Source organism: Microcystis sp. M049S2 (assembly GCF_020245625.1).
GTDB lineage: Bacteria > Cyanobacteriota > Cyanobacteriia > Cyanobacteriales > Microcystaceae > Microcystis > Microcystis ichthyoblabe_A.
Window position 1 is genome coordinate 1 of record NZ_JADBUN010000153.1, and the last position, 49,859, is coordinate 49,859.

The 49,859-nt window shown below is 43.3% G+C and carries 42 protein-coding genes and 4 pseudogenes; 24 read left to right on the forward strand and 22 right to left on the reverse strand.

The features are described from left to right. Window positions 1-325 precede the first annotated feature (325 nt). The 4 genes from IM496_RS13135 (at window position 326) to IM496_RS13150 (ending at window position 5,346) form a co-directional block, all read left to right on the forward strand. The gene (locus tag IM496_RS13135; RefSeq protein ID WP_287662161.1) at window positions 326-1,612 is read left to right on the forward strand and encodes an FAD-binding oxidoreductase; all 1,287 of its coding nucleotides are present in this window, start codon (window positions 326-328) and stop codon (window positions 1,610-1,612) included. Window positions 1,613-1,621: 9 nt separating this feature from the next. Continuing rightward, window positions 1,622-2,977: a (Fe-S)-binding protein gene (locus tag IM496_RS13140; protein WP_287662162.1), complete on the forward strand. Its 1,356-nt coding sequence runs from the start codon at window positions 1,622-1,624 to the stop codon at window positions 2,975-2,977. A 141-nt stretch (window positions 2,978-3,118) separates the two neighbouring features. Next, window positions 3,119-4,417 carry a homoserine dehydrogenase gene (locus tag IM496_RS13145; RefSeq protein WP_194015721.1) on the forward strand — a complete coding sequence of 433 codons (1,299 nt, stop codon included), beginning with the start codon at window positions 3,119-3,121 and terminating at the stop codon, window positions 4,415-4,417. 20 nt (window positions 4,418-4,437) lie between these two features. Beyond that, window positions 4,438-5,346, forward strand: a complete 909-nt coding sequence (locus IM496_RS13150) for a LysM peptidoglycan-binding domain-containing M23 family metallopeptidase (RefSeq protein ID WP_287662165.1) — start codon at window positions 4,438-4,440, stop codon at window positions 5,344-5,346. A 142-nt stretch (window positions 5,347-5,488) separates the two neighbouring features. Here the strand turns inward: IM496_RS13150 and eno are convergent. The 10 genes and pseudogenes from eno to argJ form a co-directional block, all read right to left on the reverse strand. Then, a pseudogene (gene eno, locus IM496_RS13155) lies at window positions 5,489-6,178 on the reverse strand (phosphopyruvate hydratase); the annotation flags it as partial. Between the two features lie 280 nt (window positions 6,179-6,458). Next, window positions 6,459-6,578 (reverse strand): photosystem II reaction center protein J, encoded by a 120-nt coding sequence (locus IM496_RS13160; RefSeq protein WP_043995402.1) that lies wholly within the window; start codon window positions 6,576-6,578, stop codon window positions 6,459-6,461. 42 nt (window positions 6,579-6,620) lie between these two features. Further along, window positions 6,621-6,740, reverse strand: a complete 120-nt coding sequence (gene psbL, locus IM496_RS13165) for a photosystem II reaction center protein PsbL (RefSeq protein ID WP_002735805.1) — start codon at window positions 6,738-6,740, stop codon at window positions 6,621-6,623. A 10-nt stretch (window positions 6,741-6,750) separates the two neighbouring features. Beyond that, a complete protein-coding gene (psbF, locus tag IM496_RS13170; RefSeq protein WP_002736175.1) occupies window positions 6,751-6,885 on the reverse strand; it encodes a cytochrome b559 subunit beta in 135 nt (44 codons plus the stop codon). Between the two features lie 25 nt (window positions 6,886-6,910). Further along, the gene (gene psbE, locus IM496_RS13175) at window positions 6,911-7,156 is read right to left on the reverse strand and encodes a cytochrome b559 subunit alpha (RefSeq protein ID WP_002749269.1); all 246 of its coding nucleotides are present in this window, start codon (window positions 7,154-7,156) and stop codon (window positions 6,911-6,913) included. A gap of 78 nt (window positions 7,157-7,234) precedes the next feature. Beyond that, window positions 7,235-8,227 carry a photosynthesis system II assembly factor Ycf48 gene (locus tag IM496_RS13180; RefSeq protein ID WP_130758490.1) on the reverse strand — a complete coding sequence of 331 codons (993 nt, stop codon included), beginning with the start codon at window positions 8,225-8,227 and terminating at the stop codon, window positions 7,235-7,237. A gap of 106 nt (window positions 8,228-8,333) precedes the next feature. Continuing rightward, on the reverse strand, window positions 8,334-8,681 hold the full coding sequence (locus IM496_RS13185) for a rubredoxin (RefSeq protein ID WP_002757647.1): 348 nt from the start codon (window positions 8,679-8,681) through the stop codon (window positions 8,334-8,336). Window positions 8,682-9,257: 576 nt separating this feature from the next. Next, a complete protein-coding gene (locus IM496_RS13190) occupies window positions 9,258-9,482 on the reverse strand; it encodes a type II toxin-antitoxin system HicB family antitoxin (RefSeq protein WP_194015723.1) in 225 nt (74 codons plus the stop codon). A gap of 519 nt (window positions 9,483-10,001) precedes the next feature. Beyond that, window positions 10,002-11,330: a pentapeptide repeat-containing protein gene (locus tag IM496_RS13195; protein ID WP_287662168.1), complete on the reverse strand. Its 1,329-nt coding sequence runs from the start codon at window positions 11,328-11,330 to the stop codon at window positions 10,002-10,004. Between the two features lie 596 nt (window positions 11,331-11,926). Continuing rightward, window positions 11,927-13,168, reverse strand: coding sequence for a bifunctional ornithine acetyltransferase/N-acetylglutamate synthase (argJ, locus tag IM496_RS13200; RefSeq protein WP_002759624.1), 1,242 nt, complete (start codon window positions 13,166-13,168; stop codon window positions 11,927-11,929). 180 nt (window positions 13,169-13,348) lie between these two features. On the opposite strand from argJ, the gene IM496_RS13205 reads away from it, so the two are divergent. After that, complete coding sequence (locus IM496_RS13205) at window positions 13,349-13,756, forward strand: hypothetical protein (RefSeq protein WP_002781465.1); 408 nt, start codon at window positions 13,349-13,351, stop codon at window positions 13,754-13,756. A 12-nt stretch (window positions 13,757-13,768) separates the two neighbouring features. Here IM496_RS13205 and IM496_RS13210 read toward each other — a convergent pair whose 3' ends face one another. From IM496_RS13210 to petC, 4 genes are all read right to left on the reverse strand, one after another. Further along, entirely contained in the window at window positions 13,769-15,418 is a 1,650-nt protein-coding gene (locus IM496_RS13210; RefSeq protein ID WP_104396606.1) for an ABC1 kinase family protein, read from the reverse strand. Window positions 15,419-16,017: 599 nt separating this feature from the next. Further along, the gene (locus IM496_RS13215) at window positions 16,018-17,079 is read right to left on the reverse strand and encodes a mannose-1-phosphate guanylyltransferase (RefSeq protein WP_287662170.1); all 1,062 of its coding nucleotides are present in this window, start codon (window positions 17,077-17,079) and stop codon (window positions 16,018-16,020) included. Between the two features lie 132 nt (window positions 17,080-17,211). Beyond that, window positions 17,212-18,198, reverse strand: a complete 987-nt coding sequence (gene petA, locus IM496_RS13220; protein ID WP_002754684.1) for a cytochrome f — start codon at window positions 18,196-18,198, stop codon at window positions 17,212-17,214. Window positions 18,199-18,241: 43 nt separating this feature from the next. Then, the gene (petC, locus tag IM496_RS13225) at window positions 18,242-18,781 is read right to left on the reverse strand and encodes a cytochrome b6-f complex iron-sulfur subunit (protein WP_002781457.1); all 540 of its coding nucleotides are present in this window, start codon (window positions 18,779-18,781) and stop codon (window positions 18,242-18,244) included. 551 nt (window positions 18,782-19,332) lie between these two features. On the opposite strand from petC, the gene IM496_RS13230 reads away from it, so the two are divergent. Beyond that, window positions 19,333-19,473 (forward strand): Rieske (2Fe-2S) protein, encoded by a 141-nt coding sequence (locus IM496_RS13230; protein WP_255348764.1) that lies wholly within the window; start codon window positions 19,333-19,335, stop codon window positions 19,471-19,473. Between the two features lie 59 nt (window positions 19,474-19,532). Here the strand turns inward: IM496_RS13230 and IM496_RS13235 are convergent, their stop codons facing one another. Beyond that, window positions 19,533-19,928, reverse strand: a complete 396-nt coding sequence (locus tag IM496_RS13235; protein ID WP_287662171.1) for a PEP-CTERM sorting domain-containing protein — start codon at window positions 19,926-19,928, stop codon at window positions 19,533-19,535. 693 nt (window positions 19,929-20,621) lie between these two features. On the opposite strand from IM496_RS13235, the gene IM496_RS13240 reads away from it, so the two are divergent. Continuing rightward, window positions 20,622-20,912 carry a nucleotidyltransferase family protein gene (locus IM496_RS13240; RefSeq protein WP_016517134.1) on the forward strand — a complete coding sequence of 97 codons (291 nt, stop codon included), beginning with the start codon at window positions 20,622-20,624 and terminating at the stop codon, window positions 20,910-20,912. A gap of 285 nt (window positions 20,913-21,197) precedes the next feature. On the opposite strand, the gene IM496_RS13245 is transcribed toward IM496_RS13240, so the two are convergent. From IM496_RS13245 to polA, 3 genes are read right to left on the reverse strand one after another with little or no spacing between them, the layout of a single operon-like run. Beyond that, window positions 21,198-21,446: a heavy-metal-associated domain-containing protein gene (locus IM496_RS13245; RefSeq protein WP_287662172.1), complete on the reverse strand. Its 249-nt coding sequence runs from the start codon at window positions 21,444-21,446 to the stop codon at window positions 21,198-21,200. A 36-nt stretch (window positions 21,447-21,482) separates the two neighbouring features. Next, window positions 21,483-21,728, reverse strand: a complete 246-nt coding sequence (locus IM496_RS13250; RefSeq protein WP_002736270.1) for an NDH complex assembly factor CRR9 — start codon at window positions 21,726-21,728, stop codon at window positions 21,483-21,485. A 4-nt stretch (window positions 21,729-21,732) separates the two neighbouring features. Beyond that, window positions 21,733-24,603: a DNA polymerase I gene (gene polA, locus IM496_RS13255; protein WP_287662174.1), complete on the reverse strand. Its 2,871-nt coding sequence runs from the start codon at window positions 24,601-24,603 to the stop codon at window positions 21,733-21,735. Window positions 24,604-24,940: 337 nt separating this feature from the next. Between polA and IM496_RS13260 the strand changes: the two genes are divergently transcribed. From IM496_RS13260 to IM496_RS13290, 7 genes are all read left to right on the forward strand, one after another. Next, the gene (locus IM496_RS13260; RefSeq protein ID WP_110545693.1) at window positions 24,941-25,177 is read left to right on the forward strand and encodes a hypothetical protein; all 237 of its coding nucleotides are present in this window, start codon (window positions 24,941-24,943) and stop codon (window positions 25,175-25,177) included. After that, window positions 25,174-25,602 (forward strand): type II toxin-antitoxin system VapC family toxin, encoded by a 429-nt coding sequence (locus IM496_RS13265; RefSeq protein WP_002781451.1) that lies wholly within the window; start codon window positions 25,174-25,176, stop codon window positions 25,600-25,602. The genes IM496_RS13260 and IM496_RS13265 overlap by 4 nt, the downstream gene beginning before the upstream one ends. Window positions 25,603-25,766: 164 nt before the next feature. After that, window positions 25,767-26,693, forward strand: coding sequence for a UDP-glucuronic acid decarboxylase family protein (locus IM496_RS13270; protein ID WP_104396609.1), 927 nt, complete (start codon window positions 25,767-25,769; stop codon window positions 26,691-26,693). 45 nt (window positions 26,694-26,738) lie between these two features. Beyond that, on the forward strand, window positions 26,739-28,124 hold the full coding sequence (locus tag IM496_RS13275; protein ID WP_104396610.1) for a UDP-glucose dehydrogenase family protein: 1,386 nt from the start codon (window positions 26,739-26,741) through the stop codon (window positions 28,122-28,124). A 239-nt stretch (window positions 28,125-28,363) separates the two neighbouring features. Further along, complete coding sequence (locus tag IM496_RS13280) at window positions 28,364-29,047, forward strand: Mo-dependent nitrogenase C-terminal domain-containing protein (protein WP_287662177.1); 684 nt, start codon at window positions 28,364-28,366, stop codon at window positions 29,045-29,047. A 348-nt stretch (window positions 29,048-29,395) separates the two neighbouring features. After that, window positions 29,396-31,084, forward strand: a complete 1,689-nt coding sequence (locus IM496_RS13285; RefSeq protein WP_287662179.1) for a SulP family inorganic anion transporter — start codon at window positions 29,396-29,398, stop codon at window positions 31,082-31,084. Window positions 31,085-31,612: 528 nt separating this feature from the next. Further along, window positions 31,613-31,831 (forward strand): DUF433 domain-containing protein, encoded by a 219-nt coding sequence (locus tag IM496_RS13290; protein WP_104396612.1) that lies wholly within the window; start codon window positions 31,613-31,615, stop codon window positions 31,829-31,831. A gap of 144 nt (window positions 31,832-31,975) precedes the next feature. Here IM496_RS13290 and IM496_RS13295 read toward each other — a convergent pair whose 3' ends face one another. Next, window positions 31,976-32,344 (reverse strand): hypothetical protein, encoded by a 369-nt coding sequence (locus tag IM496_RS13295; RefSeq protein ID WP_130756545.1) that lies wholly within the window; start codon window positions 32,342-32,344, stop codon window positions 31,976-31,978. Window positions 32,345-32,477: 133 nt separating this feature from the next. Next, window positions 32,478-32,759 (reverse strand): annotated as a pseudogene (locus IM496_RS13300) (IS30 family transposase); the annotation flags it as partial. Between IM496_RS13300 and IM496_RS13305 the strand changes: the two are divergent. Both IM496_RS13305 and IM496_RS13310 read left to right on the forward strand, forming a co-directional pair. Then, window positions 32,757-33,053: pseudogene (locus IM496_RS13305) on the forward strand (hypothetical protein); the annotation flags it as partial. The pseudogenes IM496_RS13300 and IM496_RS13305 overlap by 3 nt on opposite strands. Before the next feature lie 290 nt (window positions 33,054-33,343). Continuing rightward, a pseudogene (locus IM496_RS13310) lies at window positions 33,344-33,494 on the forward strand (ISNCY family transposase); the annotation flags it as partial. 105 nt (window positions 33,495-33,599) lie between these two features. Here IM496_RS13310 and cphA read toward each other — a convergent pair. After that, complete coding sequence (cphA, locus tag IM496_RS13315; protein WP_287662182.1) at window positions 33,600-36,233, reverse strand: cyanophycin synthetase; 2,634 nt, start codon at window positions 36,231-36,233, stop codon at window positions 33,600-33,602. A 107-nt stretch (window positions 36,234-36,340) separates the two neighbouring features. Then, window positions 36,341-37,195, reverse strand: a complete 855-nt coding sequence (locus IM496_RS13320; protein ID WP_110580585.1) for a cyanophycinase — start codon at window positions 37,193-37,195, stop codon at window positions 36,341-36,343. 372 nt (window positions 37,196-37,567) lie between these two features. Between IM496_RS13320 and trmD the strand changes: the two genes are divergently transcribed. From trmD to IM496_RS13360, 8 genes are all read left to right on the forward strand, one after another. Further along, a complete protein-coding gene (gene trmD / locus IM496_RS13325) occupies window positions 37,568-38,263 on the forward strand; it encodes a tRNA (guanosine(37)-N1)-methyltransferase TrmD (RefSeq protein WP_194015858.1) in 696 nt (231 codons plus the stop codon). Window positions 38,264-38,992: 729 nt separating this feature from the next. Then, window positions 38,993-40,717: a diflavin flavoprotein gene (locus tag IM496_RS13330; protein WP_194015860.1), complete on the forward strand. Its 1,725-nt coding sequence runs from the start codon at window positions 38,993-38,995 to the stop codon at window positions 40,715-40,717. 163 nt (window positions 40,718-40,880) lie between these two features. Further along, the gene (locus tag IM496_RS13335; RefSeq protein WP_002734712.1) at window positions 40,881-41,381 is read left to right on the forward strand and encodes a phosphate-starvation-inducible PsiE family protein; all 501 of its coding nucleotides are present in this window, start codon (window positions 40,881-40,883) and stop codon (window positions 41,379-41,381) included. A gap of 215 nt (window positions 41,382-41,596) precedes the next feature. Next, complete coding sequence (locus IM496_RS13340; RefSeq protein ID WP_287662186.1) at window positions 41,597-43,342, forward strand: diflavin flavoprotein; 1,746 nt, start codon at window positions 41,597-41,599, stop codon at window positions 43,340-43,342. Between the two features lie 121 nt (window positions 43,343-43,463). Next, window positions 43,464-44,177 (forward strand): hypothetical protein, encoded by a 714-nt coding sequence (locus IM496_RS13345; RefSeq protein ID WP_287662188.1) that lies wholly within the window; start codon window positions 43,464-43,466, stop codon window positions 44,175-44,177. A gap of 5 nt (window positions 44,178-44,182) precedes the next feature. Then, window positions 44,183-44,455 carry a hypothetical protein gene (locus IM496_RS13350; protein ID WP_002804170.1) on the forward strand — a complete coding sequence of 91 codons (273 nt, stop codon included), beginning with the start codon at window positions 44,183-44,185 and terminating at the stop codon, window positions 44,453-44,455. A gap of 337 nt (window positions 44,456-44,792) precedes the next feature. Further along, a complete protein-coding gene (locus IM496_RS13355; RefSeq protein ID WP_287662189.1) occupies window positions 44,793-45,536 on the forward strand; it encodes a DUF1995 family protein in 744 nt (247 codons plus the stop codon). 173 nt (window positions 45,537-45,709) lie between these two features. Continuing rightward, window positions 45,710-49,453, forward strand: a complete 3,744-nt coding sequence (locus IM496_RS13360) for a type IIG restriction enzyme/methyltransferase (RefSeq protein ID WP_287662191.1) — start codon at window positions 45,710-45,712, stop codon at window positions 49,451-49,453. The last annotated feature ends 406 nt before the right edge of the window (window positions 49,454-49,859 follow it).

Below are 49,859 nucleotides of genomic sequence, written 5' to 3' on the forward strand. Positions count from 1 at the left end.
TAGGGACTTGCGCTTTGATAATGTACCTTTTGGGCGAACGCAGTTCGCCCCTACATTGTGGACAAAATCCGTTACTGTAGGGGCGCAAAGCTTGCGCCCTCCGATCGATTGGGATATTATTCCCACGCAAGTCCCTTAGTTATTAGCTGACTTCTTTGTGCCTCAGTATGGCTGGAATTGCCCGACACCGGAGATGGAGAGTCAAACTAAGGTAATCTGATTAATAGAGGCTGAAAATTACTGATTAGCCCCAGCATTACCCCCATTCTTCGCCATTATCGGCCGGTAAGTCCTGACTCCTCACTCCTCAATTCTTTTGTAAAATATGACTGCGATCGCTGTTCAGATAACTTCTATTTTACCCCCCGACACGACGGTTATTGCCTGGCCACAAGTGCCAAAAGAGGAACAAGAAAGATTATCAAGGGCAATTAGGGGCAAAAGTCCTGAAATTATAGTTTATCCCGCTAATACAACCGCTTTATCCTCTCTGGTGCGTTTTACCAACGAAAATCGTCTGTCTTTACTGGCCTACGGTCAAGGCAGTAAATTAGATTGGGGTGGGTTAGTCGAGTCGCCCGATATTTTAGTCAGTACCCAAAATCTCAACCGGATTATTGACCACGCTAGGGGAGATTTAACTATAACCGTGGAAGCTGGGCTTAAAATAGCAGATTTACAGGCTTTTTTGGCTCCTAGCGGTCAATTTCTTCCTCTTGATCCCAGTTATGCCCATAATGCCACGATTGGCGGTATTATGGCCACGGCCGATGCGGGAACATGGCGGCAAAGATACGGTGGAGTCCGGGATCTGATCCTAGGATTCTCCTTTATCCGTCACGATGGCGAGATTGCTAAAGCAGGAGGGCGTGTGGTGAAAAATGTAGCGGGATACGACATGATGAAGCTATTTACGGGTTCCTACGGCACTTTAGGCATTATCGATCAAATTACCCTGCGACTCTATCCCGAAACTGCTAACTCAGAAACCCTGATCATCACTGGAAATAGCGAAAATATTAGCAAATTGAGTCAAGTTATTCGGCAATCGGCCTTAACTCCCACTGTGGCTGAATGTTTAAACCCAGGGATGACGCAAGCACTAGGATTAGGGGAAAAAGTCGCTTTACTGCTGCGTTTTCAAAGCATTCCCGAAAGTATTAGCGAACAATCGCAACAGGTGAGTTATTTAGGGCAACAGTTAGACTGTCAGACTAATTATTATCGGGATGAGGAAGAAATTTCTCTATGGCAAAGATACCGAAAAACAATCGATAATTATGACCAAGAGGGCAATTTTTTCGGCAAAATAGGATTATTACCCAGCAGTTTAGCTCTAGTTATCGACCAAATTAACGGACTAGCCTCGATTAATATTAGTAGCGGCGTGGGTAAAGTTATCTTAAAATCGGAGGAAAATCTTGACAAAATTCGCTCTTTATGCAGTGCCAATCAGGGTTATTTAACTGTGTTAACCGCACCTCCATCCCTAAAAGAAAAAATTGAACCTTGGGGTTATACAGGTAACGCGATTACCATGATGAAAACCCTAAAAACTAAATTCGATCCTCACGGTATTTTTAGTCCTGAACGCTTTCTTAACAAAATCTAATTAAAAATTATGCAAACCTCCGAATCTTCCCTTAACTTTCAAGAATTAATCGACCAAAAAAATCAAGGATTTGACCCCAATAATCCCCCCGCTCAAGAATTAATCGATAGTTGTGTTCACTGTGGTTTTTGTCTTTCTACCTGTCCCAGTTATCGAGTTATTGGCAAAGAAATGGACTCCCCCCGGGGTAGAATTTATCTGATGAATGCCATCAACAAAGGAGAAGCAGTTTTAGACGAAACCACTAGCCAACATTTTGATACTTGTTTAGGTTGTTTAGCCTGTGTTAGTACTTGTCCATCAGGAGTACAATACGATCAATTAATCGCCGCAGTTCGTCCGCAAGTGGAACGCAATCAACCCCGCAGTTTTAAAGATAAAATTATTCGTTTTCTGATTTTTAATCTCTTTCCCTATCCCGTCCGTCTCAAATTATTTTTACCCTTCCTCTGGTTATATCAAACCCTGGGATTACAAACCCTAGTCAGGAAATCGGGTATCTTAAAAATGCTCTTTCCCCGTCTAGCGGCCATGGAATCAATTCTCCCCAAAATTACCCTAAATTCTCTGTTTAAAAACTATCCCGATGTTATTCCTTCCCAAACGGAAAAACGCTATCGGGTAGGGGTGGTTTTAGGTTGTGTGCAGAGACTCTTTTTCTCGCCGGTAAATGAAGCGACAGTGCGGGTTTTAACTGCCAATGGTTGTGAAGTGGTTATCCCAAAAACCCAGGGTTGTTGTGCCGCTTTACCCGCACACCAAGGACAGGAAAAACAAGCGCAAAGTTTAGCCAGACAAATGATCGATAGTTTCGCAGCAAACGAGGTCGATTATATTATTATCAATGCGGCGGGTTGTGGTCATACTCTCAAGGAATATCATCATATTTTAGCCGATGATCCTGAATATAAAGATAAGGCTAAGGAGTTTGTGGCTAAAGTACGCGATGCCCAAGAATTTTTAGCCGCAGTGGGGTTAACTGCTGATTTATCCCCGATTACCGAGACAGAATTAACCCTAGTTTATCAAGATGCCTGTCATCTTTTACACGGACAAAAAATCTCCGTGCAGCCACGGCAATTATTGCAAAAAATCCCCAATATTAACTTAAAAGAACCTATCGATGCGGCCTTGTGTTGTGGTAGTGCCGGAGTTTATAATATGCTACAGCCAGATACTGCCGATGAATTAGGTCAGCAGAAAGTACGCAATTTATTAAATACTGGGGCCGCGGTGATTGCTTCTCCTAATCCGGGTTGTTCCCTACAAATTAAAAAACATCTACAATTACAGGGCAAAGATACACCCGTTATTCATCCTATCGAATTATTAGATTATGCGATTCGCGGGCTGAAAATTGGCTAACTCCCACCATTTGAGTTGTGTTAGTGGTGTCAGGGAAGCAAAAGAAAACCCCACAGATAAAGACCTTGTAATGATAGAATCGACAATGGCGACGGCTTGGCCATTAGTATTTTTTGCGTCGGACTAGCAGGAGACAAAAGCGTGACCTTTAAGATTGGTTTACTCGGTTTCGGGGTTGTGGGGACGGGAACAGCGAAAATCCTCCTCGATCCTTTTGGTCGTCATCCCGTACTCAAAGAGATTACCATTGGACGAGTGGGAGTTAGATCCCTAGATAAACCGAGAGAAATCGAGCTTTCTCCCCATCTTTTGACCACTGACCTAGAATCGATCGTTACTGACCCCGAAATTGATATTATTGTCGAATTATTGGGGGGTTTGGAACCAGCACGCTCTTTAATTCTCAAGGCAATCGCATCGGGAAAGCACGTTGTTACGGCAAATAAGGCGGTTATTGCCCGTTTTGGCGATGAAATCTACGCCAAGGCCAACGAAAAGGGGGTTTATGTCCTCCTAGAAGCGGCCGTGGGTGGTGGAATTCCCGTCATTAAACCCTTAAAACAATCCCTCGGCGCTAATCGCATCAGCAGCATCATGGGAATTGTCAACGGCACAACTAACTATATTCTCACGGAAATGAGCCAAAAAGGGGCAGATTTTAGCGAAGTTCTGGCCAAAGCTCAGGAATTAGGCTATGCAGAAGCTGATCCCACTGCGGACGTGGATGGATTCGATGCAGCCGATAAAATCGCTATTTTAGCCTCTCTGGGTTTTGGAGGTCGGGTAAAAAGGGAAGATGTTTACTGTGAAGGTATCCGGCAAGTTAGCGCCGTCGATATCGCCTACGCTGATAGACTGGGATTTGTGATTAAGTTATTAGCGATCGCAAAAGATACGGTTAAAGAGGATTCCGATACTCTAGAGCTGCGGGTTCATCCAACCCTAGTACCGAAAATCCATCCCCTCGCTAATGCTAACGGAGTCTATAACGCTATTCTGGTCGAGGGGGAACCCTTGGGACAAGTGATGTTTTATGGACCGGGTGCTGGTGGCGGACCGACGGCCAGTGCAGTAGTATCGGATGTGATGAATATCGTCGGAATTTTAAAAAGTAGTGGCAAAACCAAGGAACTTGACCCGCTTTTAAGCTGTGTTCACCAGCATTATTGTCAAATCGCCCCCATGGAGGATTTATCGACCCGTTTTTATGCTCGTTTTCTCTGTCGCGATGTGCCGGGGGTAATCGGTCATTTAGGTATGGCTTTCGGCGACCATGGGGTTAGTCTAGAATCCGTGGTACAAATTGGTATTAGGGGTGATTTAGCCGAAATTGTCGTTGTCACCCACGATGTACGCGAGGGCAATTTCCGCAACGCTTTAGCGGCAATAGAGTCTTTAGAAGCTATTGACAGTATTCCTAGCATTCTCCGGGTTTTGTAATTATAGAGATCGCTTTTTTTATGGTCATGGGTCGGAGAATCAGAAGTGAGAAAAGTTGGCTAAGTTTGACTAGCACAATTTTGTTTTTTTGTCTAGGTTTTTTGGGCTTAAATCAAAAATTAATTTTTGCCCAAGGGTCCGATAATGTTTGTCCCCTGCCGATTTTATCAAGGTTACAACGCCATAAGATCCAAGCGGGAGAAACGATCGCCTCCATCGCCGAAAAATACGCTCTCATCCCCGCAACGATAATTAAACTCAATCCGACTATTCTCAAAAATGGTTTGGCCCCGGTCGGGAAAGAAATCTTTATTCCCCCGATGAACGGCATTCGCATCGAAGCACCCAAGGGTTCCACTTGGCGAGATTTAGAAGCGGCCTATGGTATTCGTGCTGATATACTCTTTGAGCTTAACGGTTGTGGTCGCCGGCCGACAATAGTTTTTATCCCCGGCACCAATTGGTCCGCCGCCGGCAAGCGATCGGATTATACTGGATTGAGTTCTTATCCCTTATCCTTGGCCAGCACTGTCGGATTAGCCTACGGTTGGCAGAAAAGCCCCACGGAACAGAAAAATCTCTTTCATAGTGGTATTGATCTTCTTGCACCAATAGGTACACCTGTTCTAGCCGCCGAAGATGGTCTAGTGATTTATGTGGGTCAGGAAGGGGCCTATGGTAATTTGGTAGTAATTAATCATTTAGGTCGCCGGCAGACCCGTTATGCCCATTTAAGCAGAGTTACAGTGAGAATTGACCAACGGGTACGAGCAGGAGACGTTATCGGTGCGGTTGGCACCACCGGACAACCGGATATTATTCCCCCCCATCTTCATTTTGAGGTGCGCTTAGATACTCCCGTCGGTTGGACAGCGCAGGATGCCGCTTTGCATTTGCCCTCACGGGGGGACAGAGAGCCTGAAAAGTAGACAGGGGGTCGGGTTTAGAGGTTGGGTAAAATTTTTTGACTTACCCTGAGAGGCTAAAAAGTGAACCTAAATAACCGATTTGCTATCAAGGAGGGATCGAGAAAGCGGCTTTTATGGCTCTTCACTATCTCTTCAACCCTGATTATTGGCGGAAATTCTGCCAACCGGCATAACGAGCGGCTGCACCTAATTCTTCCTCGATGCGGAGTAACTGATTATATTTGGCCAGACGTTCACCACCACAGGGAGCGCCAGTTTTTAATTGAGCTGCCGAGGTTGCAACGGAGAGATCTGCGATAAAATCATCGGGAGTTTCCCCAGAACGATGGCTAATATAGACACTATAACCGCCAGAACGAGGGATTTTAATCGCTTCTAGGGTTTCCGTGACGCTGCCGATCTGATTGACTTTAATTAAAGAGGCATTGGCAACACCTCGATCGATCACTTCCTGAATAATTTTCGGATTGGTACAGAAAATATCGTCTCCTACCAGTTGAATGCGATCGCCTAATCGTTTGGTCAATTCTTGCCAACCCTGCCAATCTTTTTCACCTAAACCATCTTCGAGGGAAACGATTGGGTATTGATTCAGCCAACTTTCCCACATATCGATCATTTCCTCGCAAGATTTCCGACTTTGATCGGATTTGAAAAATTCGTAGTAACCGCCATCACGCCAAAGTTCGCTAGTGGCAGCATCCAGAGCGATGGCAAAATCTTCTCCCGGTTTGTAACCGGCTTTTTCAATCCCAGCCAAAATTAACTCTACCGCCTCCACGTTAGCCTTTAAACTAGGGGCAAAACCGCCCTCATCACCGACACCGGTATAGTAACCTTTATGATTGCGTCAATGGTAGGGGAGCACCGTGGTCAGTGAGTTTATCGAACTGCGTGCGCCCAAATTATCCCTATTCTTCTTTCTTCCACACAAAAACCAGAAGAGCCGTTTTTATTATTTTCTTTGTCCTTGTTTTTTATTCTGGAATGTGGGGTAAAATTCTACACCCCCTGCCCCCACGAAAAAATTTTTCAGCAAACCCTACTGAAAAAACCGCTAGTTATTTCTATAACTAGCGGTCTTTTGCCGGGGGAAATTACCTGCAATGGAATTACATAGAGGAACCTAAACCGGCGTAAGCTCCGTAGAAGAAAAGACCAACCACGGCGATAACGCCTAGACCGGCGATGGTGGCGACTAACCACAAAGGAATACGACCTTCTGCGAACATGAATAACACCTCCTAATTGCGATGACAATAAATCGGGACTAATTAGTTAAAGAAATAGCTGGAAAATAAAATTCCCAAGACAGCAACTAGGAGTAAACCTAGGTAAAGAGAAGTACGATTTAACTCGACGGCTTGCCGATTCGGATTAGGTGTTCTTTCCATAATTGTTCTCCTAGCGTTGAATAAACTGCATTGCCGCAATTGCACCGATAAAGAAGACAGTGGGGACAGCTAAGGTATGAACTGCCAACCAGCGAACGGTGAAAATTGGGTAAGAAATGGGTTGATTGGGATTACCACTAGCCATTGTTTTTATCCTTAATTAAAGTAAACTACTGATTAAACTGCTCGATTTGATTTTTGGCCTCAAAGCGATCATTAATGATCGGTAATTCTTGACGCTCTTGAGTGTAATACTCATCGGGACGGGGAGTGCCAAAAACATCGTAAGCTAAACCGGTACTCACGAATAACCAACCTGCGATAAACAGCATGGGGATGGTGATGCTATGGATAATCCAGTAACGAATACTGGTAACGATATCGCCAAAAGGACGTTCGCCGGTACTACCTGACATGGACGGTTCTCCTCGGAATGATAGGACTTGAAAAATTCAATCTCTATAATAGAGACTTTGTTGACCCTGAGACAAGTTTTAGGCCGGTTCGCTGGGGGGATTATATTTCAGTAAAACCCCATCTTGTCCCAAGACAAAACCTTTGTCGGAATTGATAAAAACAATTCGATAGAGATTGGAGGGGACACTTTCCACCGCGCGATCTTTTTGCCAAGATTGGCCGCCGTCATCACTGACCAAGAGATTGCCGCTACCACCAGCGACCCAAATTTCTTCGGGGGTGCGGTAGTTGAGGTCTAAAAGTCCCCAACTGGTGGAAAACTCGGGGAATACCTTATCTTCCCATGTATCGAGATCATTGGGGCTAGTAAATTGTAGTTGACCACCCCGGGCCAGGGCCCACAGTTCCCCTTTCTCACCATAACCGACTTTTTGTAAACGGCGGGAGGAAAGACGATTGTGGGGTTGCCATTCTGTTGACCCCGGTTCCCAGGTGGAATAAAAGTTCCCGCGTGCGGAAACGGCCACATATTTACCATCATGGGAACGAACAATTGTCCGGGCCACACCCACAGCACCTTCCACTAAAGCTTGCCAAGTTTTGCCTCCGTCTTTGGTGCGGTAGATAGCGCCTAAATCCGTGACCATTTCGGCGGTTTTGTCGTTCAGAGCGATAATTCCGTAGGGGGAACCGGGTAATTTTTCACTTAAGGGGATACGGGACCAGCTGCTGCCCCCGTCTTCGCTATGGAGAAGAATCGAGGGTTTACCGACAATCCAACCCTCTTGGTTGTGGAAACTGACGGCGCTAAAGCTAACTTTTTCGTCACCAAGGTTGAGGACTTTTTGCTGCCAACTGTCCCCCCCATCGCTGGTTTCAAAGAGGGTAGATTTGGTTCCCACTAACCAACCGTGCTGCAGGTCGCTGGTAAAGGCGATATCGGCAAAAGTCGAGTCGGTGTCGAGGGTGAGAATTTGCCAAGGACTATTGCTCAGGGATGGCACATTACTACAGCTAAAGCAGAAAAAGGCTACAGCTAGAACTATTACGAATTGTTTCAGTTTTCTCATCAATGGTTCAGAGGTATTGGTCAAGAAATCGGGACGGATTAGGGTTTGTAGCCCATGGTTTACAGGCTCATAAGAGCCGTTGGATTAAAGATAATGAGTGCTTGAGTTAGTTTAAACCATATAAACTAATAAAGAAAACAAATCCTAGCGCTAAAGCCCCGAAAATCAAAATATTTTTTTGTGCGGGAGTGAGACGGTTGACTCCAAAACCATAGCTAAGATTTTCTTGGAATCCCGAAGGAGCATCTTTAGCTCCAATGTTGATAAATTGGGAACGACGCACACCACACACGGGACAGCGCCACGTTTCTGGCAATTCCTCGAAGGGGGTTCCAGCGGGAGTGTTGGTTTTACTATCTCCCTTGCTGGGGTCGTAAACGTAGCCGCAGGAGCGACATTCGTAGTTGGCAGGGGCCTGGTCGGCTAGGGTTAGTTCTGGTGGGCGATCGCTCATAACTAAGATTAAAGGAATTTTCAACACTCTGTTACAAATTATCCTTGAAAATTGACCCCTCTCACGGGTAAGCCCTGACAGAATAGCCAGTTTTCAAGTCTTAAAAGGATTATCGAGGCAGCATATCGGCTTTAAAAAAAGTAAGATTGATCTATTAGGGCTTAAATGTCTATTAAAACTTTATTAAGTTTATATTTGGATTATTTACCCTGATTTTGGTACTCAAATTTATTCCGAAAAATTGAGAAATTTTAGGCAGGGAAGAAATTAGGGGTCTAATAGCAAATCCTGTTTAAAAAGTGGAGGAGAGTGGGGAGTGCCGGAGCGGGGAACTGGGAGAAGAGAGAAACAATCCATAACTTGGTAGTTAATCATGGTATTAAAAGCGGATTTGCTATCATATTAAATAAATTTAATCAATTTTAGCGATCACTTTTATATTTTGGCATAACTTATGTGGCGAAATATCATTTTCGCAGTGTGTTTGATGATTTATACTAAATCCGTCGAGCATAGGCTACTTATGAAGAGAGGCAAGAGGCAAAAGGGGAAATAAATAATCAGTTTTTAATCTGTTTAGACAACTAAGGGGTAGTAAAAATCATCTTCTATATCTTTTAAATTATCAATTTGATTGCGTTGTTTTTTAGCTTCGATTAATTGATGAGTGACATCTCTGGCAATTTCTAGGGTTTCTTGAAGGGTTTTCCCTTGTGCAACTAATCCCTGTAAGTCATCGGAGGTTGCTAAATAGACTCCTTCGGGTAGCTTTTCAATATGTAATTGGATCAATTTTTTCATCAGTTTTTCTCCTAGTTTAAGGCTTAATGGTCATTATAGGGTACATAGAGAATTAACAAAGTACAGATATTTTATCCCTGACAAACTAGAAGCTTGTTCTACATTTTATTATGAGCGCGAGGATAAAACGAATTTCTAGGCTGATAACTTCTCAATTCTAACTGATCTGAGCCTGAAATGGATAAGCAAAGACTGATAGGTAAAAGCTTCGTTACCGTAGTAACACACCTTTATTAGTGTTGGGTTTCGTTGTTTAAATCTAATCGAGAAGAGCGGCTGGATCATTGGGAGCTATTCCTTCATCTTGATCTAAGATCAATAAGTACCTAAGCAAAATTAATTACACATTTCGATAAAGCTTTTGCCTCTTGCCTCTTGCCTATCTTCACTAGGAAATTTATTTTGCACGACTACTTAATATTTTTATTTGTTGAGTTACACGTTTCTTCGGTTTGCCTAAGACAAACCGAAGAACCAAAAGTCTTACCCAACAAGGTTTTTAGATTTATTCAGCCAACCCTAATTAAAGTATTTAGTATTACAATTGATCGGATTTGGCGGATCTGAGTTTTTGTCCCTTTTGAGTTTCTCGATTTCTCGTTGATTGGCTTTCCAGTCCTCAGCCACCCATAATTGTTTATCAAAATCCCACTTGGCCTGCGTGTATATTGCTTTTTCCCAAGAGCAGGCCGATTTAATTTGTTCTGGATTAAGACCCACGGCTCGGTTGAGGTTGGCTCCGTTGAGGTTGGCTCCGTTGAGGTCGGCTCCGTTGAGGTGGGCTCCGAAGAGGTGGGCTCCGTAGAGGTCGGCTCCGTAGAGGTCGGCTCCGTTGAGGTTGGCTCCGTAGAGGTTGGCTCCGAAGAGGTAGGCTCCGTTGAGGTGGGCTCCGTAGAGGTTGGCTCCGAAGAGGTAGGCTCCGTTGAGGTGGGCTCCGTAGAGGTTGGCTCCGTTGAGGATGGCTCCGTTGAGGTAGGCTCCGTTGAGGATGGCTCCGTTGAGGATGGCTCGGTTGAGGTTGGCTTCCCTCAAATTTGTCCGACTTAAATCAAGAATTTTAATTTTATTAGAGTCATTTGTTTCAGCCAAATTATCCCCAGCTTGGTCATTCTCAACTTTACGCCGGCCGATTACCGTTAAAGCGGCCTGAACTGGAATACTCACGGAAGGGAGCTTTTCTAGGGCCTCCTGTCTTTCCTCTGGCTCCAGTTGTTCAATATTCGAGGGAATGGGGGAATTTTTACGAATGTAGGAAGTCAGGACTTCCATAATTGTCCATTGATCCTTGGGAGAATCTTTGGCAATTCGCTCTAGGGAATAAATGCCGCCAATTACCACCTCCTCTTTAGGATTACCGATTTGCTCGACAGCTTTCGAGAAGCGCTCGGTAATCAGACGTTCCTGAATCAGTTGCCTTTCCGCTTGAGAATTGAGATAATTGACAAAAAGCCCGATTCCTGCCGAAAGGGTAGCAATTAATCCCAGGGCAGAAATAATCGTTTTGACCACCTCAATGGCAAAGGTGCGGCTGTCTTTGTCTTCACGGGCAAAAAGTCCCGGTATTTGCTGAAATAGCCAGAAGGGAAAGATTAGCAGTTTCCAAGCAACTCTGACAAGAGACTGGAGCGATAGCAACAATCTTTTAATTAGCCTTTTTCCCCCGCGATAGGGCATCTTTAGATTCCAAGCAAGAATCGCTCTGGGATGTTGGCTAAAATATTCTTTCGCTTGCTGCCAGTCATCTATCTCATTGCCTTCTTTACCCGATGCCAGCCGTTTTTGATAAAACTCGTGAGCCTTGATCTGGTGCAATTCTAAAGGAATTCGTGGTGATTTTTTCGGAACCATGCAGCGTTTTCCCCGCCAATAGATGGATTTTGCCAAGGGACTGAGGGACTGACAAAACTGTTTTCGAGGTTGGTTGAAAAGAAGTAAGTAGGTAGGCGTTAAAAGTTGTCAGATCCCCCCGCCTATCGGCACCCCCCTTATCAAGGGGGGCAGGGGGGATCGAACCTAAAATCCATTTTTAATTTAATTATAACCAGCTACTTACAATCCAACCATTAAAGTTTATCTGTTAATCGAGTAATCGGCTCTCTCGGCTGCTGTGTAATCAACAGGATCGATCATCGAGATTGTCGGTATAGACTAGAGCCTAACGTCAACCTTTGATCAAGCTGTTGGGCTACAATCCAGCAAGGACAAGAGAGCCTGTTTAGAGAATCGATCGCTTTAAGTAGGGCTTGCTGAATAAATCTAAAAACCTTGTTGGATCAGACTTTTAGACTTTTTTTCCCTCAAAAAGTGCCAGCCGTTGCGGGGATCGGGGGGAAAATCCCTGGACTTTTTCCCTGAAAATTAGGTAACTGACCACCTGAAAATAGGTAAAACCCCACACCCCACACCCCACACCCTGCCCCTAGGAAAAGCTTTTTCAGCAAACCCTAAGTGGTGTACTCGGCGTTAATTTTGACGTAATCGTAACTAAGATCGCAACCCCAGGCCGTACCTGTTCCTGAACCGTTACCGATACAGATAGACATTAAAACGGTATCTTCTCGTAAATAAGCCCCGCTTGCTGCCGCTTTCAGGTAATTACTGGCACTAGCTCGATCGAACGCCAGAGGTTGGCCATTTTCCATCATCACGAAGTCGCCTAACTTAATTTGCAGGTCTTCTTGATGGAAGACAACCCCGGCCCGGCCCGCGGCCGCCGCAATTCGTCCCCAGTTGGGATCCCGACCGAAAACCGCCGATTTTACTAAGGAAGAACCGGCAATGGTGCGAGCAATCTGACGAGCGGACTGATCATCGGCCGCCCCCGAAACCCGCACTTCTATTAAACAGGTGGCTCCTTCCCCATCCCGGGCGATCGCTTTAGCCAAGTATTGACAAACTTCCGTTAACATGGCCTCTAACTTTTGGGCATCCCGGCCCATTTCTGTGATCGCCGTGGTGCGCGATTGACCGTTAGCCAAGGCGATCAGACTGTCATTGGTACTGGTGTCCCCATCCACCGTAATCTGATTAAAACTTTTATTAGCCGCCCGACTTAACATATTTTGCCAGAGAACCGTCGATACTGCGGCATCACAGGTAATAAAGGAGAGCATCGTCGCCATATTCGGGTGAATCATCCCCGATCCCTTGGCAATTCCCCCAATTGTGACCGGACGACCATCGATAGTGGTTTGCAAGGCGATCGATTTGGGGACTAGATCCGTGGTCATAATCGCCCGGGCCGTGCTTTCGCCACCATTTTCCGACAATAAACCTGCTAAGGTCGGTAAAGCGGCGGTTAACGCATCCATGCGAATCCGTTGCCCGATCACTCCCGTAGAAGCCAGCAAAATTGCATCGGCGGGAATCCCTAAAACTTGGCTCAAGGCGGCGGCACTATCGAGAGCGTCTTGCCATCCGGCTTCCCCCGTGGCGGCGTTTGCTTGGCCAGCATTACACAAAATCGCCCTGGCGCTGGCTTTAGTTTGTAGGCGTTGACGGCAATAATCGACGCAAGCGGCCCGCACTTGACTGGTGGTAAAGACTCCTGCGGCGATCGCTTCTGTTTCCGAGACAATTAGGGCTAAATCGGGCAAACCGGACGGTTTTAGCCCCGCGGCCATCCCTGCGGATTTAAATCCTTTTGGGGCCGTGATCCCCCCCTCTATTTCCTGCCAATCGGCCATTTTCTCCCGTCTCCTACTCAAATTCGACACTCGATTATAGCAAGTAAAAAGCCAAAAATTAGCAAAGGGTTTGACCGTTTCGGGTTGGGAAGTGGGGAAAAAAGGCCGACGGCTGATAATTACTGGCTGCAAATTAGCCTAAAATACGATTAATTGACCAGGATTTTGGGGCGATAGTTTATGGAACGCGGTTTATTGTGGACACCTTTATTAATTCTGTTTATTTGGTTGGCTTGGAGTGGTTGGAATGAATACCAAAAAGTGGAAATCTATCGACAATGGGCGGAAAACTTCGAGCGAGCTAAGTATGATATATATTCTGTCTTAGGTCAAAAAGATAAAATTATCACTTGGGGAAAACCAACTCGTAAGGGAGTGATCAATTTACAAACTTTTTCCCTAGAGGAGGTCAAAGAAATCCGTTTGTTAGTTAATAATCAAGTGGTGGATTTAGATGCTCTTCCCCCGCAGGGTTCCCCTTTTCTAGAATTTATTTTTAAGGAGCGATCGCCTGAAAAAATTCCTTTTACTGAAGTTGAATTGGCCAGTCGGTGGGCGAAATTTTTACAACAACAAATCTTAATTTAATGGTGAGAATTTCTAGCGCAATCTTCCTGATCGCAGGATACCGACAACTAACCATAAACCGATAAAACTAGCTGTAGCAAATAATACGGTACTAATAATAGTTAATTGCCGAGATTGGGTGCTGGCTGTGACAATGGCGGCCCCGATAATTAAGGAGCCAATAATCACACTAAAAGCTAGTCGATTGGCGGAATTATCTAAACTGCGACGGAGATTATCTAAGTCGCGAATTTTCAGATTAACATTTAAAGTTTCCGAGGTTAAACCATCTAGTAAAACTTCGATTTGACGGGGATATTTCAGGGAAAAAGATTTCAAGTCTAAAACTGTTCTTAGGGCAGTTTGTAGGGGAGTGCTACCGATTAACTGTTGTTCAAGAATATTAGTTAATAGCGGTTTGACTTCTTCCAGGATATTAATATCAGGATTAAATTTTCGGGCAGTTCCTTCTAAATTGGCGAGACTTTTGGCGAATAAACCTAAATTACCCGGAAGTTTAATTCTATTGCGACGGGCAATTTGCAAAAGTTCATAAACCACCTCACTAAAGTTAATTTGATTTAAATTGAGGTTATAATATTTTCGCAGCATCCGCTCATAATCCACCTCTAATTGTACTAAAGTAATCGGAACTACTGACTCGGACAGTTTAATAGTTAGTTGACTGCATCTTTTCGCATCTAAGTCAACAATTGCTAATAACAATTCTGTTAAAATTTGTTGAGTTTGCGGGTCTAATCTGCCCACCATACCACAGTCAATTAAAGCTACTCTACCATCGTCAAGATAGAAAATATTACCTGGGTGAGGATCGGCATGAAAGAAGCCATCAATATAAATTTGTTGAAAAAATGACCGAAACAAAATTCTAGTTATTTCACTTTTTCTTTGGGAAATTGCTTGCTCAGTTGGCGGTCTAGAAACATCGGCCTCTAAAATTTGTTTTCCTTCTAACCATTCTAACACTAATAGCTTGGAATTAGTTAAGTCCCAATAAATTTTAGGAATAACTAACTGTTTGGGTTCTGACCACCGACTCTGGGTTAAATTATAGCGCAATTGGTCAGTATAATGACCTTCTTGGGTGAAATCTAATTCCGCATTGACTGCTTTAATAAACTCCTCTGCTAAGTTAACAACGTCATAACTTTGACCAAATTCTGTTAGGGCAACTAAATCAGCAATTCCCTTAATTAAGGCACTATCTTGGGCGACAATTTTTTCGATACCCGGACGCAAGACTTTAATCGCTACTTCCTCCCCAGATAATAAAGTTGCCCGATGAATTTGCCCGATCGATCCTGCGGCGATCGGTTGGGGATTAATATATTTAAATACCTGTTCGATCGGTTTTGCTAACTGTTCGGTGATGACTATTTCTATATCTGTCCAAGCAACGGGAGGAACTTGCGCTTGTAGGGCAGTTAAAGCCTCGATATAATTAGCAGGTAGCAGATCGGGACGGGTACTAAGTAACTGTCCCAATTTGACGTAAAAAGGCCCCAATTCCACAAGGATTTTTTTGAGAACTTCTGGGGTGGGAATCTGGGGATTTTCTGTTTTTCCTAGGGTTAAAACCCCGCGCATATAGTCCCAACCGTTGCCGAGAACTATCTCAAGGATTTCTTTTTGTCTTTGACTGGTTTGGGGGAGTGAGAACACGGTATTATCAGTTATCAGTTATCAGTTATCAGTGGGGAAGTTATCAGTGATCAGTTATCAGTTATCAGTTATTAGTTATTAGTTATTAGTTATTAGTTATTAGTTATTAGTTATCAGTGATCAGTGATCAGTTATTAGTTATCAGTTTATCAGTGGGTAAGTTAGGTACTTATCGATGGCTGCATCCCACATTTGCAGAAATACCGATAATCAGCAATTATCAGTGACTCTTAAATTATTACAGATATATCAGCAGCTGCGTGTAAGCATCCCACAAAAAAACTAATGCGCAGGGGGTTCGGGGGAGGCGCTTCGTCCCCCGACGGGGGGTTTGGGGGGTAGAACCCCCCAAAAGCTTGGATTGAGCGATAAAACCGAAAGTAACGCCCGATTTTAGTAGAGAGTTTCCCTTAAAAAATCCCAACTTAGTAGATTTACAAAAATGAGATGTACCCCTTTCAGTTATCAGTTATCAGTGGGTAAGTTATCAGTGATCAGATTTGAGTTTTAAGTTAGCAGTATTAAATAGAGCTTTCCTACTGTCTTTTCACTGATTACTGTTTACTGATTACCGAAAAAGCTGGTAACTAATATCAATCCTATAACAATTTCTCTAATTTGGGATCGGTTTGTAATTGCTTGAGAACTTGTTTAATATCTTGGGTACGATCTTTGTGGACAACGAGAGTCGCTTTACCGTCGCGAACAATTACCAGATCTTTTAAACCAATAGTAACGATCACTTCCTCCTCATCACTAGCATAGATAATAGAGCCTTCCGTATCCAAACCGACATGATTGGCCAGTTCAATATTTTTGCCCTTTGCTTCTAGTAATCTTTCCAGAGAATTCCAATCTCCCAGATCATCCCAACCGAAATTAGCGGGTAAAACGTAAGCGAGTTGGGTTTTTTCCATCAAAGCATAATCGATACTTTTTTTCTCTAAATCCTCATAGGCAGCGATGCCCTGATCGATCAGAGGTTGTAAAATATTATTAGCGTGGGTTTTTAGCTCCTCTAAAACCACTTGTCCCTGAAAGATAAACATTCCGCTATTCCAGCTAAAAAGTCCCGTTTCTAGGAATTTTTCGGCCGTGGTGCGATCGGGTTTTTCCGTAAAACGACTCACTTTATAGACGGGTAAACCATTAAATTCGCCCTGATTTTCTCCCTGTTCGATATAACCGTAACCGGTGGAGGGATAATCGGGTTTAATCCCTAAAGTAACGATCGCTTTTTGGCTGACGGCCACTTCTACGGCCGCTTTTAAAGTGTTAATATAAGCCTCTTGATTACCAATATAATGATCGGCAGGAAAAAAACCGATTGCCACTTCCTTACCATAACGTTTTGCCACTTCTAAGGTAGCCCAAGTCACAGCCGGGGCTGTATCCTTGCCCACCGGTTCCACTAATAGGTTACTCTCCGGTAAATCGGGCAGTTGTTCGCGGACACCATCAGCGATCGCACTAGCGGTAATTACCCAGAGATTTTCCCAACCTGCCCCTAAAGATAATAGACGATCGGCCGTTGCTTGTAAAAGACTGCGACCACTACCATCAAGACAGAGAAACTGTTTCGGACGCGCTAGACGACTGAGGGGCCAAAAACGTTCCCCTTTACCACCGGCGAGAATGACTGGAACAAGCGACTGATTCATAAAAATTGACACTTATCGGTTAAGTTGAACCGATTGTATCAGACGGCAGCGAGGGGTGAGCGTTTTCCCGACCCAAAGCTAAAAAGCGGGCAAATAACCCGCTTTCTAGCAAAAATAACCGAAATATTGCGATTAGAAATTCATTTCGGCCGCTTGTACTGTTTCCACTTGTTTTTTCTTAATAACTAAGAGGATTTGGCAGAGCATAATACCACCGAGGAATAAAACCAATCCTTTGATCCGGCCGGGATTTTGCAGGACAACTTCCGTCTCTTTTTGACCAAAACCGCCAACATTGGGGTTACTGGTTAAAAATTGTCCCACTTCGATGGCTTGACCTTCCGAGACGATTAACTCAGGACCTGCGGGAATATTTTCCACCACGGGGCCAGCTTCGGAAGTGATGGTGACTTCATAACCACCGGCTTCGGTTTTGCTGATCTGGCTAATTGTACCTGCGGTAGAAGCTTTGAAAGCGTTATTATTGCTCGGTTCACCGGTGGGGTACACTTGACCGCGACCACGATTGGCCCCTAAATGCACAGCATATTTACCGAAGTGAATACCTTTATTTTGGCTAGGATCGGGGGCCAGGACGGGGAAAACGATCTCTTTGTATTGATCCCCGGGTAAGGGGCCGACGATAACCACGTTATCTTGACCTTCTTTGTAGGATTGGAAATAGACTCCACCGAGTTTTTCCTGCATTTCTTCGGGAATGCGATCGGGGGGCGCGATTTTAAAACCATCCGGTAGCATTAAGACTGCACCGACGTTTAAACCCCCCTTCGATCCGTCTCCTAACACCTGTTGACTGGCGGGATCGTAGGGGATTTTTACCACTGCTTCAAAGACGCTATCGGGTAATACCGAGTGGGGGATTTCAATTTCGGCGGGTTTTTGGGCTAAATGGCAGTTCGCGCAGACAATCCGACCTGTTGCTTCTCTGGGGGTTTCCGGGGCGGTTTGTTGCGCCCAAAAAGGATATGCTTGGGCAGATTGGGGGTTAATGACATCGCTGGTTAGGAGTAGGGAAACGGTAGCGATCGCCACGAGGACGGCTTTCACTAGGGCCTGTCTGTGGACTTGCGGGAAGCTTAAAAAGTTGAATGTTCTCATCTCTATCGGTTAAATAATTCCAAATCTCGTCACATTGAACAATCTAGGACCACCAGGGTTCTTCGCCGGTGCGGAAGTCGGTTTCCGTCCAAGTGGAGAAGACGACTTTATCATTATCGGTGACGTTGGCATGGGCGAGGGCTAAGGATAGAGGCGCTGGACCGCGAACTACTTTTCCTTCGGCATTGTACTGGGAACCGTGGCAAGGACACATGAATTTTTCTTCGCTGGCATTCCAAGGCACCACACAACCTAAGTGGGTACAGACGGCGTTAATTCCGTAGTTGGCCAGGGTTTTGTCCTCTTGGACGACTAAATAGGTGGGGTCGCCTTTTAAGCCTTGGGCTAATGTGCGATCGCCAGCGTTATGGCTGGTCAGAAATTGACTGACAATCACATCATTGCCTAGGGCATCTTTAGCGGTGACACCGCCACCCGTACCACCGGCCGAGGGGGGAATAAAATACTTAACAATCGGATACAAAGCCCCCGCTGCTACTCCGGTAATTGTACCAAAGGTCAACAGGTTCATAAATTGACGACGACCCAAATCGGGAACATCTGTACCGGAAACTTGACTCATTGCTCCTTATCTCCAAATGTAAATTTTTGTAAACTAATTCTCATCTAAGGGCGATTTTGTGCATCTCGATCAAGACGAAAACCCAGAGCTTAAAGAAGGTTTACAAGGGCTGTATTAGATTATTACAGATATTGAGTCACGGACAATTGATGCCAAGTAAAAAGGAAAAAGTAACAAGGAAAAAGTAAAACCTAGATACAATCAGAGTTTTTGCACCGTCCACGAACTTTTTGAAGTTGCCAATTTAGGAGAGTAAACGATTATGGCTGACTTGCACGCTTTACTAATTGGTATTGAGCTAATCAGTCGTTGCTAAGGAGCGAGCATGGCTGCATCTCTCAACTTGGGAAGATCATCATCAGTTAGTGGCGATCGGAATCAAAAGAGTGATCGAATCCCCCCATCGCGAGGCGCTAACGAGGTTAATCTGTCATTTCAAATCGTCAAGCCCTACCTGCCTTAAAAAGCACCCTGACTGACGAAGTGATCTACGGACTTCTCCGCTATGACGAATTAGTCAAACCCTGGTTACAGGAACGTTTACCCATAATATCCCTACTTGTTCTCACCATCATTTTCAGTACCGTCTCGATACGGGGGAATGTTTGACCGTTGCCGATCTGCCTTTGCCAGCGTACCCGGTGCAGGTGCGGGATGGGTTAGTATATGTGCAGATCGATCGAGTGTCCTAGTGCGATCGCTTAAGTCGAGCCGAGATGGATTGAATAATACTAATCCGTCCTTTGGTTCGTTACTTCCGCTTCCAGCGAGCGGCGACGAAACCAAGTCCTAATAGGCTTAAACCGATCGCTCCAGATGGCTCCGGTGTACCCACCGCTTCGCGAAAGAGTCTTACCGTAAAAGTCCCCTGGTTGTCAAAGCCACTGGCTGCGCCTATATCATTCACGTAGAAATCTATAGCACTTCCCGTACCGAAAAACTCGTAGGAATAAACGCCAGAAGCTTGATAAGTTCCCCAGAAATCATCGTCATCGCCGCCTAAAGCTGTCGAGAACAAACCAAAATCGAAATTAAAGAAATTCGGATCAGTATCGTTAACAGTTGCGAAATTATCTCGGCTTACGAAGCGAGCGTCCACATCCCAAAATTCGCCTCTCTGACCGAAGGCGAAGTCGGGTGTAAACACTCCAGACACCTCGGCCTTGTAGAGAACTCCACTAACAAGGATGCTAGAAAAAACTTTATTAATCGCAGCTGGGGTTTCGGAATTTACCGTCAGGATTTGAAAAGGTGTAGTCTCGAAGGTAGCCGCCGATGCGGTTGTAGCTAGGCAGAAAATACCGCCGATAATCGCGCTCCCTAGAACAAGTTTTTCACGAGAGAGAAACGATAGGTTGTTTTTATCCCCCCCCCACAATGGATAAGTTTTTTTGATGGGTTGATCATTGCAATTGTCCTCCAAAAATGTTTTTCCTTACTTATAATTTAAGGATGGGATAGGTGTAAAGAAAAATTTTCTCATGACCAGGGCAATCTCACACGCTTCTTAACAATACGCAATAAATATATAAAATAGGTTCTTCCGAACCTGTCATGTAAAACTATCAGCAACTCACACTTGTAAATAAGGATTTCAGTCGCAAGAACGTACCTCATCTATCGAAGAAACGCTGTAAAGGAACATTTATTAGAGCGAAATTGGTGAACTTTTCAAGTTAGAATGCTCCCCTATTAAATCTTTATTCAAGCACTTGAAAACCATGTCAATAGACGGAAATTCAACAGAAACCGATGAAGAAACGGCCACCGCTTGGATAAACCAACAACTAGAAAGCTTGAGAGTAAACCTAATCTGATGAACACAAAAATAAATCTACCAATGGAACAAATTAAAGGATTTTGTCAAAAGTGGCAAGTCACCGAGTTGGCATTATTTGGTTCAGTTTTACGCGAAGATTTCCGTTCAGATAGCGATATTGATATTTTAATTACCTTTTCCCCAACTGCTAAACGAGGTTTAACCGAAACCCTACAAATGCGCGATGAACTGCAAGCAATTTTTGATCGAAAAGTAGATTTAATTGTGAAAGCAGCACTCAAACGGAGTGATAACTGGCTAAGATGTAAAAACATTTTAGAATCAGCACAGATTATATATGCCTCATTGTAAATGCTATCAGACGTATTTTGCGCTATACTGATGGAAAAATAAATTAACAGAACTTTTGAAAGCGATCGCACATTTACTCTAAGAGTGCTTTAAAAGCAAAAATTCAAACAACTCTTAGAAATTCCTAAAATAGGAGTAGAAAAAGCGATAGAAACCGAGGAAGAAACGGCAACCGCTTGGATAAACCAACAACTAGAAAGCTTGGGAGTCAAACTAATCTGATCAACACAAAAATAGAACTACCCTTGATTTTTACCAGAGGTCTATTTTTAAAGGGGGAGGATGTCAACCCTCACTCCCAGACTCAACAGTATGGCCGACTTCGCTGATCCATTGGGCAATTTCTGCGCGGGATGCGGTGGTTTCTACCGTGACGATTTTATTGGCTACATCCACCGATATTTGGGCTGCTGGTTGCTGATTGTTAATCGCTTTAGTAATGGTATTACCGCAACCTTCACAGGCAATACTAGGCACTTTTAGGGTAATTGTCATTGTTGTAACTCCAGTAACTTTATAGCTAAAAACTAGCATAAATTGTCAGGGTTAGCTAATTTTTTAAGAGTTTATTTACCATTTCAGCACTGCCGCTTCGATCCCCTGTTCCCGACGCAGTTTACTATCTTTTTCTAGCCATTGAATGACCTGTTTATGGGTTAGTTCTTCTAGGGTTACTCCCGTATCCTCGGCGATGATTTTTAATAAGCGTAGGGAAGAAATCGTTAAACGAGTCAGGAATTTTTCGGGAGAAGTCAAGAGGGCAGCGTCCACATCTGCGGATTCTTCTGGGGTTAAAAATTGTCTGTTTTCGATCATAGTTTTATTTGGTTTCCATCCAATTGTCACCGGCTTTAATTTCTACCAAGAGAGGGATCGTCAAGGAGACAGCTTCTTCCATAGTCGTCTTGATTTTTGACTCTAGGGATGGCCATTCTTCCCTCGGTACTTCCAAGACTAATTCATCATGGACTTGCAGCAGTAATCTCGCTCGATAATTTTGCAGTACCTCGGCCAATTTTACCATCGCTACTTTAATAATATCAGCACTGGAACCCTGAATGGGCGCATTAGCGGCCGATCTTAATAATTGTGCTTCCTCGTTGTTGAGTTTGAGGCTATCTAAATCGATGTCATGTAAGGACAGTCCTCGCAGTCTTTTTAAGAGGGGATTATCGAAGTTAAAATAACGTCTTCTACCCAAAATTGTTTCCACATATCCCTGAGCGATCGCTTGTTTTTTGCTATTCTCTAAATACTCAAATACTTGGGCATAACGTTGATGATATTTTTCAATAAATTTTCTGCCCTGTTCTACGGTTAATTTCGATTCACGGGCGAATTTTTGCGCTCCCATGCCATAAATAACCCCGAAGTTAATTGTTTTTCCTAAACTGCGTTCTTCGGAGGTAATTTCCCCTTTATCAAAGAGCAATTGAGCGGTGACTTTATGAACATCTTGATTACTACGATACGCTTCTAATAGAACTGGTTCTTGACTGAGATGAGCGAGAATTCTTAACTCAATTTGTGAGTAGTCCGCTGATACTAATAAGTAACCATCTTCGGGGATAAAAGCTTGACGAATTCGTCTGGAAAATTCACTGCGAATGGGGATATTTTGTAGGTTAGGATTGGAGGATGATAAGCGTCCGGTGCTGGTGATGGTTTGATTAAAATCTGTATGTACTCGTGCGGTTTTTGGTTCGGCTAATTTCGGTAAAGCATCCACATAGGTGGATTTTAATTTAGATAAGGTGCGATGTTCAAGGATATAATCAACTAAGGGATGATCGCCTTGTAGTTTCTCTAAAACACTTTGATCGGTGGAGTAACCTGTTTTAGTTTTTCTGGATTTTTTGCGGTTGAGTGCTAATCGATCAAAAAGGATTTCACTTAACTGTTTAGGAGAGCTAAGATTAAAAGTTTCTCCGATGGATTCATAAGCTTTTTTTTCTATGTCTGCTAGGTCTCTTTCTAGTTGCTGGGATAAGTTTTTTAGATAATTGACATTAATTTTTATACCATAATTTTCCATCTGCCACAGCACCATGACTAAGGGAGATTCCACCTCTGAGAATAATTGATATAAAGAGGGAATTTTAGTTAATTCTGCCTGTAATTTTTCTCGAAGTAAATAGGTAGCGTAGGCATCTAATCCGCAGTAGTTGGCAGTGGTGGTAATATCTAAATCAGCGATAGTTTTTCCCGCAGGAATACCGAGACTTTTATAACTAAGAGAAGTGATACCGTCTAAATAGCGATCGCACAAATCTTCGAGATTATGAGTTAGTTCGGGATGGAGGACATAGCTAGCCACCATAGTATCAAAAACTAGACCTTTAACGGTAATTCCTTGATGATAAAAAACATCAATATCAAATTTCGCATTCTGGAAGACTTTCGGATAATTATCACCCGCTAAAATTGGGCGTAATTTTTCGAGTACTATCTCTAGATTTAAATTATCACCGCTCTGGTGGCCGATGGGAATATAGGCCAGAGAATTTAATTCTTTTCCCCAACAGCAACCGATCCCGACTAATTTGGCTACACGAGGATTTAAATCCGTGGTTTCGGTATCCCAAGCGACAGGAAAATGTGGATTAGTGAAAGTTGTTAATTTTGCCAGTAAAGCATCTAACTTAGGAATAGTATCAATAATTTCCGGAGCAATTAGAACCGGTGAAGAAATAGGGGGTAAATCAAACAGAGACAATTGATTAGAATCAGCATCGCTAGTTAATTCTAGGGTAGGAGTGCCACCTAGATGCTGTTGAATTTGATCGAGTTTCTGGAGAATTTTCTTTAATTCTAATCTTTCCAATAAAGCTTTAACTAAACGCCGATCAAAACCTCGGAGACGAAATTTATCCTCTTCGAGGCTAACGGGGGCATCAAGGGCAATTTTAGCTAAATAGCGAGAACTTTCGGCGGCGGGTTTTCCCTCTAATAATTTAGTTTTTACCATTCCCTTGATCGATTCCAGATTGGTATATATATCCTCTAAGTTATCGTATTTTTTTAATAAATCTATCGCTGTTTTTTCGCCAATTCCGCGCACCCCGGGGATATTATCAGACTTGTCACCGCAAAGAGCTTTAAAATCTACTACCTGTTTTGGTGTCACCCCTAACTTTTCCGTGACAGCTTGGGAATTAAATTCTGTATAACCCTGGCCAGAGGTACTTTTGACCGCATTAATATCCAGATAGAGAACCGTGGTTTTTTTCTCCTCATCTACCAATTGGAATAAATCTCGATCGCCTGTTAAAATCTTGACCGTATAACCATGATCACCGGCCTGTTTTGCCAAAGTTCCTAAAACATCATCTGCTTCATAACCCGGAGAAGTCACAATAGGAATATTCATCGCTGCCAAGAGACTTTGCAGATTAGTTAAATCGGGGCGAAATTCTTCGGGAGTCTCTTGCCGATTAGCCTTATAATTAACATCAGCTTCATGGCGAAAAGAAGGAGCTGCTAAATCAAAAGCAACTGCTAAATAAGTGGGTTTTTGAGTTTCTAGTAACTGCAGCAGAGAATTTAAAAACCCAAAACAAACACTGGTGGGAATGCCAGTAGAAGTACGCAGAGGTCCCGAACGAGACTTAGCAAAGGCATAATAGGCACGAAAAGCCAAAGAATGCCCATCAATCAGGATAAATAGCTTATTTTGCTCGGCACTGGTCATAATCTAGCCTCTTTAGTCCTATCAAAATAATACTAAATAGTGTATAAAATTTACATCCCCTATTTTGCCCGAATTTGCCTAAATTTGACAAGGGAGTTTCTTCTGTATTAGACTATAACAGATGCTGGCCTTGTTCTAACCTTAAATCTTTCTATCTCTTTACAGGCGGCGGATGCCTGTGCTACCAATTGCATCAATGTCATTTACAGGCATCCTGTTTGTACCACTAGGGAACTATCAGAAAAATGCGGATTACTGTAGGATCTGTTTTAAAGCTGTTAGCGAAGGGAATTATGCTACACTAGCATCAATATCTAGTCAAAAAGGCTTGTAATTTATGACTCCTCATCTTTCTCTTAGCCAGATTATAGAATCTATCGATAAACTTTCTTTAGAAGAACAAAACCAATTATTTGAAAAATTAGCGCAGAAAAAACAACAACAAGAGCATCCACTGCTCAATATACCAGTTACACTAACCTATAATCCCCTCTTAGATGAAGTCATAGAGAGTATAGAAACCTATCGTCAAAAAGTTGACCAAGAAGACAGTCAACAAGTTGAAACACCGTGACTCAATATATATTAGATACCGATCATATAACCCTACTGCAAAAACTACATCCGAACTTAGTTCGGAGAGTAGCGTCTATCGATCCTGATGATACGGCTATAACAATTATTACTTTAGAAGAACAAGTAAGAGGATGGTTCAGCGTGATCAGAAAATACTCTCAAAGCAATCAATATGAAAAGTTAATCAAAGGCTATCAAGGTTTGAGAGATATAGTTAATTATCTGAGCAAATTTAAAATTTTGAACTATACTTTAGAAGCTCATTATCATTTCAGAGAATTACGGGAGCAAAAAATTCGTATAGGAACACAAGATTTAAGAATTGCAGCGATTAGTTTATCAGAAAACAGTATTTTAGTAACACGCAATTATCGTGATTTCTCTCAAATCCCTAATTTACGCCTACAAGATTGGACGATATAGAACTCTGTAGGGATGACTACGAAAATTGTTACATTTTTTAAGGATTACCCAGCCATTAGCCTGGCATCGGCGATCGCTGATAACACCTCGTCAAAAAAATATTTGCCAAAAAGCCAGCGTAAGGGTATTTTAAGAATAATTTTATATGTGTGCTTTGCGATTACATGAGAATCCTAGTTACGGGTGGTGCGGGTTTTATTGGTTCCCATCTAATCGATCGCTTGATGGAACAGGGTCATGAAGTGATCTGTCTGGATAACTTCTACACGGGGGCGCGCCGAAATATCGTTAAATGGCTAGGAAATCCTTATTTTGAGCTAATTCGTCACGATATCACCGAGCCGATCCGTTTAGAAGTCGATCAAATCTATCACCTGGCCTGTCCTGCTTCCCCGATCCACTATCAATATAACCCCGTCAAAACGATTAAAACCAATGTTTTAGGGACTATGTATATGCTGGGCCTAGCTAAAAGGGTAAAAGCGCGATTTTTGCTCGCTTCTACCTCAGAAGTCTATGGCGATCCTGATGTGCATCCCCAAACGGAAGAATATCGAGGTAATGTCAACTGCATTGGACCGCGTTCCTGTTATGACGAAGGTAAAAGGGTGGCGGAAACCCTGGCTTTTGAGTATTATCGGGAGCATAAGGTCGATATCCGGGTGGCTCGGATTTTTAACACCTACGGCCCGCGAATGTTGGAAAACGATGGTCGAGTGGTGAGTAATTTCGTCGTGCAAGCTTTGCGCGGTGAACCCCTGACGGTTTATGGTCAAGGTTCCCAAACCCGCAGTTTTTGCTATGTTTCTGACCTAGTGGAAGGGTTAATGCGTTTGATGAATGGGGACTTTATCGGGCCGGTTAATCTCGGCAATCCCGACGAATACACAATTCTGGAATTAGCACAAGTGATCCAAGGCATGATTAATCCCGAGGCCGAATTGGTCTATAAACCACTGCCGGAAGATGATCCCAAGCAACGACAACCGGATATCACTCGTGCTAAAACCTATTTGGATTGGAGTCCAACTATTCCTCTACACCAGGGTTTAAAAATGACGATCGAGGATTTCCGTTCTCGTCTAAGCTAATCCCTAATCAATAAATTTAACTTAATTGTCACTGGAGTGATTATCATGCGTGTTTGTGTTATCGGAACGGGTTATGTGGGTTTAGTCACTGGGGTTTGCCTAGCACACATCGGCCATCATGTCATCTGTATTGACAACAATGAAGAAAAAGTCAAATTGATGAAATCGGGACAATCCCCCATCTATGAGCCGGGGTTATCGGAATTAATGCAGTCTTCGGCAGCCTCCGGCAATCTGGAATTTTCCACGGACCTAGAAGCGGGAGTTAAACACGGCGAAATCCTCTTTATCGCTGTTGGTACACCAGCACTACCCACGGGAGAAAGTGACACCCGTTATGTGGAAGCGGTGGCCAGGGGTATTGGAGCCCATCTCAACGGTGGTTATAAAGTAATCGTCAATAAATCTACCGTTCCCATCGGTTCTGGGGATTGGGTACGGATGATCGTCCTCGATGGCGTGGCCGAGAGACAAAAAAATCTCGTGGCCGCTGGTGGCGGTATTAGTACACTAGAACGCATCGAAGCGGATTTCGATGTGGTCAGCAATCCCGAATTTTTACGCGAAGGTTCGGCAGTTTATGATACTTTTAACCCTGATCGCATTGTTTTAGGCAGTAACAACCCGAAAGCCATCGAAATGATGAAGGAATTGTACGCGCCTTTGGTTGAACGTCAATTTGCTGATGATCCCTCCTTGCCTCCCGTTCCCGTAGTGGTTACGGATCTCAGTTCGGCAGAAATGATTAAATACGCCGCTAATGCCTTCCTAGCCACCAAAATCAGCTTTATTAACGAAGTAGCTAACATCTGCGATCGCGTCGGGGCCGATGTCACCCAAGTGGCTAAAGGTATCGGTTTAGATTCCCGTATCGGCAGCAAGTTTCTCTCGGCCGGGATCGGTTGGGGGGGTTCCTGTTTCCCCAAAGATGTGTCGGCTTTGGTACATACCGCAGAAGACTACGGTTACGAAACGGAATTACTTAACGCCGCCATCAATGTTAACAAACGTCAACGAACAATTGCGATCGAAAAACTGCAACAGGAATTAAAAATCCTCAAGGGTAAAACCGTCGGTTTGTTGGGATTAACTTTTAAACCCGATACCGATGATATGCGCGATGCTCCGGCTTTAACCATGATCGAACAGTTAAATCGTTTAGGTGCTAAGGTAAAAGCCTATGATCCGATCGTTTCCCAAAGTGGTTTAAGTCACGGTTTAAGTGGTGTGATTATCGAATCGGATCCAGAAAGATTGGCCGATGGTTGTGACGCTTTGGTGGTGGTGACGGAATGGCAAGAATTTCTCCGTCTCGACTACGGCAAAATGGTTAAAACCATGCGCGAACCCGTGTTAATTGATGGTCGCAATTTCCTCGATCCTGCGGTGGTGACAGCAGCCGGTTTCCGTTACCTGGGGATTGGCCGTTAATCCCAGGAATCCGCCTTTTCAGCAGGAATGACGCGGTTGGGGAAGGGACAAGCAGCACCAACCCTTACCCCTGCTCTTAGGGGCGAAAACTGCCCGATTATGCCGCCTGAAAACCCAAAAATTCCTAGCTAACCATAGGGTTATTGGCTATAGTTACATGATGTGAACGGGGCTACTAGAATCCGGGGGCGATAGGTAGAATTGAATTGAGAAACTAGAAATCAGTTTTAGCAATACCTATGGTTAGCTCTGTTCAATACCGCTACACTAACGAACAAGTTAGGGACTGGTTACGGGGATTACTGACAATTGCCTGGTGTGATGGGGATTATAGCGCCAGCGAACAGGAATCGATCGCCCGTTTCGCTCACGAATTAGAATTAGATGACAACCACGTTCTCTATCAGTCGATTAGTCCCGAAGAATTGGCCGCAAGTTTCGGTCATGACCCCAAAATATCAGAAAACTTCCTCCGCACGGCGGTTATGGTAGCGATCGCCGATGGCATTTATTCCCCCGCAGAAGCGCAATTACTGCGTAGTTATCGGGATGCTTTCGGGTTAGAAATCGAGGCCCTGTCAGCTTTAGAACATACTATCTGTGAAATTCCCGAAATTACCACAGAAGCGAATAAATCCGAGTTTATCAGTGCCGAACATCCCCACCCAGATCTGCTGCATCCCCTCAAAGACTGGTTAGATGGGGTAGAAATGCACGATCCGCGCTTGGCCCGGTTTATCTGCAAAATGGTTCCGCCTCAATGTCCTTTTGAACGGGATATCGTACTGTTTGGTCATAAATTAGTCCATATTCCGCCTCTGTGCAAGTTAAATCCTCTCTACGAGCAATTAGTCGGTTTACGTTTCCGCGCCTTATCATACTTAGCCGATGATTGTCAAGAGGATATTTCCGAGTATATTTAGCCAATTTAATTAAAATTGCGGCTAACATGGTATAAATATCCTGCTGACAGAAAATATCTCAGCCTCAAGGCTTTTCCTAGCTAGGGCTGGCTGAATAAATCTAAAAACTTTGTTGGATAAGGCTTTTAGACTTTTTTCCCCTCAAAAAGTGCTGACCATTGGAGTGATCGGGGGTAAAATTCAGGGACTTTTTCCCTGAAAATTAGGTAACTGACTACCTCAAAATCGGTAAAACCCTACACCCCACACCCCACACCCCACACCCTGCCCCCACCAACAAACTTTTTCAGCAGACCCTAGCTAATTCTTCCGTTAAAATTAGGTGAAGTCGCCGTTAAGAGAGAAACTATGAGTAAAAACTCCCGACGAGTCGATTTTCCTGATTTACCCGGGCTAAAAAACCTGCGCTCCTATCAATGGCAGTGGCTAGGCCGAGATATACTCGCCGGTGTCACCGTGGCGGCCTACGCTATTCCCCAGTGTATGGCTTACGGCGACCTGGCCGGGGTCGATCCCGTGGTGGGATTGTGGACTCTCGTGCCAGCCGCCCTAGTTTACGCCCTTTTCGGCTCCTCATCGCAACTATCCCTCGGACCAGAATCGACCACGGCAGTGATGACGGCGGCAGCGATCGCACCTCTGGTGAGCCTTCAAGGGGAAAATTACGGCAGTTTAGCGGCTTTTTTAGCCCTAATGGTCGGTTTAATCTGTTTTGTCGCTTACATCGCCCGCTTGGGATTTCTAGCTAATTTACTCTCCAAACCGATCCTAATCGGTTATATGGCGGGAGTGGCGGTGATCATGAGTGCGGGACAACTGGGTAAAATTAGTGGTTTGTCAATCCGTGAAAATACGGTTTTTAAAGAAATTTTCGCTTTTTTCTGGGGAATAAACCAATGGCACTGGCCAACCCTTAGCCTAGCTCTATTGCTGTTACTATTTCTATTTGTCATCCAAAAATATTTTCCCAAAGCACCGGGGCCCTTGCTGGCGGTTTTACTGGGAACCCTCGCCGTCGCCACCTTCCATCTTGATGGAGAGGGGGTGGCAGTAGTGGGGAAAATTAGCAAGACTTTGCCCAATTTTGGCTTACCAACCCTAGATTTTTCCCAATTACTACCCCTAGTAACCGCGGCCGTCGGCATTGCCCTGGTGGGCTATTCCGATAACGTCTTGACCGCTAGAGCCTTCGCCGCACGTCATAACCAAGAAATCGATGCCAATCAAGAATTTTTAGCCCTGGGACTGGGGAATCTGGCGGCGGGTTTTTGTCAGGGATTTCCCATCAGCAGCAGCGCCAGTCGCACCGCAGTGGGCGATTCCGTGGGTAGTAAAAGTCAGCTTTACTCCCTGGTGGTGGCAGGGGTGGTGGTGGCGGTCATTTTCCTGCTCGGTCCACTACTGGCACTCTTTCCCAAGGCCGCTTTGGGTGCGCTGGTGATTTATGCGGCCTGTAAACTGGTGGATATTGCCGGTGCTAAACGACTAAAAAGCTTTCGCAATAGTGAGTTTAATCTCGCTGTCCTGACCATGGTGGGGGTGCTAACCACAGGGATTTTAAGCGGGGTTGCTATCGCCATCGGTCTCTCGGTTATCGATTTATTAGCCCGCATTACTCGGCCTGATGATGCGGTCTTGGGTACGGTTCCGGGGGTGATGGGTTTACACGCACTCCAGGATTGGCCGGAAGCGCAAACAATACCAGGGTTAGTTATCTATCGTTACGATGCCCCCTTATTTTTTGCTAATGCGGCCGACTTTAAACGTCGCGCTCTCAGTGCCATTGCCCGGGAGACAAAACCGGTAGAATGGTTTGTCTTGAATACGGAGGCCCTTGGGGAATTGGATAGTACAGCCGTGGAGATTCTTGAGGAATTAGCGGCAGAATTATCAAGACAGGGTATAGTTTTCGCCCTCGCTAGGGTTAAACACGATCTGTACTTACAATTGCAACGTTCCCGCTTGTTAGATAAAATTAGCGAGGAGAGAGTTTACTATACTTTGCCGGCGGCGATCGAAGCTTTTAAAAATCGTTAACTGATAGTTAGGGGTCGAGAAGGTCGTCGCCGACCTCCCCTCCCATAAAGAACCTACCCGTGCATAGTTTTCGGACTTTATTGAAATTAGCTGATAGAGTTGTCTAAGTTGGGCTTCCGTCGGTTGCATTTAGTCATTGTCGGCTTAATTTTAGATTATTGTTCATTTTTAGCATCATTAACTGAAAGTCACTTCCCTAACCTATTTAGGGTTTGCTGAATAAAGGTGAAATGTAGGCAAGGTAAGGGTTTTGTGGCTTTTCTCGCGAAACAGGTGCAAGATTTTGAGAGAATCGTGCTTCAAAACCTTGCGTCTTCATCGGCCCGCGTCCTGTAGGGGCGAAGCATTCGGATAAAAAATCTACGGTTTCACCGATAGGTTATTGCCCGAATGCTTCGCCCGTACTTTGTCAGCAAACCCTATTTAGCATCAGTTTAACCCATTTTTCAAGAATCTAGGCTAGAATATGAAGACAAGACGTATTGCTCTGGGTTAATCTACTCTGTAGAAGCTAAGAAGGTAATCAAAATGGCTAAATATTCGCCTCTTATCAATATATCTCATGAAACTATGAGTGGTGTTCCTGTTTTTTCAGGTACTAGAGTTCCGATACAAACACTTTTTGATTATCTTAAAGCAGGAGAATCAATTGATGATTTTTTAGAGGGTTTTCCAACGGTAACAAGAGAACGAGTTATTAGCTTACTTGCAGAATTTGAAAAAGAGCTTATTGATAGGGTAGCGTGAAATGAGGCTTTTTTTAGATGAATGTATTGACCGAAGATTAATGAGGGAGTTTACAGGTTATAATATCAAAACTGTTCCGCAAATGGGATGGACTGGGATCAAGAATGGTCAACTGTAAAGATAATTACAGAATCTGAAATAAACTTATTTTCCTTCCAAGATAAATTTATCTCCTGAACCAAATCGATAATACTTTTTCCCTGTTAGTCTATCTTCTGCAATTTCGACATTTTTACAGCTTATCATTCCTCTAGGATCTGAATTACCAATACGACTGTATCCAAAAGCATCAGCATAACCTACACACTTACCTGCTGATATAGGTATTAAACAGTTATATCCATCTGAAAACAGAGAACCTGATATAGTGGGATTAACTCCGTTCCGCGTACATTCATACTGACGACGAGATTGGCTAATTAAAATATCATTACTCATATTGTTTGCTTGTATGGGAGCAGAATTAATTAATCCCACACCAATGAACATACAGAGGATTTTAATGGCTCTCATAGTGAGTAGTTACTGCAAAAACAACCATAATAAGCAGAATCCTAACTAATAAGTTTAAACATTGTCAAGACGGAAAAAAACGGATATTGTCGGAGGTTTTGTTAACTATGTTTACAAATATCGGAAGGCCAATTCAAGTCTGAATTGCATCACTGTCTGATCTACCTTTATAGAATACCTCATTCGGGGTACGATAGTCAAGACATTTTCGAGGACGATTGTTAATCAAGTTTACGGCTCTTTCCACCTCCTCTGGCTTAACGATTTTAAAATTCGTTCCCTTGGGGAAAAATTGTCTTAACAGTCCATTGGTATGCTCGTTTAATCCCCTCTCCCACGAATGATAAGGAGTAGCAAAATAAAAATCTGCTCCTAGTTTCTGACTCAACTCTTGATGTCCACAAAATTCTTTGCCGAAGAATTAAATAAATCAACTGTTCGATCAGCAATTGAAAGGTTAATTGTCAGCAATAGTATTAATAATTTGGGTAATAAATCTGTAAAAATTGATCAGGTTACTTTTTGTCATAACCCTTCTAATAATCGAGAAATAGAAAATTATCATATTTATAAAACTGAAAACAATGTTATTAAAGCAAAACTAGAAACTGTTCCCAAACTAATAGGATTAGGATTAACGATCGAACAAATTGCTCAGGCTCTTGATTTAGATATACAATTAATTTTAGATAGTCTCAAATCAGAGTAACTTTGATAAATTTATCAAGATATGGATGTCAAGCTGCTTTGATACACAATTGACAAGGATAGGGAAATGGAGAAATTTCAACTAATACCCCAAAACTAAACCGCCAACCCCAACATCTAGAACTGCTATAGTTAAAAAATGCCTTGAATTATCTTGCTTAGTATCAAAAATAATGAGCGAATTAAGTCCCGTTGCTGCTAGATAAATTGAACGTTGAAGTTAAAGTCATCGCCTGAGTTTTTCCTATCTGCATTTGGCAAAATTTAGGGCGCGTTAGACGGCGACAATCTAGGAGTCGTCAATCAGCCAAAAAACTTTGGGGCCAGTTTACCTGGTGTTTATCGACAATTTGCTGTTGCTTACACAGACTTTTGGGAGTCCTATAAGACAGTAATTCCGAGTAAACGTCATCGACCAGTCGGAAGAAACTGGTCAAACTAATCCTATTGAAAGCTGTTTGGCATTTTATCCATGACTACAATGCACAGCAAAGCAAAGGATTAAGCCTCCATCACTACTACCGAATCACCACCTTTTTCCCAACTTTTAACCCTGATTATCGGTCAGGGGTCGATGTTTCTCAATCAAATTGATCGCCTGGGTGACACTTTCGGGGAAAATTACCACTAAACCACCCTCAGAAACCGTGCTTAAAGCCTTCTCTAAAGCTTCCGTTTCATCGAGAATAACTTCCGGCCGCAAACTGGCATTTTCTTGGCTAATTCCCCGAAGAATTAAATCGGCCACTTCCCCCCGGCGGCGACCGCGAGTATCGTTATCTTCCTTAACAATAATCCGATCGAACATTTGGGCTGATAATTTCCCTAATAAAATTAAATCATCATCCCGTCGATCGCCAGGTCCGCCGACCACGCCGACTTTTTCGCCGGACCAATTGCCGACAAAACCGCCGACGGCTTCGTATCCGGCCGGATTATGGGCATAATCGATTAAAGCGTGATGGTGTCCCAAGTCAAACAGGTTCATCCTGCCGGGGGTCTGGGCCACGGAAGGTTTAAAGGTCCGCACCCCTTGGCGAATTAACTCGATATCGATACCCTGCACAAAAGTGGCTAAACAGGCGGCCAAGGCGTTAGCAATCATAAAAGGAGCCATTCCCTGCATAGTCACGGGAATATTGACTGCTTCCTCGATTCTCAGCGTCCATTCTCCCTCTAGAATCGACAGATAGCCATTCTCATAGATGGCGGCCATGCCACCGCGACGGATATGGTCGTGAATAATCGGGTTATCGGGACTCATGGAAAAATAAGCGACTCTTCCCTTGACTTTTTCGGCCATACTAGCGGTCAAGGGGTCATCGGCATTTAAAACCGCGTAACCCTCGGCGCTAACCACCTCGGCCACAACGCTTTTTACCTTCGCCATTTGTTCGATGGTGTCGATATCGCCGATACCCAAATGGTCGGCGGCCACATTTAACACCACCCCCACATCGCACTGATTAAAGGCCAAACCCGATCGCAGGATACCACCCCGGGCCGTTTCTAATACGGCAATCTCCACTGTGGGATCCTTCAAAATCATACTGGCACTGTAGGGACCGGTGTTATCGCCCTTTTCTACCAGATAATCATCGATATATACGCCGTCCGTCGTGGTAAATCCGACTACTTTCCCCGTTTGCCGGCAAATATGAGAAATTAAGCGGCTAGTGGTGGTTTTGCCGTTAGTTCCCGTAATGGCCAGAATTGGCACGCGACTGGGAGTCCCGGGGGGGAATAACATATCGATAACTGGAGCGGCGATATTGCGGGGTAAACCGCGACTGGGGGCGACGTGCATCCGAAAACCGGGGGCGGCGTTGACTTCTACGATTACCCCGTCCACTTCTTTCAGGGGTTTGCGGATATCCTCTGTCACCACATCGATCCCGGCAATGTCCAAACCGATTAATTTTGCCACTCTTTGGGCGATCCAGACGTTTTCGGGGTGAATTTCGTCGGTACGATCCACGGCGATGCCGCCGGTGCTTAAATTAGCGGTGGCCCGCAGATAGGCGATCTCTCCGTGGGCTAAAATGCTGGTTAATTCATAGCCCTGTTTCTCTAGCACATTAAGGGCAGTTTTGTCAATAGTTATTTTAGTCAAAACGTTGGCATGACCGTCACCCCGGTTGGGATCTTGATTAGTAATTTCGATTAATTCTTCTACAGTTGAGCGCCCATCACCGACGACGTGAGCGGGGATCCGTTCGGCCACGGCGGCAACTTTGCCATTTATGACTAAAATTCGGTGATCACTGCCTTTATAATACCTTTCTACGATCACGCTCCTGGTTTTCGAGGCGGCGCTGGCTAGATCATAGGCTTCCTCTGCTTCCTGTTGAGTTTTAACATCGATGCTGATGCCCCGGCCGTGGTTGCCATCGAGGGGTTTAATCACGATGGGAAACCCTCCCACTTCCTCGATTGCCGCTGACAACTCATCCAAGTATTGAATCACCGTACCCCGGGGGACTGGAATCCCACCATCCTTGAGGATAGTTTTTGTGCCTTCCTTGTCACAGGCCAACTCAACGGCTAAAATCCCCGAAAAACTGCTTAAAGTGGCTTGAATGCGCTTTTGGTGAACACCATAGCCCAATTGCACCATGGCACGAGCGCTCAGGAGTAACCAGGGGATATTTCTAGCTTGTGCTTCTTTGACGATGGTTTCGGTACTCGGACCGAGGGAGGCATTATTGCATAAATCGCGTAAATCGGCTAAATCTTGGGCCAATTCTTCCTTAGGATAGGTTCCCGTATCGACAATCGATTGACACAACCGCACGGCAGCCCGACCCGCATAACGTCCCGCTTGCTCCTCAACGTATTCAAACACCACGTTATAGACTCCGGGGGTGGAGGTGCCTCTCGTGCGACCAAACCCGACGGGAGTTCCTGCCAATTCCTGCAATTCTAGGGCGATATGTTCAATGATGTGGCCCATATAAGTGCCAGTGCGGACTCGTTCAAAGAAACCACCGCGATAACCGGGGGAGCAGTAATGTTCGACTAAACTGGGAAGAACGTCGATTAATCCCTCGTAAAAGCCGGGGATTTCATTCGATGGCTTCTCTGCGAGATCTTCGAGATCCAGACGCATAACAATGAGCTTGTCGCGACGAATACTCCAGTAGTTGGGACCGCGCAGGGTTTGGGTTCTGAGAATTTTCATGATATAGCTGATGTTCGCTGTTGAGAAGCACAAAGAAGCCGTTGTTTATTGTCTGGTTTTCCGAGATGGGTAAACTGTTCATCGTGAACAGTTTTTCAGGAGTTTTTTTACCCCAATTTAGCGATCACTTGCTGTTTTTTGAGATGATAGCCATCACCGTAGGCAAGAATATGTACCCGCAGATTATGCAGACTCAGGGGTTCGTTAGCGGTGACGTGATGGTGGTTGGTGTGGGACATTTCCCTAGCATCAATTACCGTCACTGTACCGCAGCCGATTACCGTCATCGTGCCATCCCGTTCAAACATAGCGCAGGTATCCTCATCGATGCCAATTCCTAAACGTTCGGGATAACCAGAGATAGCACTCATTAACCGGGCCATGCGGTTGCGATTGTGGAAGTGTTGATCGACAATGACTTCAGGAATGAGACCTAATCCCATGGCCATATCCACTAGGGCCCGATTAGGTGCTTCCCCGCTGCTGCCCCCAGCAATCATGTGATGACCCATAACGGCGGCCCCGGCGCTAGTTCCAGCTAGGGTTAGTTCTCCCTGTTGCACTCTTTGTCTGATTCTTTCCATCAGGGGAGTATCGGAGAGCAAACCGCATAAACGCAGCTGGTCGCCTCCGGTCATAAATACACCTGTACACTCTTCGATGTAGGCTTGAAATTGGGGGTCTTCTCCCTGTACACGATCGCGAATATCGATAACTTTGACGTATTTTGCCCCCATTTCCTCGAAAATCTTCTGATAGCGATCGCCGATTAAAACTGGCTCTCTGGAAGCGGAGGGAACAATAGCGATCACTGCTTCGCTACCCCCAGCGCGATTCCAAAAGGTATGCAGTATCTCTTTACCGTGGACTTTATCCTCGGCACCTCCAATGACTAAAATCGCCGTTTTGAGAGATACGGGGGTAGGATTTTGGTGGTGTTGGGTTTCTAGCTCGATGATCATGTCACTGAACGAATAGACATTTTTAGGGATGGAAGGTTTTTCGGGAAGATGTACAGGTATCTTGATGTTATTTTCCCTGAACGGTTGACGGAAAAAAATGCGGTTTAGGAATATTTTTCGGGACATCAAGCAATAGTAGAGGCGATTTTAGCAATTTTCTTCGATCCACTGGCAATGACGGACTGTTAGTTAACTTTAAGTCTAGGCTAGACTTCGATCACTCAAGCTAGAGCCAGAAAAACCCCTAGACAGTACAGCATAGTCTATCATGTTATTGAGATAGACTAGCGCAAAATTAGCAAGATTTTAACCGATCGAACCGTGACACAATGATACATTAAACACTATCCCAGTCTAGGCCTTAATTTTCCCGTGCAGTTTGACATTATTACTCTCTTTCCCGATTTTTTTACTTCACCGCTGCAGTCGGGGTTGTTGGCAAAAGCTCTCGAACGCGACATCGCTAGGGTAAATTTGGTCAATCTCCGGGATTTTGCCCACGATAAACACCGTCGCGTCGATGATGAACCCTACGGTGGTGGTGTGGGAATGTTATTAAAACCAGAGCCAATTTTTGAGGCGATCGAGTCTTTAGGAATTTTACCACCCCGGGAGATCGTGCTGATGACTCCCCAGGGGGAACCTCTCAATCAAGCTTTACTGAAAACTTGGGCCAGTAGTTATCAGCAGTTAATTCTCATCTGTGGCCATTATGAAGGGGTAGATGAGCGGGTTTGTGAGCATTTGGTGACTAGAGAGGTATCTTTAGGGGATTTTGTCCTAACTTGTGGGGAAATCCCGGCTTTAGCGATTATTAACGGGGTGACGCGGTTGTTACCCGGTACAGTAGGTAAGGCGGAATCGTTGAAATTGGAGAGTTTTGAGGCAGGTTTATTGGATTATCCCCAATATACCCGGCCGCCGGTCTTTCGCGGTTGGCAAGTGCCGCCGGTTTTGCGATCGGGTAATCATCAGGATATCGCTGATTGGCGCTATCAACAACAACTCAATCGCACGAAGGAGCGTCGTCCAGATCTCTGGCAAAAATGGCTAGAGGAAGGGGATTAATCCCCAAAAATGCTCGCGTGGGAATTATGAATTATGAATTATGAATTATGAATTATGGCTCTTCTGGTTTCTGTATGTAAACGGGGTCTATACTGATAGTTTCTTCAGCAAAATAGCACTAAAAGTCTTTCCCAGTAAACATTTCACGATTCTATGATCAAAAATTATCACACAAAGTCGAGGAGAGCCGAATTATGAATTATGAATTATGAATTGGGAATTGGGAATTGGGAATTGGGAATTGGGAAGTGGGAAGTGGGGAGAGGGTACTTAAAAATCAAAATCACCGGTAAAGGAACGACGGCTCCTATAGGAAACAGATTGATATTCTGTAAAATGGGAAGTAATCAGTGAGTTTTTCTTCTAATCGCAATAATGGCTCTCAGAGATTTCCTGCAAGGCCATTAATCTTTCTCTTGTTCGTGGATGCCCCGCTGTTAGTGCCTCTTCTCTTCAGGTTTCTAGGCTTTGATGGCAACGTTTCCAATCCACTTTCGGCATTTTAGGTCTCTTTTTCGTTCCCAGTCTCTAGAGTCTATCTGCTCTTGCCAAAAAATTCCAGTTCTCTAGCTGGTGGGGGTTTAATAGGCGCAACCATAGAGAAAAGGTTATATAAATCTAACTAATCATTGACTTGAGTAATTGGTATTTTACAAATCCCTGAAAGCAAGTCACCATAGGAATTAAGCAAATGCAGTTCCGAATCAAATCCTGTGGGAGATAGAAATTATGGTTGCTTTAATCACCCCAAAACCCGCTAAAACCAGCCGTTTAACCACACAAATCCAAGAAATCGCTGAAAATACCTTTACCCTGCGCTGTTTGGATTGGGACCGCGATCGCTTTGATATCGAATTTGGTTTAGAAAACGGTACCACTTATAACTCTTTTGTTATTCAAGGGGAAAAAACCGCTCTCATTGATACATCTCACCGCAAATTCGATCGCCTTTATCTGGAGGAATTAACTAAACTAATCAACATCAATCATCTTGATTATTTAATTATCAGTCACACCGAACCCGACCACAGTGGTTTAGTCAAAGAAGTTTTAGAATTAGTCCCAGAAGTTACCGTGGTGGGGGCAAAAGTTGCCATGCAATTCCTCGAAAACATGGTACACAGACCCTTTAAACAGTTAATAGTTAAAAGTGGTGATACTTTAGATTTAGGTAATGGCCATGTTTTAGAATTTGTTGCGGCCCCTAATCTTCATTGGCCTGATACTATCTTCACTTTTGATGCTAAAACTGCCACCCTTTTTACCTGTGATGCCTTCGGAATGCACTTTTGTGATGATCAAACCTATGATCGAGAAAAAGACCTGCTAGAAGGCGATTTTCAAACCTATTATGACTGTCTGATGCGACCGAATGCTCGTTCAGTTTTAGGGGCAATTAAAAGGATCGAGAAATTTGAGATTAATCTCATTGCCACCGGTCACGGCCCCCTATTAAAACACCATATTTCTGATTGGGTGGGACGCTATCAAACTTGGAGTCAAGAACAAACTTCTGCCGATACTTTAGTAGCTGTATTTTTTACCCAAGATTACGGACAAAGCGAACATTTAGCTACTATGATCAGTCAGGGTTTGAATAAAAATGATGTGGTGACAGAATTAGTCGATATGAATAATGCTGATCCCCACGAAGTCAGAGAATTGATCAATCAATCTAAGGGAGTTATCATCGGAATGCCTCCCCAATCTTCCCCGATTAACCAGACGATTTTAAGCACGATTCTTGCTTCAATTAATGGCAAACAAGCGGTGGGATTATTTGAGTCAGGAGGTGGGGAAGATGAACCAATTTTCCCCTTAAGAAATAAATTACAGGAAATCGGGGCGATCGAAGCTTTTCCTCCTCTTTTAGTTAAAGACAATTCCCATCAATCCCTCGATTTAATTGCCGATGAAGCAGGAACCGACCTCGGCCAATGGTTAAGCCGAGAAAAAACGATTAAACAAATTAAATCGATTAATAACGACTTAGAAAAGGCTCTAGGACGTATTAGCACCGGATTGTACTTAATTACTTCCCAAAAAGCTGATTTATCTAGTGCCATGATTGCCTCTTGGGTGACACAAGCAAGTTTAAATCCTTTAGGTGTGGCGATTGCAGTGGCTAAAGATCGGGCAATGGTATCCTTTTTACAGCCTAGCGATACCTTTGTTTTAAATGTTTTGGCTGAGGATAATTACCAGAAATTAATGAAACATTTCCTCAAGCGTTTCTCTCCCGGTGCCAATCGTTTTGAAGGCATTAAAACCTATACTGCCAACAATGGATCACCAATTTTAGCCGATGCCTTAGCTTACATAGAATGTCAAGTCACCAGTCGTTTAGATTGCGGCGATCATTGGGTAGTTTATTGTACTGTTAATAGCGGACGAGTTGCCCGTTTAGATACCTTAACTGCTGTCCATCATCGCAAAGTTGGCAACCATTATTAACAGTTATCAGTTATCAGTTATCAGTTATCAGTTATCAGTTATCAGATTTAAGTTTTCAGTGGATAGTGTTAAGTAGGAAGTTGCCGCTTTATTTTCACTGATTACTGTTTACTGCTCACTGATAACTGAAACATCCAATTCTATCAATCTTAGGAGGAATAAAATGTACGAACCAATTAAAAAACCTTCCCCAATGATGGTGCGGGTAGTGCAAGTCTTAGAAATGATTCAAGATTTAATTGTCATTTCTCTCTGTATTGGTTTATTTAGCTTCATGGTGTTAGAAGTCAGAGAAATGTTTATGTCTCTGCTGCCACCGATTCAATTTCGGATTATTACCGCCGATATTTTATTCCTCTTAATTCTAGTAGAATTGTTCCGATTGTTAATTATTTATTTGCAAGAAAAACGAGTTTCTATCGGTGTTGCCGTGGAAGTTTCTATCGTTTCGGTTTTGCGAGAATTAATTGTCAGAGGAGTCCTAGAAACTAATTGGACACAAGTATTAGCCGCCTGTGCTTTTCTAATAGTTCTCGGCACATTAATGGTGTTAAGAGTTTGGCTTCCTCCCACCTTTGAAGGTATCGATCCCGAACAAAAAGTTTCTGAGCGTTATCGTCAACATTTAGTTAAAGACTTAACTGAAATAAACAGCAAAACTTAATCAGTTATCAGTTATCAGTTATCAGTTAGAAGGGGATAGGGAAATGGGGGAATAGGGTAATGGGGAGATAGAGTAATTTCCACTAAAACCCTAAAACCCTAAAACCCCAAAACCCTAAAACCCTAAAACCCCACTCCCCCAACACCCCACTTCATAATTCATAATTCATAATTCATAATTCCCTCTCCCCACACCCTACACCCAACTTAACAATTATGACCACTACTACCTTAATTTCCAATCCTGCTATCAATAATCGCCCCCGCGATGTTCAAACCAGCGAAATTGCCAATCAAACTTGGGTTTTTCGCTCGCGTACTTGGGACAGATTAAAATTTGAAATAGAATATGCTCGTCAACGGGGAACCACCGCTAATTCCTATCTTATCCGGGGCGATAAAACCGCCTTAATCGATCCTCCCGGAGAATCTTTCACCGAAATTTATTTAGAAGAAATTCGTCAATATGTCCCCTTACATCGTCTTGATTATCTAATTCTCAGTCACGTTAATCCTAACCGTATCGTCACTTTAAAGGCATTATTAGCCGAAACCCATCAAATCACCATCCTCTGTTCTAAAGCTGCCGTCAATACCCTGAAAAATGCCTTGCCTGATGCCCAAATTTTGGGCATACGAACCGATGAAATCCTTGATTTGGGGCAAGGTCATCAACTAAGTTTTATTAATGTCCCTACCCCCCGCTGGCCTGATGGAATCTGCACTTTTGACCAAAAAACCCAAATTTTATACAGCGATAAATTCTTTAGTGTGCATCTGTGCAGTGATGAGCTTTGGGATAAAAATTGGAAAGAATTAGACGCGGATCGTCGTTATTATTTTGATTGTCTCCATGCCGTGCAATCAAAACCAGTAGAAACGGCCCTCGACAAAATTAAAGAATTTCCTGCCCAATATTATGCACCTGCCCATGGTCCGATAATTCGTTATAGTCTTAGTCGCCTTGCCCACGATTATCGTTATTGGTGTCAAGAACAAAAAACTCGACCCCTACAAGTGGCTTTATTATATGCTTCTGCCTACGGAAATACTGCCACCCTGGCCCGCTCGATCGAACGAGGATTATTAGAAAATGATCTGGCCGTAGAATCAATTAATTGTGAGTTTGCCACCCCTGCCGAAATTAGTCAAGCGATCGAAAATTGTGACGGATTTATTATCGGTTCTCCCACCTTAGCTGGTCACGCCCCTACCCAAATTCAAACCGCTTTAGGAATCGTTCTTTCCACGGCAGCAAAAACTAAATTAGCCGGGGTTTTTGGTTCCTACGGTTGGAGTGGAGAAGCGGTAGATTTAATTGAAACTAAACTCAAAGATGCCAATTATCGCCTTGGTTTTGAATCCTTGCGCGTGCGTTTTAACCCCACAGAAAGCAGTTTACAAGCAGGTTATTCAGCCGGAGAAACCTTCGCCCAGACCTTGAAAAAAACCAAAAAATTGCGGGTTCCCCAACAGGGAATGACCGAAACACAAATCGATCGCACTGCCCAGGCCGTTGGTCGGATCGTCGGTTCCCTTTCTGTTCTCACCACTCGTCAGGGCGAGGATCATGCTGGTTTCTTGACCTCTTGGGTATCCCAAGCCAGTTTTAACCCCCCAGGGCTAATTATCGCCGTTGCTGATGAACAAGCCGCCGATCGCCTAATTAACTCGGGAACCGTCTTCACCTTGAATATTCTCAAGGAAGGGCGCAATTTACGCCGCCATTTTTCCAATTGCATCAAATCCGGCAGCGATGTCTTTACGGAATTAGAAACCCAAGTCGGGGAAAATGGCTGTCTGATTTTAAGCGAAAGTCTCGCCTATCTGGAGTGTACGGTGAAAGAGCGACAACTCTGCGGCGATCGCTGGCTAGTCTATGCCACCGTCGAGCGGGGTCAAGTTTTGGATAGTAACGGTGTCACCGCCATCGGTCATCGTAAATCCGGTAGTCAGTACTAAAACTGGACTAGCGGGGCAAAGTTCCTGACTTTCCCCCTATAATCAGCCTAGATTTCTGGGAAACATAGGTTATGTTAATATCCAAGGTTGTCCGACCGGGCTATTTTGTCTTTGTTTCCCCATGAAAAAATTGCCGCTAGTCCTATCGGTGGGGAGTGTCGCTTTATTGTTGGTGGGATGTCCAGCTTCTGACCAAGCTAATCAATCCCCACCACCCAGCCAAGAAACCCCCACCCCCTCTCCTAGTACCCCAGCTGCCCAACCACCCGCCTTTAGCGGTGCTGTGCAACCAGCTACCAAACCAGCCACCCCAAAAGTACCTGGATTGATTCCCGCCACCGATCCCGACCAAAAACGGGCAGAAATTAATCGCGGTCGCAGGGATCCCTTTGCCCCCCTTCCCCTACAACCAAATATTACAATCACAGTGGCGGAAGAACCCCCGGGTGGGACTCCGGGGGCTACCACAGCCGGACCAGCAGCAATGGGCAATCCTCCCACCCCCGGACGACCGATAGTGAAAACGCCGCCACCACCACCGCAACCGACGGAAGCGGAAGAAGTGCAAGTATCGGGCATTCTCCGGTTGCCTACCACTCCTATGGCGATCGTGAAAGCCCCCGGAGAAGCCACGGAACGTCGAGTTATCCCCGGTTCTACCCTCTCTAATGGTTTAATTTTAGTTAAAGCGATCAACACCGATCCCGATAACCCCTATATTGTTCTACAACAAAGCGGTCGAACTATTACCCGTCGCCTAGGGGATGGTGTCCTCGAACCCGCCGCCGCACCGCAGGCCTCGATCAGTTATAATATTCCCGAATCAGGAGAATAAAACCCGTGCGATCGATTGCTATTCAACAAAAACAAACCATTATTTATCCCCAAATGCCCTTGGCTATCTATCGAGAATTAGCCAGCCATTTACAACAGGTTCAGGGTGTGGAAACCCATCTCACTCCCCAGCAGTTCCAACAATTCGATTATCACCAAAGTCAGATCGGTAGTCTAGAAATTAACTATACCGAGACTTTTCAGGAAAGCGATCGCGCTCTGGTCACGGCAATTCTCGATTATTATGCCCAACGTCACGGCTCCTATCAGCTTTCCTAAGCTTTCTCTCCTCACCTTTTCCCCGATTACCGACTTTCTTCTTAAAAACTAAAGGTATTTTATAGGATTTATCTTAATGCTGGGGATGATGCCAGATATCGTCATACTTCATCTAAACTTAAGTAGGGTTTGCGGCAAAAAGTACGGGCGAAGCATTCGGATAGAAAATCTACGGTTTCACCGATAGGTTATTGCCCGAATGCTTCGCCCCTACAGGACGTAGGGTTCATTCATGAATCAACCCTACCTTTTATAAAAATTAAAATCTTTCTGATTTTAAGCCACCGACGACCAGTGGTAGTCACTGATAACTGATAACTGATAACTGATAACTGAAATGACCCTACCCAATTCCCTAGAAGAAACGATCCTGCAAGCGAAAGCCGCCACTCAACTGGCTCTAGAATCGGGAGCTAGACGCATACAAGTGGAATTAGTTATCCCAGAAATTGCTCTACAAGCGCAAGCTTTAGCCCTTGATTTTACCTCTATTTTTGACAGTTATGGTTCTGGTTTAAGGGTAATTTTTCCCGATACTGGGGCCGCCATGTTAGCTCGACGGGATTGGGGAGAAACAGTTTTTCAACTGGGAGATTTAGGTAGTCGTTTTATTCCCGTCGAAAACAAAATTAAGCCCGAAGATGAAGTTTTTTTAGTTGTTTGTCCCTCCTCGGTGGAGATTAATTCCGTAGAAAAACTCTGTAACTTGGCCGAAGATCGTCCCGTAGTTCTTCTAATTCCTCAATTGGAAGATGTATCGGTAGTGGGTATCGGTTACGCAGCCCGACAATTGCGAGAAAGATTTTTAAGTACCCTAGAAAGTTGTTATTATTTTCGTCCCTTGGAATCAGCGATCGTGTATCGTTCCTATCCTTCCATGTGGCAAGTTTGGCTAGAAAAAGAAGACGGTTACGAGTTAATTTCCGAACAATCGACTAAACCCATGGGCGAAGCTTTAGAAAATCTAATTCTGAAAGCTTCTAGTAATAATCCTAATGATAGTTCTAATCCTGCTAATAAAGCCAAAAAGTCGGGTTTATTTGCCACGATGGGACGCTTTTTAAAAGCATTGCAACAGTGACATACTCCCTCCGTCACAGCGTAGCTTAACGGTGGATTCTTTCCCCATTGCTGTTAGAAATTCTTGGCTTCTACAGATTGACCTCGATTGCAACTTTTATCCTTCTATTTTAACCGATCATTTGGCAATGCTATAATAAAATTAATCGGTAGTTTCCCTAGAGGTAAACTTTTATGATCATCAATAAGCGAGAACTCAAGCAAGCCTTAAATCGGGTGTACTTGAAAATTAAGCCTGATACTGAAACAATTCAGGTTTTTCAAGCTAATTTAACGCGCTTGTTGGAGCAATGTGACAGCAAAAAGTCCGAAGAGTTTAATAAAAATTTGCTGATAGATTTTTTAAAAAATACCTATTATACCGATCGCTATTTTATCAATACAAAAGAGCGCATCGATCTGGTGATTCATAATAACCAGGATGTTAAAAGTCCAGTGGGGATCATTTTTGAGACGAAGAAACCTACTCGGACAATAAATGCAGAAATGCCAAGACTGGATAATCTCAATACTAAGGCTTTTCAGCAGTTAGTTTTATATTTTCTCCGCGAAAGGGTGACGGATAAAAATCTTGAGATTAAACACTTGATCGTAACAAATATTTATGAGTGGTTTATTTTCGATGCGAAGATTTTTGAGGAGTTGTTTTTTGCTAATAAGGCTCTAGTTAACCAGTTTTGCGATTTTGAAGAAGGGAGACTAAGTAGTACAAAAACGGATTTTTTCTATCAACAAATTGCCGAACCAGCAATCACTAAAGTTATTGAGCAAATTAAGTTTACTCATTTTGATCTGCGAGATTTGGAAAATTTAGATTTGCTTGATATTTACAAGATTCTTTCGCCAGAACATTTACTTAAGTTACCTTTTATTAATGATAGCAATACTTTAAATAAGCCTTTTTATAATGAGCTTTTGTATATTATCGGTTTGACGGAAATTAAGGAAAAAGGGAAGAAGTTAATCGGACAAATGAAAGAAGGCGATCGCTGTGATGGTTCCCTAATTGAAAATGCGATTAGTCGGTTGGATAGTTTAGATAAAATTGCACAATTAAAAAATCCAGAAGAGTTTGGAACTACGGATGAGGATCGGCTTTATAATGTGGCGTTGCGGTTATCAATTAATTGGATTAATCGGGTTTTGTTTCTCAAACTATTGGAAGCGCAGTTAATTAAATATCATCAAGGCGATCGAGATTTTGCCTTTCTCAATTTGGCGAAAGTTCCCAGTTATGATGATCTCGATAGTTTGTTTTTTGATGTGTTAGCTAGGGAGACAAATAAGCGCGAGGCTAAGGTTAAAACGACTTTTGCTCATGTACCTTATTTAAATAGTTCGCTATTTGAACCAACGGAGACGGAACAGCAAACGATTTTTATTGGCAATTTGCGGGAGCGAACTTTACCCATTTTTACAGCGACGGTGCTAAAAGATAATCAGGGTAATAAGCGAGTAGGTGAGTTAAATGCGTTGGCTTATTTGTTTGAGTTTTTGGATGCTTATAAATTCGATCGAGATGAGTTAGAAAATCCTCAAGAAGATAGCGAAAAGTTAATTAATGCTTCGGTGTTGGGGTTAATTTTTGAAAAGATTAATGGTTATAAGGACGGTTCTTTTTATACGCCGAGTTTTATTACCATGTATATGTGTCGGGAAACGATACGACGAGCGATCGTGCAGAAGTTTAATGAAGTAAAAGGCTGGAATTGTAAAACTTTAGATGATTTATATGAACGAATTGAGGATAAAAGAGAGGCAAATGTTATTATTAATAGCCTGAAGATTTGCGATCCGGCGGTGGGTTCGGGACATTTTTTAGTTTCAGCTTTGAATGAGATAATCGCGATTAAGAGTGAGTTACGGGTTTTATTAGATACTTCGGGTAAGTCGCTAAAAGATTATCGGGTAGAGGTGCGAAACGATAAGTTATTGGTTTACGATGATGAGGGGAATTTATTTGCTTATCATCCGAATAATAAAGAAAAGCAACGGGTACAGCAAGCCTTATTTCATGAGAAACAGACGATTATCGAGGGGTGTTTATTTGGGGTGGATATTAATCCTAATTCCGTGACGATTTGTCGCTTGCGGTTATGGATTGAGCTTTTAAAAAATGCTTATTATCGAGAGGATGGCAATTTAGAAACTTTGCCAAATATTGATATTAATATCAAGTGTGGTAATTCTTTGATTAGTCGCTTTGCTTTGGATGTGGATGTTAAACAGGTTTTACAGAAGCAGAAGTTTAGTATTGAGGAATATCGCAATGCGGTACAGACTTATCGCAATGCGGAAAATAAGGAACAAAAGCGGCAGATGGAAACGCTGATTGCTAAGATTAAGGCTGGTTTTAGTGCTAATTTATTAATTAGTGATCCTAAGAAGGTGAAGTTACGTCAATTACAAGGGGAACTTTATAATCTGGAAAATCAGGGTTTATTGTTTGAGGAGACTAAGACGGAGCAAAAAGCGCGGGAGAAAAAAGTAACTAAGTTAAATAATGAGATTGACAAGCTAACTGCTGAAATTGCAGATATTGAAAGCGGTAGGCTGTATGATAATGCTTTAGAATGGCGGTTTGAGTTTCCCGAAGTGTTGAATGATGACGGGGATTTTGTTGGGTTTGATGTGGTGATTGGGAATCCTCCTTATGGCGTAGATTTTTCAACCCAAGAAAAAGAGTTTTTAAAGAAATATTATGATCGAATTCATGTCCGAACTCCAGAGTCTTTTAATTATTTTTCTTACAGATATCAAGAACTTACAGGTAAGCAATCTTTGTGTTCACTAATAATTCCCTCTAGTTTTTTAAATCAAATTGAATTTGAAAAAAGTAGAGAATTAATACTAAGTAATTACAGTCTTATCTTAGACATTAATCTTGGAGATGGAGTATTTGAAGATGTTACAACTCCTACCTGCATCATTAGTTTTTCTAAAAAAATATTAAACAACTCAACTCTATATGCAGATCTATCAGATGTGGAAAGAGATAAATTACCAGTTGAGCTAGATAAAATAAATAATCTCATTGATCAATCCAATCTTGTTTCTAATCAAGCTTATAGCTTTGTTTTTAAAAATCATCATCAATTAATTGAAAAATGTTATTCAGGGAATCTAACTCTTAAAGATATTGCTGAAGATGTAGCTACTGGAATTAGTCCCGGACTTGCAGATGCTTTTATACTTAAATCAGATGAAGCTGAAAGTAAGAAATTAGAAAAAGACATAATTAAAAAACTAATAATTGGAGGAGAAATAAACTCTTATTGTTTAAAGCCTAAATCAGAGAAAGTCATAATTTATTTTTCTTCGGACTTAGATGTTAAAAATTATCCCAATATTATTAAACATTTAAGCTTATACAAAGAAAAACTAGACAATAGAGTAGAAACTAAAAGTGGTGTTATCCCTTACTATGTAATGTTAAGACCTAGACGCAAAAAATTATTTACTCAGCCTAAAATTTTAATTCGACAAACTGCGAATAGAATCATTGCTGCTTACGACGAAGATCAATGGTATTGCCTTAAAAGTGGAATAATAGTTCAGTTGCCAAATAAATCAGAAGTGCAATATTTATATTTATTGGCTGTTCTCAACTCTAAATTGATGAATTTTTTATATAGTGATTTAGTTAATGAAGATGTGAGAATATTTCCAGAAGTAAAGCCAGTACAATTATTTAAACTTCCAATTGTAGTTCCTAAAAGACAAATACAAATAGCAATAGAAAAAATTGTTGACAAAATTCTCGCCGCTAAAAAAGACGATCCTAACGCTAACACAAGCGAATTAGAAAAGCAGATCGATCACTTAGTTTACAAACTCTATCAACTCACCTATAATGAGGTAAAAATCATTGATCCAGAATTTGCCCTAACAGAACAAGAATATCTGGACTTCCCCTAAGCAAAAATACTAAAAAATTAACCAAACCCTAATTAGGGTTTGCTGAAAAAGTACGGGCGAAGCATTCGGATAGAAAATCTACGGTTTCACCGATAGGTTATTGCCCGAATGCTTCGCCCCTACAGGACGCGGGCCGATGAAGACGCAAGGTTTGGAAGCACAATTCTCTCAAAATCTTGCACCTGTGGGAGCGAGAAAAGCCACAAAAACCTTACCTTGCCTACATTTCACATTTATTCAGCCAACCCTATTTATAATCAGCTACTTAGGGTCTGCTGAAAAAGTTTGTTGGTGGGGGCAGGGTGTGGGGTGTGGGGTGTGGGGTGTAGGGTTTTACCGATTTTGAGGTAGTCAGTTACCTAATTTTCAGGGAAAAAGTACCTGAATTTTACCCCTGATCCCTCCA

Bases quoted from the DNA above. Each gene is read 5' to 3' on its own strand.
- IM496_RS13135 (WP_287662161.1), top strand. From the start codon at position 326: ATGACTGCGATCGCTGTTCAGATAACTTCTATTTTACCCCCCGACACG.
- IM496_RS13140 (WP_287662162.1), top strand. From the start codon at position 1,622: ATGCAAACCTCCGAATCTTCCCTTAACTTTCAAGAATTAATCGACCAA.
- IM496_RS13150 (WP_287662165.1), top strand. From the start codon at position 4,438: ATGGTCATGGGTCGGAGAATCAGAAGTGAGAAAAGTTGGCTAAGTTTG.
- IM496_RS13160 (WP_043995402.1), bottom strand. From the start codon at position 6,578: ATGTTCGCAGAAGGTCGTATTCCTTTGTGGTTAGTCGCCACCATCGCC.
- psbL (WP_002735805.1), bottom strand. From the start codon at position 6,740: ATGGAAAGAACACCTAATCCGAATCGGCAAGCCGTCGAGTTAAATCGT.
- psbF (WP_002736175.1), bottom strand. From the start codon at position 6,885: ATGGCTAGTGGTAATCCCAATCAACCCATTTCTTACCCAATTTTCACC.
- psbE (WP_002749269.1), bottom strand. From the start codon at position 7,156: ATGTCAGGTAGTACCGGCGAACGTCCTTTTGGCGATATCGTTACCAGT.
- IM496_RS13180 (WP_130758490.1), bottom strand. From the start codon at position 8,227: ATGAGAAAACTGAAACAATTCGTAATAGTTCTAGCTGTAGCCTTTTTC.
- IM496_RS13185 (WP_002757647.1), bottom strand. From the start codon at position 8,681: ATGAGCGATCGCCCACCAGAACTAACCCTAGCCGACCAGGCCCCTGCC.
- IM496_RS13190 (WP_194015723.1), bottom strand. From the start codon at position 9,482: ATGAAAAAATTGATCCAATTACATATTGAAAAGCTACCCGAAGGAGTC.
- IM496_RS13195 (WP_287662168.1), bottom strand. From the start codon at position 11,330: ATGGTTCCGAAAAAATCACCACGAATTCCTTTAGAATTGCACCAGATC.
- argJ (WP_002759624.1), bottom strand. From the start codon at position 13,168: ATGGCCGATTGGCAGGAAATAGAGGGGGGGATCACGGCCCCAAAAGGA.
- IM496_RS13205 (WP_002781465.1), top strand. From the start codon at position 13,349: ATGGAACGCGGTTTATTGTGGACACCTTTATTAATTCTGTTTATTTGG.
- IM496_RS13215 (WP_287662170.1), bottom strand. From the start codon at position 17,079: ATGAATCAGTCGCTTGTTCCAGTCATTCTCGCCGGTGGTAAAGGGGAA.
- petA (WP_002754684.1), bottom strand. From the start codon at position 18,198: ATGAGAACATTCAACTTTTTAAGCTTCCCGCAAGTCCACAGACAGGCC.
- petC (WP_002781457.1), bottom strand. From the start codon at position 18,781: ATGAGTCAAGTTTCCGGTACAGATGTTCCCGATTTGGGTCGTCGTCAA.
- IM496_RS13240 (WP_016517134.1), top strand. From the start codon at position 20,622: ATGGAACAAATTAAAGGATTTTGTCAAAAGTGGCAAGTCACCGAGTTG.
- IM496_RS13245 (WP_287662172.1), bottom strand. From the start codon at position 21,446: ATGCTAGTTTTTAGCTATAAAGTTACTGGAGTTACAACAATGACAATT.
- IM496_RS13250 (WP_002736270.1), bottom strand. From the start codon at position 21,728: ATGATCGAAAACAGACAATTTTTAACCCCAGAAGAATCCGCAGATGTG.
- polA (WP_287662174.1), bottom strand. From the start codon at position 24,603: ATGACCAGTGCCGAGCAAAATAAGCTATTTATCCTGATTGATGGGCAT.
- IM496_RS13260 (WP_110545693.1), top strand. From the start codon at position 24,941: ATGACTCCTCATCTTTCTCTTAGCCAGATTATAGAATCTATCGATAAA.
- IM496_RS13270 (WP_104396609.1), top strand. From the start codon at position 25,767: ATGAGAATCCTAGTTACGGGTGGTGCGGGTTTTATTGGTTCCCATCTA.
- IM496_RS13275 (WP_104396610.1), top strand. From the start codon at position 26,739: ATGCGTGTTTGTGTTATCGGAACGGGTTATGTGGGTTTAGTCACTGGG.
- IM496_RS13280 (WP_287662177.1), top strand. From the start codon at position 28,364: ATGGTTAGCTCTGTTCAATACCGCTACACTAACGAACAAGTTAGGGAC.
- IM496_RS13285 (WP_287662179.1), top strand. From the start codon at position 29,396: ATGAGTAAAAACTCCCGACGAGTCGATTTTCCTGATTTACCCGGGCTA.
- IM496_RS13290 (WP_104396612.1), top strand. From the start codon at position 31,613: ATGGCTAAATATTCGCCTCTTATCAATATATCTCATGAAACTATGAGT.
- IM496_RS13295 (WP_130756545.1), bottom strand. From the start codon at position 32,344: ATGAGAGCCATTAAAATCCTCTGTATGTTCATTGGTGTGGGATTAATT.
- cphA (WP_287662182.1), bottom strand. From the start codon at position 36,233: ATGAAAATTCTCAGAACCCAAACCCTGCGCGGTCCCAACTACTGGAGT.
- IM496_RS13320 (WP_110580585.1), bottom strand. From the start codon at position 37,195: ATGATCATCGAGCTAGAAACCCAACACCACCAAAATCCTACCCCCGTA.
- IM496_RS13330 (WP_194015860.1), top strand. From the start codon at position 38,993: ATGGTTGCTTTAATCACCCCAAAACCCGCTAAAACCAGCCGTTTAACC.
- IM496_RS13335 (WP_002734712.1), top strand. From the start codon at position 40,881: ATGTACGAACCAATTAAAAAACCTTCCCCAATGATGGTGCGGGTAGTG.
- IM496_RS13340 (WP_287662186.1), top strand. From the start codon at position 41,597: ATGACCACTACTACCTTAATTTCCAATCCTGCTATCAATAATCGCCCC.
- IM496_RS13345 (WP_287662188.1), top strand. From the start codon at position 43,464: ATGAAAAAATTGCCGCTAGTCCTATCGGTGGGGAGTGTCGCTTTATTG.
- IM496_RS13355 (WP_287662189.1), top strand. From the start codon at position 44,793: ATGACCCTACCCAATTCCCTAGAAGAAACGATCCTGCAAGCGAAAGCC.
- IM496_RS13360 (WP_287662191.1), top strand. From the start codon at position 45,710: ATGATCATCAATAAGCGAGAACTCAAGCAAGCCTTAAATCGGGTGTAC.